General features: G+C 63.8%; 55 protein-coding genes (2 of these 55 cut by a window edge). 36 read left to right on the top strand and 19 right to left on the bottom strand.

The genetic code is table 11. From position 1 onward, the window contains the following. From QWY79_RS02285 to QWY79_RS02325, 9 genes are all read left to right on the top strand, one after another. Positions 1–194, top strand: partial view of a carbon-nitrogen hydrolase family protein gene (locus QWY79_RS02285; protein ID WP_290269492.1) — the 3' portion only. 676 nt of this gene lie to the left of the window's left edge; 194 of the gene's 870 nt are visible here — the last part of the coding sequence; its start codon lies beyond the left edge, outside the window; its stop codon occupies positions 192–194. A gap of 275 nt (positions 195–469) precedes the next feature. Then, the gene (locus tag QWY79_RS02290; RefSeq protein ID WP_290269495.1) at positions 470–1,942 is read left to right on the top strand and encodes a biotin carboxylase; all 1,473 of its coding nucleotides are present in this window, start codon (positions 470–472) and stop codon (positions 1,940–1,942) included. After that, positions 1,939–2,991, top strand: coding sequence for a C45 family autoproteolytic acyltransferase/hydrolase (locus QWY79_RS02295; RefSeq protein ID WP_290269496.1), 1,053 nt, complete (start codon positions 1,939–1,941; stop codon positions 2,989–2,991). Before QWY79_RS02290 ends, QWY79_RS02295 begins: the two co-directional genes overlap by 4 nt. A 4-nt stretch (positions 2,992–2,995) precedes the next feature. Beyond that, on the top strand, positions 2,996–5,806 hold the full coding sequence (locus tag QWY79_RS02300; RefSeq protein ID WP_290269498.1) for an aminotransferase class I/II-fold pyridoxal phosphate-dependent enzyme: 2,811 nt from the start codon (positions 2,996–2,998) through the stop codon (positions 5,804–5,806). Positions 5,807–6,036: 230 nt separating this feature from the next. Further along, on the top strand, positions 6,037–7,518 hold the full coding sequence (locus QWY79_RS02305; protein WP_290269500.1) for an NAD-dependent succinate-semialdehyde dehydrogenase: 1,482 nt from the start codon (positions 6,037–6,039) through the stop codon (positions 7,516–7,518). A 187-nt stretch (positions 7,519–7,705) separates the two neighbouring features. After that, positions 7,706–9,115, top strand: a complete 1,410-nt coding sequence (locus QWY79_RS02310) for an aspartate aminotransferase family protein (RefSeq protein WP_290269502.1) — start codon at positions 7,706–7,708, stop codon at positions 9,113–9,115. A 103-nt stretch (positions 9,116–9,218) separates the two neighbouring features. After that, positions 9,219–10,217 carry a hydroxyectoine utilization dehydratase EutB gene (gene eutB / locus QWY79_RS02315; RefSeq protein WP_290269504.1) on the top strand — a complete coding sequence of 333 codons (999 nt, stop codon included), beginning with the start codon at positions 9,219–9,221 and terminating at the stop codon, positions 10,215–10,217. Between the two features lie 137 nt (positions 10,218–10,354). Then, complete coding sequence (locus tag QWY79_RS02320; protein ID WP_290269506.1) at positions 10,355–11,299, top strand: cyclodeaminase; 945 nt, start codon at positions 10,355–10,357, stop codon at positions 11,297–11,299. A 94-nt stretch (positions 11,300–11,393) separates the two neighbouring features. Then, positions 11,394–12,092: a haloacid dehalogenase type II gene (locus tag QWY79_RS02325; RefSeq protein ID WP_290269508.1), complete on the top strand. Its 699-nt coding sequence runs from the start codon at positions 11,394–11,396 to the stop codon at positions 12,090–12,092. 27 nt (positions 12,093–12,119) lie between these two features. Here the strand turns inward: QWY79_RS02325 and QWY79_RS02330 are convergent, their stop codons facing one another. The 6 genes from QWY79_RS02330 to QWY79_RS02355 all read right to left on the bottom strand — a co-directional run bounded on the left by QWY79_RS02330 (position 12,120) and on the right by QWY79_RS02355 (position 15,483). Continuing rightward, on the bottom strand, positions 12,120–12,317 hold the full coding sequence (locus QWY79_RS02330; RefSeq protein ID WP_290269510.1) for a zf-HC2 domain-containing protein: 198 nt from the start codon (positions 12,315–12,317) through the stop codon (positions 12,120–12,122). Continuing rightward, on the bottom strand, positions 12,314–12,916 hold the full coding sequence (locus QWY79_RS02335; protein WP_290269513.1) for a sigma-70 family RNA polymerase sigma factor: 603 nt from the start codon (positions 12,914–12,916) through the stop codon (positions 12,314–12,316). The genes QWY79_RS02330 and QWY79_RS02335 overlap by 4 nt, the downstream gene beginning before the upstream one ends. A 127-nt stretch (positions 12,917–13,043) precedes the next feature. Then, a complete protein-coding gene (locus QWY79_RS02340; RefSeq protein WP_290269515.1) occupies positions 13,044–13,514 on the bottom strand; it encodes a DoxX family protein in 471 nt (156 codons plus the stop codon). Then, positions 13,511–14,257 (bottom strand): HvfC/BufC N-terminal domain-containing protein, encoded by a 747-nt coding sequence (locus tag QWY79_RS02345; protein WP_290269517.1) that lies wholly within the window; start codon positions 14,255–14,257, stop codon positions 13,511–13,513. The genes QWY79_RS02340 and QWY79_RS02345 overlap by 4 nt, the downstream gene beginning before the upstream one ends. Continuing rightward, entirely contained in the window at positions 14,254–15,129 is an 876-nt protein-coding gene (gene bufB, locus QWY79_RS02350) for an MNIO family bufferin maturase (protein ID WP_290269519.1), read from the bottom strand. The genes QWY79_RS02345 and bufB overlap by 4 nt, the downstream gene beginning before the upstream one ends. Before the next feature lie 72 nt (positions 15,130–15,201). Next, on the bottom strand, positions 15,202–15,483 hold the full coding sequence (locus QWY79_RS02355; RefSeq protein WP_264824158.1) for a BufA1 family periplasmic bufferin-type metallophore: 282 nt from the start codon (positions 15,481–15,483) through the stop codon (positions 15,202–15,204). Between the two features lie 296 nt (positions 15,484–15,779). Between QWY79_RS02355 and QWY79_RS02360 the strand changes: the two genes are divergently transcribed. The 4 genes from QWY79_RS02360 (at position 15,780) to QWY79_RS02375 (ending at position 20,888) form a co-directional block, all read left to right on the top strand. Further along, a complete protein-coding gene (locus QWY79_RS02360; protein WP_290269680.1) occupies positions 15,780–17,312 on the top strand; it encodes an NfeD family protein in 1,533 nt (510 codons plus the stop codon). After that, positions 17,309–18,076, top strand: a complete 768-nt coding sequence (locus tag QWY79_RS02365; protein WP_290269525.1) for a slipin family protein — start codon at positions 17,309–17,311, stop codon at positions 18,074–18,076. Before QWY79_RS02360 ends, QWY79_RS02365 begins: the two co-directional genes overlap by 4 nt. Positions 18,077–18,454: 378 nt before the next feature. After that, positions 18,455–19,945 carry a SulP family inorganic anion transporter gene (locus QWY79_RS02370; RefSeq protein WP_290269527.1) on the top strand — a complete coding sequence of 497 codons (1,491 nt, stop codon included), beginning with the start codon at positions 18,455–18,457 and terminating at the stop codon, positions 19,943–19,945. Between the two features lie 88 nt (positions 19,946–20,033). Next, the gene (locus QWY79_RS02375) at positions 20,034–20,888 is read left to right on the top strand and encodes a universal stress protein (protein ID WP_290269530.1); all 855 of its coding nucleotides are present in this window, start codon (positions 20,034–20,036) and stop codon (positions 20,886–20,888) included. A 20-nt stretch (positions 20,889–20,908) separates the two neighbouring features. Here QWY79_RS02375 and QWY79_RS02380 read toward each other — a convergent pair whose 3' ends face one another. Next, positions 20,909–22,126, bottom strand: coding sequence for an MFS transporter (locus QWY79_RS02380; RefSeq protein ID WP_290269532.1), 1,218 nt, complete (start codon positions 22,124–22,126; stop codon positions 20,909–20,911). 149 nt (positions 22,127–22,275) lie between these two features. Between QWY79_RS02380 and QWY79_RS02385 the strand changes: the two genes are divergently transcribed. After that, positions 22,276–22,617, top strand: coding sequence for a TraR/DksA family transcriptional regulator (locus tag QWY79_RS02385; RefSeq protein WP_141317195.1), 342 nt, complete (start codon positions 22,276–22,278; stop codon positions 22,615–22,617). A 40-nt stretch (positions 22,618–22,657) separates the two neighbouring features. Here QWY79_RS02385 and QWY79_RS02390 read toward each other — a convergent pair whose 3' ends face one another. The 4 genes from QWY79_RS02390 to QWY79_RS02405 form a co-directional block, all read right to left on the bottom strand. Then, positions 22,658–24,169, bottom strand: coding sequence for a PhnE/PtxC family ABC transporter permease (locus QWY79_RS02390; protein ID WP_290269535.1), 1,512 nt, complete (start codon positions 24,167–24,169; stop codon positions 22,658–22,660). Then, positions 24,166–24,915 (bottom strand): ATP-binding cassette domain-containing protein, encoded by a 750-nt coding sequence (locus QWY79_RS02395; RefSeq protein WP_290269537.1) that lies wholly within the window; start codon positions 24,913–24,915, stop codon positions 24,166–24,168. Before QWY79_RS02395 ends, QWY79_RS02390 begins: the two co-directional genes overlap by 4 nt. 1 nt (position 24,916) lies before the next feature. Beyond that, positions 24,917–25,774, bottom strand: a complete 858-nt coding sequence (locus QWY79_RS02400; protein ID WP_290269538.1) for a putative selenate ABC transporter substrate-binding protein — start codon at positions 25,772–25,774, stop codon at positions 24,917–24,919. 143 nt (positions 25,775–25,917) lie between these two features. Further along, a complete protein-coding gene (locus tag QWY79_RS02405) occupies positions 25,918–26,784 on the bottom strand; it encodes a MurR/RpiR family transcriptional regulator (protein ID WP_141317198.1) in 867 nt (288 codons plus the stop codon). A 206-nt stretch (positions 26,785–26,990) separates the two neighbouring features. Between QWY79_RS02405 and zwf the strand changes: the two genes are divergently transcribed. From zwf to QWY79_RS02420, 3 genes are read left to right on the top strand one after another with little or no spacing between them, the layout of a single operon-like run. Then, on the top strand, positions 26,991–28,502 hold the full coding sequence (gene zwf, locus QWY79_RS02410) for a glucose-6-phosphate dehydrogenase (RefSeq protein ID WP_290269542.1): 1,512 nt from the start codon (positions 26,991–26,993) through the stop codon (positions 28,500–28,502). Position 28,503: 1 nt separating this feature from the next. Further along, a complete protein-coding gene (pgl, locus tag QWY79_RS02415; protein ID WP_290269544.1) occupies positions 28,504–29,178 on the top strand; it encodes a 6-phosphogluconolactonase in 675 nt (224 codons plus the stop codon). A 30-nt stretch (positions 29,179–29,208) separates the two neighbouring features. Further along, positions 29,209–29,871, top strand: coding sequence for a bifunctional 4-hydroxy-2-oxoglutarate aldolase/2-dehydro-3-deoxy-phosphogluconate aldolase (locus QWY79_RS02420; protein ID WP_141317201.1), 663 nt, complete (start codon positions 29,209–29,211; stop codon positions 29,869–29,871). Between the two features lie 173 nt (positions 29,872–30,044). On the opposite strand, the gene QWY79_RS02425 is transcribed toward QWY79_RS02420, so the two are convergent. From QWY79_RS02425 to edd, 5 genes are all read right to left on the bottom strand, one after another. Beyond that, the gene (locus tag QWY79_RS02425; RefSeq protein WP_290269546.1) at positions 30,045–30,989 is read right to left on the bottom strand and encodes a carbohydrate kinase family protein; all 945 of its coding nucleotides are present in this window, start codon (positions 30,987–30,989) and stop codon (positions 30,045–30,047) included. A 51-nt stretch (positions 30,990–31,040) separates the two neighbouring features. Next, positions 31,041–31,916, bottom strand: a complete 876-nt coding sequence (locus QWY79_RS02430; protein WP_290269548.1) for an aldo/keto reductase — start codon at positions 31,914–31,916, stop codon at positions 31,041–31,043. A gap of 2 nt (positions 31,917–31,918) precedes the next feature. Further along, the gene (locus tag QWY79_RS02435) at positions 31,919–32,878 is read right to left on the bottom strand and encodes a D-hexose-6-phosphate mutarotase (protein ID WP_290269550.1); all 960 of its coding nucleotides are present in this window, start codon (positions 32,876–32,878) and stop codon (positions 31,919–31,921) included. A gap of 16 nt (positions 32,879–32,894) precedes the next feature. Continuing rightward, the gene (glk, locus tag QWY79_RS02440) at positions 32,895–33,863 is read right to left on the bottom strand and encodes a glucokinase (RefSeq protein WP_290269552.1); all 969 of its coding nucleotides are present in this window, start codon (positions 33,861–33,863) and stop codon (positions 32,895–32,897) included. 89 nt (positions 33,864–33,952) lie between these two features. After that, positions 33,953–35,839 (bottom strand): phosphogluconate dehydratase, encoded by a 1,887-nt coding sequence (gene edd, locus QWY79_RS02445; protein WP_290269554.1) that lies wholly within the window; start codon positions 35,837–35,839, stop codon positions 33,953–33,955. Between the two features lie 300 nt (positions 35,840–36,139). Between edd and QWY79_RS02450 the strand changes: the two genes are divergently transcribed. The 8 genes from QWY79_RS02450 to QWY79_RS02485 all read left to right on the top strand — a co-directional run bounded on the left by QWY79_RS02450 (position 36,140) and on the right by QWY79_RS02485 (position 43,959). After that, on the top strand, positions 36,140–37,282 hold the full coding sequence (locus QWY79_RS02450; protein ID WP_290269556.1) for a GNAT family N-acetyltransferase: 1,143 nt from the start codon (positions 36,140–36,142) through the stop codon (positions 37,280–37,282). Between the two features lie 223 nt (positions 37,283–37,505). After that, the gene (locus QWY79_RS02455; RefSeq protein ID WP_290269558.1) at positions 37,506–38,906 is read left to right on the top strand and encodes a sigma-54 dependent transcriptional regulator; all 1,401 of its coding nucleotides are present in this window, start codon (positions 37,506–37,508) and stop codon (positions 38,904–38,906) included. Between the two features lie 825 nt (positions 38,907–39,731). Continuing rightward, complete coding sequence (locus tag QWY79_RS02460) at positions 39,732–40,439, top strand: LuxR C-terminal-related transcriptional regulator (RefSeq protein WP_141317208.1); 708 nt, start codon at positions 39,732–39,734, stop codon at positions 40,437–40,439. Positions 40,440–40,449: 10 nt separating this feature from the next. Then, positions 40,450–40,959 carry a CsgE family curli-type amyloid fiber assembly protein gene (locus QWY79_RS02465; RefSeq protein WP_290269561.1) on the top strand — a complete coding sequence of 170 codons (510 nt, stop codon included), beginning with the start codon at positions 40,450–40,452 and terminating at the stop codon, positions 40,957–40,959. 1 nt (position 40,960) lies between these two features. Continuing rightward, positions 40,961–41,392: a curli assembly protein CsgF gene (locus QWY79_RS02470; protein ID WP_290269563.1), complete on the top strand. Its 432-nt coding sequence runs from the start codon at positions 40,961–40,963 to the stop codon at positions 41,390–41,392. Between the two features lie 56 nt (positions 41,393–41,448). After that, entirely contained in the window at positions 41,449–42,282 is an 834-nt protein-coding gene (locus QWY79_RS02475; RefSeq protein WP_290269565.1) for a CsgG/HfaB family protein, read from the top strand. 315 nt (positions 42,283–42,597) lie between these two features. Continuing rightward, a complete protein-coding gene (locus tag QWY79_RS02480) occupies positions 42,598–43,134 on the top strand; it encodes a hypothetical protein (protein WP_290269567.1) in 537 nt (178 codons plus the stop codon). 84 nt (positions 43,135–43,218) lie between these two features. Then, positions 43,219–43,959 (top strand): hypothetical protein, encoded by a 741-nt coding sequence (locus tag QWY79_RS02485; protein ID WP_290269569.1) that lies wholly within the window; start codon positions 43,219–43,221, stop codon positions 43,957–43,959. A gap of 147 nt (positions 43,960–44,106) precedes the next feature. On the opposite strand, the gene QWY79_RS02490 is transcribed toward QWY79_RS02485, so the two are convergent. Continuing rightward, complete coding sequence (locus QWY79_RS02490) at positions 44,107–44,448, bottom strand: hypothetical protein (protein ID WP_290269571.1); 342 nt, start codon at positions 44,446–44,448, stop codon at positions 44,107–44,109. 181 nt (positions 44,449–44,629) lie between these two features. Here QWY79_RS02490 and ftsB point away from each other — a divergent pair, with 181 nt between their 5' ends. From ftsB to lpxL, 11 genes are all read left to right on the top strand, one after another. Further along, positions 44,630–44,926, top strand: a complete 297-nt coding sequence (gene ftsB / locus QWY79_RS02495; protein WP_290269573.1) for a cell division protein FtsB — start codon at positions 44,630–44,632, stop codon at positions 44,924–44,926. Between the two features lie 47 nt (positions 44,927–44,973). Continuing rightward, positions 44,974–45,654, top strand: a complete 681-nt coding sequence (gene ispD / locus QWY79_RS02500; RefSeq protein ID WP_435389751.1) for a 2-C-methyl-D-erythritol 4-phosphate cytidylyltransferase — start codon at positions 44,974–44,976, stop codon at positions 45,652–45,654. A 7-nt stretch (positions 45,655–45,661) separates the two neighbouring features. Next, positions 45,662–46,144 (top strand): 2-C-methyl-D-erythritol 2,4-cyclodiphosphate synthase, encoded by a 483-nt coding sequence (ispF, locus tag QWY79_RS02505; protein WP_290269681.1) that lies wholly within the window; start codon positions 45,662–45,664, stop codon positions 46,142–46,144. After that, positions 46,137–47,264, top strand: a complete 1,128-nt coding sequence (gene truD, locus QWY79_RS02510) for a tRNA pseudouridine(13) synthase TruD (RefSeq protein ID WP_290269577.1) — start codon at positions 46,137–46,139, stop codon at positions 47,262–47,264. Before ispF ends, truD begins: the two co-directional genes overlap by 8 nt. Then, on the top strand, positions 47,239–47,985 hold the full coding sequence (surE, locus tag QWY79_RS02515; RefSeq protein WP_290269579.1) for a 5'/3'-nucleotidase SurE: 747 nt from the start codon (positions 47,239–47,241) through the stop codon (positions 47,983–47,985). Before truD ends, surE begins: the two co-directional genes overlap by 26 nt. Then, positions 47,972–48,652 (top strand): protein-L-isoaspartate(D-aspartate) O-methyltransferase, encoded by a 681-nt coding sequence (locus tag QWY79_RS02520; RefSeq protein WP_290269581.1) that lies wholly within the window; start codon positions 47,972–47,974, stop codon positions 48,650–48,652. The genes surE and QWY79_RS02520 overlap by 14 nt, the downstream gene beginning before the upstream one ends. Continuing rightward, positions 48,649–49,635, top strand: a complete 987-nt coding sequence (locus QWY79_RS02525; RefSeq protein ID WP_290269583.1) for a DUF368 domain-containing protein — start codon at positions 48,649–48,651, stop codon at positions 49,633–49,635. The genes QWY79_RS02520 and QWY79_RS02525 overlap by 4 nt, the downstream gene beginning before the upstream one ends. After that, complete coding sequence (locus QWY79_RS02530) at positions 49,628–50,827, top strand: peptidoglycan DD-metalloendopeptidase family protein (protein WP_290269586.1); 1,200 nt, start codon at positions 49,628–49,630, stop codon at positions 50,825–50,827. The genes QWY79_RS02525 and QWY79_RS02530 overlap by 8 nt, the downstream gene beginning before the upstream one ends. Positions 50,828–50,949: 122 nt before the next feature. Beyond that, on the top strand, positions 50,950–51,942 hold the full coding sequence (rpoS, locus tag QWY79_RS02535; protein ID WP_290269588.1) for an RNA polymerase sigma factor RpoS: 993 nt from the start codon (positions 50,950–50,952) through the stop codon (positions 51,940–51,942). Between the two features lie 143 nt (positions 51,943–52,085). Continuing rightward, positions 52,086–53,213: an alanine racemase gene (gene alr / locus QWY79_RS02540; protein ID WP_290269589.1), complete on the top strand. Its 1,128-nt coding sequence runs from the start codon at positions 52,086–52,088 to the stop codon at positions 53,211–53,213. After that, positions 53,206–54,120 carry an LpxL/LpxP family Kdo(2)-lipid IV(A) lauroyl/palmitoleoyl acyltransferase gene (gene lpxL / locus QWY79_RS02545; protein WP_290269591.1) on the top strand — a complete coding sequence of 305 codons (915 nt, stop codon included), beginning with the start codon at positions 53,206–53,208 and terminating at the stop codon, positions 54,118–54,120. The genes alr and lpxL overlap by 8 nt, the downstream gene beginning before the upstream one ends. Positions 54,121–54,268: 148 nt before the next feature. Here lpxL and ettA read toward each other — a convergent pair whose 3' ends face one another. Together ettA and QWY79_RS02555 are read right to left on the bottom strand one after the other, a co-directional pair. Further along, positions 54,269–55,930 carry an energy-dependent translational throttle protein EttA gene (ettA, locus tag QWY79_RS02550; RefSeq protein ID WP_290269593.1) on the bottom strand — a complete coding sequence of 554 codons (1,662 nt, stop codon included), beginning with the start codon at positions 55,928–55,930 and terminating at the stop codon, positions 54,269–54,271. 154 nt (positions 55,931–56,084) lie between these two features. Next, a protein-coding gene (locus QWY79_RS02555) for a PA3496 family putative envelope integrity protein (protein WP_141317226.1) crosses the window boundary here: on the bottom strand, positions 56,085–56,106 show its final stretch. The gene runs 182 nt beyond the window's last position; only the last 22 of its 204 coding nucleotides appear in the window; the start codon falls outside the window, past its right edge; the stop codon is at positions 56,085–56,087.

Here is a 56,106-nt window from a genome sequence, read left to right on the forward strand (position 1 = left end):
CCATCGAGGTCGACCTGAGCCGTGTGCGTCGCGAACGCGAGACAGGCTTGAGGGGGCTCGGCCAACCGCTCAAGAGCTTCCGCGACCGTCGAGTCGATTTCTCGCTATACCGTGACGAGGGCGCTTCCTCCCCCTTCCTGGATACTCTGGGGCCGCTCGCCAAACCGCAACGCACCAATATCGAGGAGGCATGATCCGATCCGAGCAGGTGTATGGGAGCTGCTGAACGAATCGCCGAGCACCGTGCAACCTAACGGTTTGCATGCGTAGGCAGTCAAGCAGTGTCTTCCTTGCGGAATCCACGGAAAAAGGGTGTGCCATGTTTGCTGGAATCCTCGCTGTATTGCGACGCCTGTTCGTCCCATCCACGGCCGCCGGTACCGCCGACGCCGCCGAGTCCGACCGGCTTGCTCCCGCTGCAGAGGCGGTGGAGGGCGAAGCTTCCGTCGATAGCCAAGGGGCAACCACAATGAGCAAAATAACAAGCATCGCCGATGTCCGTCGTCACTTCCTCAGCAACAAGCGGCCGGTGTATTTCATATCGGCTACCAACTTCAATCTACTGGGAATCGGTGACTGGGTCGGTAACTTCCGTCATATCAACTACATCGACTGCTTCGATCGGCGCCAGCGCAACGTCTTCGTGCCCCGCGAGAAATTCCCCCGCGACTTCGAAGGCATCGAGGACATCAACAATTACCTGCTCGAACACAAGGAAGTGATCGACTTCATCAAGTCTCGGGCTCAGGGGGACGATGCGGGTATTGCGACTTTCCTGATGTTCGATGGACATACCGAGGAGGTATGTGAGCAGCTTGGACTCCAAGTTGCTTTCCCGCCGGCCGAGCTGCGCCAGCGCATGGACAACAAGATCGAGACGGTACGCATCGGCAACAAGGCTGGCGTGCCCAGCGTGCCCAACGTGCTGGCCAGGGTGGGGAGTTACCAGGAGCTCTGTGATGTCAGCCAGGAGCTCGGTGATGACCTGGTGGTGCAGACCGCCTTCGGCGACTCGGGACATACCACCTTCTTCATCGCCAGCGAGGACGACTACTACAAGCACGCTGAGGAGATTGAAGCCGAACCCGAAGTCAAGATCATGAAGCGCATCAACTGCCGCGGCTCGGCCATCGAGGCCTGTGCCACGCGCTGCGGCACCGTGGTGGGCCCCTTGATGACCGAGCTGGTCGGTTTCAAGTCACTGACCCCCTACAAGGGAGGGTGGTGCGGCAACGAGATGTTTGCCGGAGCTTTCAGCCAGTCGGTGCGCGACAAGGCCCGGGAATACACCTTCAAGTTCGGTGAAGCGTTGCGTGACGAGGGGTATCGTGGCTACTTCGAGCTCGATTTCCTGATCGACATGGAGACGCAGGATGTCTATCTCGGCGAGCTCAACCCGCGAGTTACCGGAGCGAGTTCGCTGACCAACGTGGCAGCCTTCGCTCACTCCGATATCCCGTTGTTCCTGTTCCATCTGCTGGAGTTCTCGGACCGCGACTTCGACCTCGATATCGACGAGATCAATGAGCGCTGGTCGCATCCCGACAGTGTCGATAGCTGGAGTCAACTGGTCATCAAGCATACCGACGAGAGTGTCGACTTGCTCACCGCCGCACCGGCCTCCGGCGTGTGGCGAATGGAGGAAGATGGCAGTGTCGCCTACGACCATTATGATTCGCACCCGCATGCCGCCGAAAACGAAAGTGAGGCCTTTTTCCTGCGCATCAGCGGTGAGGGAGACTTCCGTTATGAGGGGGCCGATCTGGGGATTCTGATCACTCGTGGGCGGCTGATGGATGATGACTTCGAGCTCACCGATCGCGCCCGCGCCTGGATCGATGGCATCCGTGGTCAGTTCGCCGGCCAACCGCTACAGGATCCGGTCGTTGAGGAAGTCGCTGTCAGCCACGCTATTGGCGGCGGCAACTTCAAGATCCTATGAGCGGACGATACCACGCCGATCTGCCGTCGGGCAGGTCGCACGGGGATGCGGCGCTCAAGGTGCTGGACTTTCGTACCGTACGGGAGGAAGTGCCGGGAGACAGATGGAAGTCGCTGTTCGACTACCATTGGCCGGCCTACGAACAGTGGTACCTGAGCGAGGGCGAGCGCGAGCGTCCGGGTTACCTGGCTTGCTACAACGCCTTGAGCCGCCATATGCCCGAGCTGGTAGATACCTATCGGATCCTGTGCGAACTGGCGGGTGGCGGTGATCTCAGTTCGCGACTATTGAGCCTCTATCGCCCGCCGGCCTACATCACGGGGTGTTCGCAGGCGGTTCTGGCCCGGCCATCCACTACCCTGCTGGCGCGCAACTATGATTATCCGCCGGAGCTGTGCGAGGGCACCATCCTCTACAGCCGCTGGAACGAGCGGCGAGTGATCGCCATGTCGGATTGTTTCTGGGGTGTGCTGGATGGCATGAACGATGCCGGTCTGGCGGTTTCCCTGGCGTTCGGAGGCCGCAAGACGGTGGGTGATGGTTTCGGGGCCCCCATCATCCTGCGTTATATCCTGGAGTTCTGTGACAGCGTGCCTCAGGCCGCCGAGGTGCTGGCCAGAGTGCCGACCCACATGGCCTACAACATCACCGTTGCGGATCGCGCCGGGCGTTATGTGACGGCAATGATCGCTCCGGACCGGCGTGCCAGCATCCGTCGCGTGCCGGTGGCCACCAACCATCAGAAGCGGATCGAGTGGTACGCCCATGCCCTGGCATCCGAGACGCTGATTCGCGAACGTCAGTTGTCGATTCTGGTGGACGATGACAGCACCACTGAGGCTCGCCTCGTGTCCGCCTTCGCCGCGCCGCCGTTGTTCCGTCATGACTATGCGCGCGGCCTGGGTACCATCTATACCGCGTTCTACCGTCCGACCGAGGGCCGGGCTGAGTTTCACTGGCCGGGTCTTGCTCTGGATCTGACTTTCGATGACTTTCCAGAAGAACGCATCACCGTGCGCTATGGCGCCCGGGGGCTCTACACGGGCTGAAAGGATGCAGAACAAGATCCACAAGGGGGTCGCCATGCATGAGAACAGCCATACCGAAACGCCCTATACCGCTCTGGGCTTCTATCACAAGATATCTCAGCTACGAGCCGATACCTGGAATGCGCTGAAGCGTGACCTGGGGCAGTTGGTCAAGCTGGATGCCTCCGATCAGCGTGCCCGCAACCTGATCAAGGCGGTGGACGTCAAACTGACCCGTCTTGAGATCATCGAGGATTATCACGCCTTTCCCTCCAAGGAAGACTTTCGTCACCTCTGGGCGCTGTTCGACCGTGAGGAGTATGTGCTGCTGGAAAGAGTGATCAAACGGCTGGTGCGCGCGCTGATCAGCGAGTCCTATCGGCGACGCCACGTTGACCTTAGCGAGACCGATGCTGATGCGGAAGACCTCGAGACCCTGGATGCCCTGAATCAGCTCAGGCGTGGTCACCCCGCTTCCAACAGCTCGGCGCAGCCTTACTTCGAGTTGCTGATCGTCGATAACCTTTCGGCGCAGGAAGAAGAGGTCGTGCGTGAGGCCTTTCACAATCTGCGTCGTCCGGAGGACAAGTTCGTCTACGATGTGGTCACGGTGCGCAGCTTCGAGGATGCGCTCATCGCGGTGCTGGTCAATCCCAATATCCAGGCCTGCTTGATTCGCTACGAGTTCCCCTATAAATCCAAGTACAACCTTAGTGCTCTGCGAAACTACCTGGAGGGACTCTCCGAGCAGGAGCTGGAGAATCAGTCCGAGGCTGACCGTAGCATCCTGCTCAGCTCGATGATCCATGAGCTGCGCCCGGAAATCGACCAGTTCCTGGTCACCAGCGGCGATGTGGAGGCCACGGCGAGTCGCGATATCCGCTACTTCAACCGTATCTTCTACCGTGAGACCGATTACATCGAGCAGCACCACACCATCCAGCGCGCCATCGACAATCGCTATCGCACCCCCTTCTTCGATGCCCTGCGCGAGTACAGCAAGAAACCCACCGGGGTCTTCCACGCCATGCCTATCTCACGAGGCAAGTCGGTGACGCGTTCCCACTGGGCGGGTCAAATGATCGACTTCTATGGCATCAACATCTTCCTGGCCGAGACCTCGGCGACCTCCGGCGGGCTCGACTCCTTGCTGCAGCCCTACGGGCCGATCAAGAAAGCTCAGGAGTACGCTGCTCGGGCCTTCGGGGCACGCCAGAGCTTCTTCGTCACCAACGGCACCTCCACGGCCAACAAGATCGTCGTGCAGGCCCTGGTCAAGCCGCGCGACATCGTGTTGATCGACCGCGACTGCCACAAGTCGCACCACTACGGCATGGTGCTCGCTGGCGCTCACGTCAGTTACCTCGATTCCTATCCGCTCGACGATTACTCCATGTATGGCGCGGTACCTCTGCACGAGATCAAGCGCACGCTGCTCGAGTACAAGCGCGCCGGTGAGTTGCACAAGGTCAAGATGCTGCTTTTGACCAACTGCACCTTCGATGGCGTGGTCTACAACGTGCGCCGGGTGATGGAAGAGTGTCTGGCGATCAAACCCGATCTGGTGTTCCTGTGGGACGAGGCGTGGTTTGCCTTTGCCGGCTTCAACCCGACCTATCGCCCGCGCACCGCCATGCACACCGCACGTACCCTGCGTGACCGCTATCGCAGCGAGGCCTACCGAGAAGAGTATGCCGTCTGGAAGGCCGAGTTCGACCAGCTCGACCCGGATGACGATGCCACCTGGCTCGAGCAGCGATTGCTGCCGGACCCCGACCTGGTGCGCATCCGCACCTATGCGACCCACTCGACCCACAAGACGCTGACTTCGCTACGCCAGGGCTCGATGATCCATGTCTGGGACCAGGATTTCCGCCAGAAGGTCGAAGCGCCGTTCCACGAGGCGTACATGACCCACACCTCGACCTCACCCAACTATCAGATCGTCGCTTCGCTCGATGTCGGGCGCATGCAGGCCGAGATGGAGGGCTTCGAGCTGGTGCATGCTCAGGTCGAGGCGGCCCTGACCCTGCGCGAACAGCTCTATACCCACCCTTTGTTGCAGAAGTATTTCCGCGTGCTGAAGAACGCTGACATGGTGCCCGAAGCTTATCGAGAATCGGGGGTCGAGTCCTACTATGACCCGGTAACGGGCTGGAACCAGATGGAAGAGGCCTGGGCGCGTGACGAGTTCGTGGTCGACCCCAGCCGTGTGACCATCGCCATCGGCGCGACCGGGGTGGATGGCGATGCCTTCAAGAATGAATACCTGATGAACAAGTATGGTATTCAGATCAACAAGACCTCGCGCAACACCGTGCTGTTCATGACCAATATCGGCACCTCCCGTGGTGCCATTGCCTACTTGCTGGACGTCTTGATCAAACTGGCCAAGGAATTCGAATACCGCTGGGAGGAGAGCAGCCGGCCCGAGCGCAAGATCATCGAACACCATGTGCATTCCTTGACCCAGGACCTGCCGCCACTGCCTGACTTCAGCTGCTTCCATGATGCCTTCCGGCCTAACCCGGATACGCCCCAGGGGGATATTCGCTGCGCCTACTTCCTGGCCTATGACGAGGAAAATACCGAATACCTGCGCTTCGATAATGGCGAACTGCAGGCGCAGATGCGCGCCGGGCGCGATGTCGTCTCGGCGAGCTTCGTGATTCCCTACCCCCCGGGGTTCCCGGTGCTGGTTCCAGGGCAGGTGATCAGCCAGGCGATTCTGGTTTTCCTGCAAGCCCTCGATGTCACCGAGATTCATGGCTATCGCCCGGAGCTTGGGCTACTGGTGTTCACCGAAGCTGCCCTGGCCGAGCCAGCGGCGGGCTGAGGCTTGCTGCCGGTTGGTCAGGGGAGGGCTAGGTGGGTTGACACAGCTAGGCATGCAGAAAAAACACCAAGTCAGTCGCGCGGGAAAAAAAATCCTCGACGTTCTCGCGGCCTGCTTTGAAAAGTCCTGAGCAGCCTTCTCCCATACCATGGGGACATCACGCGGCATCCGCCGCGGTTTTCTTCATGGCCGGTGTCGGAGCGACTCCGGCGTATCAGGGGGAGAAGTATATGATGCTGTCCAACCAGCTGAGCGATCTGCGACTGTTCCGTCAGTATGCCTACGTCGACGGCAAGTGGACTCACGGCACTACCGGCCGCGAGGAAGCCGTTATCGATCCGGCGACCGGCGAGACACTGGGTCATATTCCGGTGCTCGAAGCCGATCAGATTCGCGGGGCCGTGGACGCCGCCGATGAGGCCTTTGCGCAATGGCGTGCCCTGCGTGCCGACGAGCGCTGCGAGCGTCTGCTGGCCTGGTACGACCTGCTGCAGGCCAATCGCGAGGATCTGGCGACCATCATGACCCTGGAGCAGGGCAAACCGCTGCCGGATGCGCGTGGTGAAGTCGAATACGGTGCCAGCTTCGTGCGCTGGTTCGCCGAGGAAGGCAAGCGCACCTTCGGCGACACCATCCCCAGCCACATCCCCAACGCCGCCCTGGGCACCCTCAAGGAGCCGGTGGGCATCGCCGCTTTGATCACGCCCTGGAACTTCCCGCTGGCGATGATCACCCGCAAGGCCGCTGCCGCCATGGCCGCCGGCTGCCCGGTGGTCGTCAAGCCGGCCCACGAGACGCCGTTTTCCGCGCTGGCGCTGGCCGAGCTGGCCGAACGCGCCGGCATCCCGGCCGGCGTGTTCAACGTGGTGCTCGGCGATGCGCCGGAAGTCTCCAAGCTGCTCTGTGATGACGAGCGCATCAAGGCGCTGTCCTTCACCGGCTCCACCCGGGTCGGCCGCCTGCTGCTCGAGCAGAGCGCCAACACCGTCAAGCGTGTCTCGCTGGAGCTGGGCGGCAATGCGCCCTTCATCGTCGGGCCGGACATGGACCCGCAGGAAGCCGCGCTGGCCGCCGTGGCCGCCAAGTTCCAGACCGCCGGTCAGGACTGCCTGGCCGCCAACCGCATCCTGGTCCACGAGTCCATCCATGATGCCTTCGTCGAGCATTTCGCCGAGCGCATGGCCGCCATGACGGTAGGCAACGGCATGCAGGGCGAGGTCGACCAGGGGCCGCTGATTCACGGTCAGGCCGTCGACAAGGCCTCCGCCATCGTCGATGACGCCGTCTCCCGCGGCGCGACCCTGGTGGCCGGCGATCAGAGCCAGGCGCCGGGCCCGAACTTCTTCATGCCGACCCTTCTGACCGGCGTGACCCGCGACATGCAGGTCTGGTGCGAGGAAAACTTCGCTCCGGTGGCGGGCATCACCGCCTACCGCGATGACGATGAAGCCATCGCCATGGCCAACGATACCGAGTATGGTCTCGCCGCCTATGTCTACACCCACGACATCCGCCGCATCTGGAAACTGCTGCGCGCCCTGGAATACGGCATGGTCTCGGTGAACTCCGTGAAGATGACCGGCCCGCCCGTGCCCTTCGGCGGCGTCAAGCAGTCAGGCCTCGGCCGCGAGGGCGGCGTGACGGGTATCGATGAGTACCTGGAGACGAAGTATTACTGCCTGGGGGCGCTGGGCTCCGTCTCTGGTAGCTGAGCTTGCAGCGAGTTACGAGCCACGAGCCACGAGCTTCGAGCAACCCCAACCCTGCTCCGAAGGTGGGGAGGGGTTCGCAGCTCGTTAAGCGTTTCTCGCGAACACGGGCTGGCTGCTATCCGCAGGCCGAGCCAAGATGACGAACTTTCTCTCCGGCGCCGCCGGGGAGCCTTATATGGAGAACTGCATGACCACGCACAAGGATCTGATCGATCGCGACCGCAAGGTGACCTTCCACGCCTCCACGCACCTGCGTGACTTCGCCCAGGGCGATGCACCGGGCCGCGTCATCACGGGCGGCAAGGGCATCAACATCGTCGACAAGGACGGTCGCGAATTCATCGACGGCTTTGCCGGCCTGTACTGCGTCAACATCGGCTATGGCCGCAGTGAAGTCGCCGAGGCGATCTACCAGCAGGCGCTGGAGATGTCCTACTACCACACCTATGTGGGCCACTCCAACGAGCCGCAGATCGCGCTCTCCGAGAAGATCCTCGAGCTGGCCGGCCCCGGCATGTCCAAGGTCTACTACGGCATGTCCGGCAGCGATGCCAACGAGACCCAGCTCAAGATCGTGCGTTACTACAACAACGTGCTCGGCCGCCCGCAGAAGAAGAAGGTCATCTCGCGCATGCGCGGCTACCACGGCTCCGGCATCGCCTCCGGCTCGCTGACCGGCCTCAAGGCGTTCCATGATCATTTCGATCTGCCGATCGAGACGATCCGTCATACCGAGGCGCCGTACTACTATCACCGTGCCGCCGAACAGGAAGGCATGAGCGAGCGCGAATTCTCCAAGCACTGCGCCACCAAGCTGGAAGAAATGATCCTGGCCGAAGGCCCGGACACCGTGGCCGCCTTCATCGGCGAGCCGGTGCTGGGTACCGGGGGTATCGTGCCGCCGCCCGAAGGCTACTGGGACGAGATCCAGGCCGTGCTGGCCAAGTACGACGTGCTGCTGATCGCCGACGAAGTGGTGTGCGGCTTCGGGCGTACCGGTAGCGAGTTCGGCAGCCACCACTACGGCATCAAGCCGGACCTGATCACCATCGCCAAGGGCTTGACCAGCGCCTACCAGCCGCTTTCCGGCGTGATCGTCGGTGACCGCGTGTGGAATGTGCTGGAGCAGGGTACCGGCGAATACGGCCCGATCGGCCACGGCTGGACCTATTCCGGTCACGCCCTGGGCTGCGCCGCCGGCCTGGCCAACCTGCAGATCATCGAGCGCGAAGGCCTCACCGCCAATGCCGCCAACACCGGTGCCTATCTGCAGGAGCGCATGCAGGCCACCTTCGGCGATCATCCGGTGGTCGGCAACGTGCGGGGCGTGGGCATGATGGGCGCGCTGGAATTCGCCGCCGATCCGGCCAGCCGGACGCACTTCGATCCGTCCCTCAAGGTCGGGCCGCGCATGTCCGCTGCCGCTCACGAGCAGAACCTGATCGCGCGTGCCATGCCGCAGGGCGATATTCTCGGTTTCGCTCCGCCGCTGACCACGACCCGTGCGGAAGTCGACGAGATCGTCGCGCGTACCAAGAAGGCCGTCGACAAGGTGACCGACGAGCTGACCCGCGAAGGCGCGCTGCAGACCGCCTGAACGGCATCGCCGTCATGATGTGAAGGAATCGCCGCAGGGACTCGCGCCCTGCGGCGATTGCGTTTGGGCGTTGCATGATCCGCGCAGAGAGAGGAGAGATGAGATGTCGAAGCCGGCGCTGGGTGTGACACTGGCCGAAATCCAGGCGGCGCGTCGGCGTATCGCCGGGCAGGTGACGCGCACCCCCTTGATCCGCTCGGCGGCCCTGTCGGCGCGCTTCGAGGCCGAGGTCCTGCTCAAGCTGGAGACGCTGCAGCCGACCGGTGCCTTCAAGCTGCGCGGCGTCGTCAACATGATCAGCGCCCTGCTCGAGCGACATGGTCAGCAGGCCCTGGCGGCCGGTGTCACCACGGCCTCCACCGGCAATCATGGCCGGGCGGTCGCCTACGCGGCATCACGCCTCGGCGTGCCGGCCATCATCTGTCTGTCGCGCCAGGTGCCGGACAACAAGGTCGCGGCCATCGAGGCGCTGGGCGCCGAGGTACGGCGTATCGGCGACAGCCAGGACGAGGCCTTCGGCGAGGTGGCGCGACTGGTCGACGAGCAGGGCATGACGCTGATTCCGCCCTTCGATGACCCCCTGATCGCCGCCGGACAGGGCACCATTGGGCTTGAGCTACTGGACGACGCGCCGGACCTGGATCAGGTGCTGGTCGGCCTCTCGGGAGGCGGCCTGCTGGGCGGCATCGGGGCTGCCCTCAAGGCCAGCCGACCCGAGCTGGAGGTCACGGGCGTCAGCCTGTCCCGGGGCGCGGCCATGCATGACAGCCTGCTGGCCGGTCACCCGGTCGAGGTGGAAGAAGTCGCCAGCCTCGGCGATTCGCTGGGGGGCGGTATCGGCCTGGACAATGGCTGCACCCTGGCGCTGGTGCGCGAGGTCATGGATTCCCACTGGCGGGTTTCCGAAGCCGCCATTGCGCGTGCCATGGTGGAGCTGCTGGAAGACGACAAGCAGTTCGTCGAAGGCGCCGCCGCCGTGGGGCTCGCCGCCCTGAACGAGCATGAGCTGGATATCCGCGGCCGCCAGGTGGCGTTGATCCTGTCCGGCAATGGCGTCTCGCTGGAGACGCTTGATCAGGCTCGTAGGCTGGCGGGACGATAGGTGTGAAGAGGGAAGAGGGAAGAGGGAAGAGGGAAGAGGGAAGAGGGAAGAGTTAGGTGTCTAGATTTTCAGGATCACTTCAGCCCCCTTACCTCTCACTTCTTACCCCTCACCCACGGCTACTGGAGGATTTTTCCATGCAGTTGTATCAACGCGATGCCATCGAGGCTGCCGTGACCCTGGACCATGCGGCGTTGGCGGCCGTGGAGGCGGGCTTCGCGGCGCTGGGGCGCGGCGAGGTGGTGCAGCCGCCGATTCTGTCCATGGCCATCGAGGAGTCCAATGGTGAGGTCGACGTCAAGACCGCGCATATCCGCGGCGCCGAGCGCTTCGCCATCAAGGTCAGTCCCGGCTTCTTCGACAACCCCAGGCTCGGGCTGCCGAGCCTGAATGGCCTGATGATGGCGTTTTCGGCGCGCACCGGCCAGGTGGAGGCCGTGCTCTTCGACGAAGGCTATCTGACCATGATCCGCACCGCGCTGGCCGGCGCCATCGCCGCCAAGCAGCTGTCGCGGGAGAGCAGCCAGCGGGTCACGGTGCTGGGCGCCGGTGAACAGGCCGAGCGGCAGGTAGAGGCCTTGCGGCTGGTGCGTGATATCCGCGTCGTCGATGTCTGGGCGCGGCGCCGCGAGGCCGCCGAGTCGTATGCTCACCAGTTGCGGCAGCGTGGCCTGGAAGTCAATGTGCATGCGGACCTGCCGAGCGCTTGTGCACAGGCCGATATCATCGTCACCACCACGCCTTCCCGGGAGCCGCTGCTGCAGGCACGCGACCTGCCGGAGGGCGTGCATGTGACCGCCATGGGCTCGGACAGCCCGGACAAGCGCGAGCTGGCGGACGCCCTGCTGACCCGCGCCGATGCCTTCGTCTGTGATACCCGCGCTCAGAGCGAGACCAATGGCGAGCTCAAGGGCTTCGCCGGGCGCGAGGCGCCGTTCAAGGTGCATGAGCTGGGGCAGGTGATCGCCGCCGGCGAGCGCCTTCGACTGACGGATGCCACCATCACCGTCTGCGACCTGACCGGCACCGGCGTGCAGGATACCGCCATTGCCGGTTTTGCCCTGTCACGCCTGGCCGACTGAGGCAGGGACTGCCTGCGGCCGGGCTTGCCGAACCCGCGGACTCGCGTCACGCTGAGGGCAGAAAGATTGGCAACGCATCGTCGAGGAGGGCGTGATGAAGCGACGCGTACTGGCGTTTGATGTCTATGGCACCCTGATCGATACCCATGGTGTGGTCGAGGCCCTGGCGTCGCTGCTGGGCGATGCCGAACGCGCCGCGGCGTTTTCGCGATGCTGGCGCGACAAGCAGCTCGAATACAGTTTTCGGCGCGGGCTGATGGGAGCCTATGTGGATTTCTCGCGCTGTACCCGGGAGGCACTGGAGTTCACCGATCGGTTGCAGGGCACCCGGCTTGCCGATACCGACAAGGAACACCTGATGGGGGCCTATGCCGGTCTGCCGGCCTTTGCCGATGCCGGGACGGCACTGGCTCGTCTCGCCGAGACCGATGTCACCTGCGTGGCCTTTTCCAATGGTGGTCGGGACGCGGTGGCCGGGCTGCTCGAAGGGGCCGGCCTGAGCGAGTATTTCGCCGATATCGTCAGCGTCGAGGAGGTCCACCGCTTCAAGCCCGACCCGGTGGTCTATGCCCACCTGCGCCAGCGATTCGAAGCCGAGTCCGCTGACACCTGGTTGATTTCCAGCAATGCCTTCGATGTTATCGGGGCTCGCCATGCCGGGCTGCATGCCGCCTGGGTCCGGCGTAGCCCGGAGGCGCCCTTCGATCCCTGGGGCATCGAGCCGGATACCACCGTGGCCGACCTCGAGGCGCTGGTCGACTACCTGCGGCCAGCCGGAGGCCGGGGCTCATGACCGGCAGGTGATCACCGGGCCACTGGATCAAGGCTCCGAAGAGTCGTCCGAATCACGAGGCGTGAAGTGCTGGCCGGCCCGGTGCAGCATCTCGAACTGACGGTCGCAACGGCGGCAGGCGCTGCACATCGCGAGATGCAGGCGTAATGCCGCTCGCTCCCCGAGGGTCAGCGGGCGGTCGCGTTTCAGAGACATCAGGCGGGTGGCCGCTTGGCATTTGTTCATGAGGCCGTCTCCGTGTTCAGCCAGCCCTTCTCGATGCAACTGCGCAGCCGAAGCCTGGCGCGGTGCAGCATCACCCAGCAGTTGTTCTCCTTGATGCCGACTTCCCGGCAGATCTCCGCGGTCGACAGCCCCATCAGCTCACGCAGCGAAAAAATGCGCGCCAGGTTATCCGGCAGTCCGATCATGCAGGCATCGAAGGTCTGCCAGAAGGCCTGGTTGTCGAGACTCAGGTCCGGGTCTCCCCAGGCGGCGGGGCGCGCCTGAGGGCTCCAGTGGCCGTTCTGCTGAAACATGCGATCGATGGCGTCGTCGTCCGATTCGTCCTCCAGCGGTTGCCACTGGCCGTTTTTCTTCTGGGCCCGCATGGCATCCAGGATCTTGTACTTGAGAATCCCGAAGACCCAGGTTTCATAGCCGGAGTGACCCTGGAAGCTCGCGGTCTTTTCCATGGCGGTGAGCAGGGCATCCTGAACGGCATCCTCGGCCTGGCAACGGTCGCGCAGATGGAGCAGCGCGAAGGACACCAACCGAGGGCGCACTGCCTCGAGGCGTTGGCGCAGGGTCTCATCGTCCGTGACATGGGGCTGGCTCTGGTTCACGAATCCTTTCCCTTGAGCGTTGGGCTGATGGTGCATGGACCGGGCGGATGGCCGGCATGGCGGTACCCTGCCTGTCGACCCTGTCACCATCCTGATGTCATGACTCATTGAAATGTCCATGCGATTTTCAACGCCTGGCCGGACCGGACAGCCAGGCATGGATCAGGGCGTCCAGCGATACCAGGCCGGCACCGCGCAGCACCAGGGTCAACAGGCTGGCGGCCCAGAGCCCGTGGGTGACCCAGGCGCCGGGGTAGACCAAGGCCTGGATGACCAGGGTCATGCCGAGCAGGCCGACGGCGGCAAGCCGGGTTGCCAGTCCGGCCCAGAGCGCCAGGGACAGCGAAAACTCGGCGATGGTCGCCAGATAGGCGGCCAGGGCGGCGGGAATCAGCGGCAGGGCGTATTCGTGCTCGAACAGGAAGAAGGTGCTCTGGGTGATGCCGCCGCTGTCCACCTTGGTCAGGGCCGAGAGAAAGAAGACGCTGCCCAGCACCAGACGCATCAGCAGCAGGACGGCATCCAGCGGCAGTCGGTCGAGGCAGGGGGCGAGCTTCAGATAGTAGCCGTGGAGTGGCTTGCGCCAGTCAATCTTCATGCGGGTGTCTCCTGGGCCTGGGTCAGGCTGCCCAGCGCCAGCAGGGTGCCCAGCGCCTCGCTGACCTGCGCCTGATCCGCCTGACGAGCGCTGGTCGCCAGCGCCTCGCCGAGCGTCGATGATGACTCCAGGGCGTGATACAGCCGGCGCGTGCCGGGATTGACTGGGTGTATCTCGACACGCCGGCCCTGGCGAATCAGCAGCCAGGGCCAGTCGCCGGCGGCGCCGACGGGGGCGTGGTCTTCGCCGCGCTCCAGGGCGTGCCAGAGGCTCAGCACATCGTGGTGGCCCTCCACCAGCCGGGACGCCGGATGCGTCATGCAGCAGACGGCTTGCGGGTCCTCTGCCTGGCCCAGCAGCTCGGCGCTCAGTGGCGAGGCATCGGCCGCGTGGCTGACGCTGAGTCGGGCATGCTCGAGCCGGCAGATATCCACCACATAACGGTAGTCCTGCATCACGCTCAGGCGCTCCAGCGCCTCGGCAAAGGCCTGGCCGTAGTAGCGCAGGCGTGGCTCTCCGGGGAGCCGTTGACGCACATGGTCGCTGGCCACACTCCGGAAGAAACGCTCGCCGAGCAGTGTGCGGGTGTGCGGAAAGGTCTGGGCCAGGGCCTCGATCAGGCTGTGGCGCACATTGTTGCGATAGACATCGAAGCCCGGCTGATGGCCCAGCCGGCTGTCGCCGGCCTCGCCAAACTGCAGGGCCCGGGCGAAGTCCCGTTGCCATTCGGCGAGCGACGTCATGAGGCCGGCTCCAGGCAGGCCAGCGGTGCGGTGGCCGCGCTGGCGTGATAGCGGCGGGCGAGGGCGGCTTCTTCCAGCCAGCGCGGCAGGCTGGGGATGCGGGTATCCCACTCGATGAGGGTGGGCACCGCCGGCAGGGCGTCCGTCAGCTGGGCATAGCGCTGCCAGACGGCCTCGCAGACCGGGCTGCCGTGATCGTCGATGCGCAGGGGCGGCGTCGCCTCGGTGTCCAGCGAATGCCCGGCCAGATGAAATTCGCCCACCGCCGACAGCGGCAGCGCACTCAGGTAGTCGCTCAGGTCGCGTCCCAGGTTTTCGGCGCTGATGTAGGCGTTATTGATGTCCAGCAGCAGGCCGCAACCGGTGCGCCGGACGAGCTCGGTCAAAAAGTCGGCCTCGCTCAGGGTGTTGTCCAGCGCCATGTACAGGCTGGGGTTCTCGACCAGCAGTTGTCGCCCCAGGGCCTGCTGGGTGGTGTCGACATGGCGGGCCACCACCTCGAGGCTTTCCTCGCTCAGCGGCAGTGGCAGCAGGTCATTGTAGAAATCGCCTTCCAGTCGGCTCCAGGCCAGGTGCTCGGAGACACGCACCGGGTTCAACTCGTCCACCAGATGCACCAGACGGGCCAGGTGCTGGTCGTCCAGGGGCTCGGCGCTGCCCAGTGACAGACCGACGCCATGCACCGACAGCGGGTAGCGCGCGGCGATGGCGGCGAGATCGTCGCGCATGGGTCCGCCCGCGCTCATGTGGTTTTCGGCGTGCAGTTCGAGAAAGTCGATGTCGGCCCGCTCGGCGAGCAGCTCGGCCATGTGCCGGGGCTTCAGGCCGATGCCCTGGGCGGCGCGAGGCAGGCGGTGGGCATCCATGAGCATGTTGCTTCCTCCTCTGTGTGTAACAGGCTCCTGCCGATATCCGGCTCACCCCGCGGGATGAGCCGGTGACATTCAGGGACGCTCGATGGGTTCCAGGCTGCCGTTGCCGTGCGGGGTCTCGATGCTGGTGCAGCTGCCTTCGGGGACCAGGGTCCAGGCATTGCCCTGATAGTCGACGGTGGAAGTGCCGGCGCAGGTGGTGCCCGGTCCCGCCTTGCAGTCGTTCTCGCCGGCCAGGGCGACGCCGTAGCACTTTTCCATGGACTCTTTATCGTCGGCCATGGTGGTGCCCATGGCGCCGGCCTGGGCAATGGCGGTGGTGATGATGGCGGCCATCAGTGTGGACTGTTTCATGATCTGACTCCTCGTTGGCTGGGGGTCTAACGCCACCGCGCCAGCTCGTCAGGCGTCGGTGGTTATGATTGAGTGGCGCGGGATCACGGATCCTTACAGCCTCGAGGAAATTTTTTTGGTTCATCGCACTTTCGCGTGGCGAGCCTCCCTTCAGGCAAGGCGCGTTGGCGGGCACCGCGCCCGTGCCGGCCGAAGTGCGTCCGGGTGGCGCTTTTTTCATGCGGCCGACGGGCAACTACACTGAAGGACAGGGCAAGCCGACGATTCGCCCGGCGGCCCGTTGCGAGGTGAAGCGCATGCACGGCACACCGCGACATCCTCAGCGTCCAATCGCCATCCTGACAGCCCTGGCCTGCCTGTTGCTGGGGTTTGTGCTGGCTTGTCAGACACTGGCACAGCAGGCCCAGACACCCTCGGCACGTGGCTCGGCCCTGGTGATGACGCTGGACGGGGCGATCGGGCCCGCCACCAGTGATTACTTCAACCGTGGCCTGGCCAGGGCCGAAGCGCGCGGGGCCGAGCTGGTGGTGGTGCGTCTGGATACGCCGGGCGGTCTGGATGCCTCGATGCGCGACATGGTGACGCGCATGCTGGGCGCTGAGGTGCCGGTGGTCGTGCATGTCTCGCCGGCCGGGGCACGCGCCGCCAGTGCCGGCACCTACCTGCTCTATGCCAGTCATGTGGCGGCGATGGCGCCAGCGACCCACCTCGGCTCGGCCACGCCCGTGCAGATGGGCGGCGGTGGTCTGCCGGGCATCGGTGGCGAGCCTGAAGCGCCGGATGATGGCCAGGGTGGCGGTGCGCAATCCAGCGATGAGAGCGATGAGAACGCCTCGCAGGACGCCACCGACACCGCGGCTGCCGCGGAGAACGGCACCTCGGACAAGCGCCGGGGCGAGACCGCCATGGAGCGCAAGATGCTGGAGGACGCCGTGGCCTATATTCGCTCCCTGGCCGAGCGTCATGGACGCAACGCCGACTGGGCCGAAGCCGCGGTCCGCGAGGCGCACAACCTCACCGCCCGTGAGGCCCTGGAGCGTAATGTCATCGACCTGGTGGCCAGTGATCTCGACGATCTTCTGGCCCGGATCGATGGCCGCGAGGTGGTCATGGCCGACGGCCCCGATACCCTCGCCACCCAGGGCCTGGCCATCCAGCACTTCGATCCCGACTGGCGGACCCGCCTGCTGGCGGTGATCACCAACCCCAATGTGGCCTACTTCCTGATGATCATCGGCTTTTACGGCCTGATCTTCGAGCTCTCCAACCCCGGCAGCCTGGTGCCCGGCACCGTGGGGGTCATCTCCTTGCTGCTGGCGCTGTTCGCCTTTCAGGTGCTGCCCGTCAACTATGCCGGCCTGGCGTTGATCCTGGTCGGGCTGGGGCTGATCGTCGGCGAGGCCCTGATGCCCAGTTTCGGCATTCTGGGGATGGGCGGCATCGTGGCCTTCGTGATCGGCTCGGTGATGCTGATGGACGCCGACACCCTGAATATCTCGCTGCCGCTGATCGGCGGGGTCGCCCTCGTGGCGGCAGGGCTGATGCTGTGGGTGGTGTCGCGCTTCTTGGGCCTGCGTCGACGCCCGGTGCGCACCGGCCAGGAGGAACTGGTGGGCAGCGAGGCCAGGGTGGTCCGGGGCTTTCCGGGCGAGGGCCATGTGCGCCTGCATGGCGAGCGCTGGAAGGCGCGCAGCAGCGTGCCCCTCGAGCCCGGACAGGGCGTGCGCGTGGTCGATATCGAGGGGCTCGTGGTGAGGGTGGAGCCCCTCGATGCCAGGGCCGGGGGCGCATCTGCCCCGGACATCAACGATGAGGAGAAGACGTCATGATGCTTGCCTATCTCGTGCCGGCCGTGCTGGTGCTGATGCTGCTGGCGGCCTCGATTCGTATCCTGCCGGAGTACAAGCGTGGTGTGGTGTTCTTCCTGGGCCGCTTCCAGTCCGTCAAGGGGCCGGGGCTGTTCATCGTGGTGCCCGCCATCCAGAAGATGCAGGTGGTCGATCTGCGCGTGATCACCATGGATGTGCCCGAGCAGGACGTGATTTCCCAGGACAACGTCACCGTCAAGGTCAATGCCGTGCTGTATTTCCGGGTCGTGGACCCGGAGAAGGCGATCATCCAGGTGGAACAGTACATCAGTGCCACCAGCCAGCTGGCGCAGACCACCCTGCGCTCGGTGCTCGGCAAGCATGACCTCGACGAGATGCTTTCCGAGCGCGACAAGCTCAACGATGACATCCAGGAGATCATCGATGCCTCGGCCGAGGGCTGGGGCATCAAGGTGGCCAATGTGGAGATCAAGCATGTCGATCTGGACGACAGCATGATTCGCGCCATTGCCCGGCAGGCCGAGGCGGAACGCGAGCGGCGCGCCAAGGTGATCCATGCCGAGGGCGAACTGCAGGCCTCGCAGAAGCTGGTGGAGGCCGCCAATATCATGTCCGAGAACTCGGCCGCCCTGCAGCTGCGCTACCTGCAGACGATCAACGACATGAGCAACAACCAGGCCTCGACCATCGTGGTGCCGCTGCCCATCGACATCATGGAAGCCTTCCAGTCGACCCGGGGCACCAGGCCGTCAAGCGACGAATGAGCCCGGCTTCGGACGGAGGGTGGGTGCAGAGCCTCATGGAGTCTGGTAGACTCTTGCGCTCTTGTCGGGGGCGCTTTCTGGACTCGCGTTCACCCCCGCTAATGTCGAACCAGGGAACCGATTGACCGTGATGCCCCCTCGTTCCGGGCTGGCCACGCCGCCCTAGCATTTCCCCTCACATTTCGGACCGCGATGCCGTCGTCACGATGTCATCAAGGTCGAGCATCGTCGTGATGCTCGCGGTGCCTGTGCGCCCGCGCCGCAACTTCCCGGTTTTCGACACAACGCCTCGGCGCCGATCTCCACTGTGATACCGATTCAGGGGTCGATACCCCTGGCGCCCATGGCATGACCATCATCTCCTGACTGGACCGAAGCATGTACGAAAAAATGAAGCTGAGTTGGTTCTCCAACCTCAAGGGGGACACCTTGTCGGGCATTGTGGTGGCCCTGGCCCTGATACCCGAGGCCATTGCCTTCTCGATCATCGCCGGTGTCGATCCCAAGGTCGGCCTGTATGCGTCCTTCGCCATCTGTGTGATCATTGCCTTCGCCGGTGGGCGCTCGGGCATGATCTCCGCCGCAACAGGCGCCATGGCGTTGCTGATGGTGACCCTGGTCAAGGAGCACGGGCTGCAGTATCTGTTGGCCGCCACGCTCTTGACCGGCGTGCTGCAGATCATTGCCGGCTATCTGCGTCTGGCGGATTTGATGCGCTTCGTCTCGCGTTCGGTGGTGACCGGCTTCGTCAATGCGCTGGCGATCCTCATCTTCATGGCGCAGCTCCCCGAGCTGACCAATGTGACCTGGCATGTCTATGCCATGACGGCGGCGGGGCTCGGTATCATTTATCTGTTCCCGTACCTGCCGAAGGTCGGCAAGATGCTGCCGTCGCCGCTGGTCTGCATTCTGGTGCTGACGGCTGTCTACCTGGCCACCGGCATGGAAATTCGCACCGTGGGTGACATGGGCGAGCTCCCGGATAGCCTGCCGCTCTTCCTGTGGCCGGATGTGCCGCTGAACCTGGAAACCCTGTCGATCATCTTTCCCTACTCCCTGATGCTGGCGGTCGTCGGCCTGCTGGAATCGATGATGACGGCAACCATTGTCGATGATCTGACCGATACCAGCAGCAACAAGAATCGCGAGTGCAAGGGCCAGGGCGTGGCCAACATCGGGGCCGGCCTGCTGGGTGGCATGGCGGGCTGCGCGATGATTGGTCAGTCGGTGATCAACATCAAATCCGGTGGTCGCCGCCGCATGTCGACGCTGATCGCCGGTGTGATGCTGCTGATGATGGTGGTCTTCCTGGCCGACTGGGTATCGCTGATCCCCATGGCCGCCCTGGTGGCGGTGATGATCATGGTCTCGATCGGTACCTTCAGTTGGGAGTCGGTCCGCGACCTGAAAAAGCACCCGCTGTCGTCCAATATCGTCATGCTGGCCACCGTGGCGGTCACGGTGGGCACCCACAACCTGGCCATGGGGGTATTCGTCGGTGTGTTGCTGGCGGCGCTGTTCTTTGCCAACAAGGTCGGCAATATCCTCTACGTCGGTGTGGAAGACGGTGACACCGAACACAGCCGGGTCTACAAGGTGGTCGGGCAGGTATTCTTTGCCTCCTCGGAGCGTTTTTCTGCCGCCTTCGACTTCAAGGAAAGTGTCGAGAAGGTCACCATCGATCTGTCGCGGGCGCATTTCTGGGACATCACCGCCGTCCAGGCGCTGGATCGTGCCGTCATCAAATTCCGCCGCGAGGGGACCGACGTCGAGCTGATCGGCTTGAACGAAGCGAGCGCCACCATTGTCGACCGTTATGCCGTTCACGATGATCCGGAAGCCGTCGAAAAATTGATGGGCGGCCACTGAGTTTCATCGCTGGCCACTCTGTGACGGGTGGCCGTGATGGTGTAGAACAATGGTACGGACCCCAACACGCCAGCAGCGGGAAAGACAGATGACAGAACAAGTGATGGCCGCCATCGACGGCTCGAGCGTTTCCGAAAGTGTCTGCGACTATGCGACCTGGGCCAGCCGGGCGCTCGCAGCGCCACTGACCTTCCTTCACGTGGTGGATAACCACCCTCAGACCGCCGAGGCGGACCTGTCCGGCAACATCGGGCTGGGCGCACGGGAGCACCTGCTCGAGGAGCTGTCCCACCTGGACGAGGAGCGCGCCAAGCTGGCTCAGGAACAGGGGCGCGTGATGCTCAAGGCGGCCGTGGAGCGCGCCGGCCAGCAAGCTGACGGTGAGCCGGCCACGCGTCAGCGCAATGGCACCCTGGTCGAGACCCTGGAAGAACTCGAGGACGAAATCCGCCTGCTGGTGATCGGCAAGCGCGGTCAGACAGCACAACAAGCCAGCGAGCACCTGGGGTCCAACCTGGAGCGGGTGGTGCGCGGTGTGCACCGGCCGATCCTGATGGTGCCCGAGGGCTTCAAGACGCCGGAGCGCGTGCTGATTGCCTTCGACGGCAGCAAGACGACCCGCAAGGGGGTCGAGATGCTCGCCAGCAGCCCGCTGTTCCAGGGCATCGCCTGCCATGTGGTGATCGTCGGTGCCGAAACCGGGGACAATCGCTCCCAGCTGGACTGGGCGCTGAAGACGCTACGCGACGCCGGCCACGAGGCCGAGGGTGCCATCCGCGCCGGTGAGGTCGAGGAGACCCTGAGGACCTACACGCAGGAGCAGGACATCGACATGCTGGTGATGGGCGCCTATGGCCACTCGCGCATTCGCCATCTGCTGGTCGGCAGCACCACCACGGCGATGCTGCGCAAGGCGTGTGTGCCGGTACTGCTGCTGCGCTGAGCGGTGAGCTTCGTCGGTCGTCAGGCGGCGGTGGTGTCGCCACCCGGGCCGAGCCGGTTGAGCAGTGGCTGGGCGAGCGCCCAGCCGGTGGCCAGCAGTACCAGCATGCCGATCAGTACCTGGCTGAAGCTGGCGCCCAGGTCCAGGGCAATACCCAGCACGGCGGGGGCGATGCCGGTGGAGAAAACCATGCAGGCGCTGAGGGTGGCGCGCAGGGTGCCGAGATACTCGGCGCCCCACAGGCGCACCAGCAGGCTGGTGGCGATCGACTCCTGAGCGCCGACCGCCAGGCCGCCGCCGACCATCAGGGCCCAGACGCCGGCATGCCCACCGTTCAAAACGGCGATCAGCAGGGCGGCGACAAACGGCAGTAGATATAGCCGGGCCACGCGTGCCGCCCCCAGACGGTCGACCCAGCGTCCGCCGAGCAGGGCTCCGGGCAGCTTGGCGAGCCCCATGCCGGTCAACGCCAGGGCATAGACGGCCAGGTTGCTGTCCAGCGCCTCCGTCATCTGGGCCTGATAGATGAACAACCCGGTCATGGTGACCGGCATGATCATCAGCAACGGCAACAACTGCCAGAAACGCCGCTCGCGGAACGGCCTGAGGCCGCCCTGGCGCCTGCTTTCCGGCTTCCTGCCCGGTGCCTCGGGCCATTGACCGCGCCACAGCAGGGGCAACCAGAGGCCCGCCAGCAGCAGGCCGAAGCACCACCACAGCTCCCGCCAGCCCAGCCACACCAGCAGTGCGGCGACCAGCGGTGGCAGCAGTGTCTCGCCCAGCATGAGCCCGGTGCCTGCCAGCCCCAGTGCTCGCCCGCGCAGCGTGGTGAACTCGCGCCCGGCCAGGGTATTGCCGAGGTGGGACATCATGCCCTGACCGCACAGTCTGACCAGGCCGAGCCCCACCAGGCCGACTCCCCAGACAGGCGCTAATGTGAGCAGCACAACCCCCAGCAACAACGCCCCCAGCACTCCCAGCGCAAAGCGTCGCGGCGGTATCCAGTCGATACTGGGGCCGAAGCGCAGCATGGCGAAGCCGGCGATCAGGGTTACCACGGTGTAGGCGGTGCCGAACTGACCGGCGCTGAGTCCGAGGTGCTCGGCCATGGGGGCCTGGAAGAGGCCGACGAAGAAGCTCTGGCCGAGGCTCGAGGAGAACATCGCCACAAAGGCAATGCTCAACAGGCCGAGGTGTTCCTGCAGCAGGGTGCGGTAGCCCATCTTGTTGCTTGTCATGACGGTCCTTCGTGACGTGCGCGTGGTGTCGCCGTAGCGCTGCCAATGGCAGGATGGCAGGGTTGCGGCCTTGTCATGGCGTCACAGGTTACCATGCTTTGGTTAGCAGGCTGAGTAGTACGTCGTCTTCAACGGATCCGGAGGCCAGCATGAATCACCCCGAACTGGACAGGCAGACCGTGGAGACGCGGCTGCACGAGTTGAGAACCGAGCTCCAGGCACAGAGCGAGGCCAGCCAGGAGGCGCGCGATACCGTGATGCTCGACCAGACCTCGGTCGGCCGCCTGTCACGCATGGACGCCCTCCAGGGCCAGGCCATGGCCAAGGCCGAGGAGGAGCGTCGCCAGCTGTCCCTGAAGCGCATCACCGCAGCCTTTCAGCGTCTCGAGCGTGGCGAGTATGGCGAGTGCATCGAGTGTGGCGAGTGGATCGCGACCAAACGCCTGCAGTGGGACCCGCTGGTACTCAAGTGCATCGAATGCGCGGACTGACACTCCTTCGCTCTGAATCGAGATCCCGCCAGTGGATAAGCTAGCCGCCCGGCACGTCCAGTGGTGCCTCCCTGGGCCGGAAGCGTCGCGACAGCGCATCGACGCCGATGTTGAGCATGGCGGTCACCAGCAGCAGCAGGAAGGCGATGTCGAACATCAGGTACTGGAAGTTCTCGTCGATGTAGTAGCCCAGGGTGGCCACGCCCAGCATGCCGAGTATCGCGGTCTCGCGCAGGATGACCTCGGCGCGGTAGTAGAGCAGTGCCAGCAGGCTCGGGTAGACACGTGGCAGCAGCTCATAGGCCAGGCGCCCCGAGGCCGGCAGCTGCGCCATGCCCGGCGTCAGGCTGTCGGCATGACGCGCCACCAGAAAGGCGATCAGGGCGCCGTTGTGCAGAGCCAGGGCCAGCCAGGCTGGCAGCATCGAGGGACCCAACAGCAGTAGAAAGATGAAGGCCAGCAGCAACTCCGGCGTTGAGCGCAGGAAGACCAGTACGCCGCTGCCCGCCAGACGCGTGGCGCGATTGCCGAAGTGGCGGCTGGCCAGCGGCCACATCACCAGCGCCACCAGCAGACTGCCCACCGTGCCCAGTAGTCCCAGCAACAGGGTGTTGCCGATGGCCGGGGCGAGGTCGGGAACCTCGGCCAGCCAGGCGAGCAGGCCGGCCCAGTCGCCTTCGAGCAAGGGGCGCGGCCAGATATCCTGGCTGATGAAGCGCCACAGCAGCCCTCCATCGATGGCCGGCCATGGGCCCAGCAGGAAGGCGCCGCCGATCAGCAGCACCGGCACCAGCCGACGGTGGCTCCACCAGGGCAGGCTGGCGATCAGCAGATAGAAGAGCCACAGCAGGGCGCCGGCCTCGTGGTAGCGCCCCTCGCGGAAGGCGGTCTCGAGCTGGAAACCGAGTGTCGGCAGACCGACGAAGCCCAGCAGCACGCTGGCGCGCAGGCCGCACTCGAAACGGTAGCGGGTGTAGGCGGCGATCCGCGGCCAGGCCAGGGGCAGCTCGCTGTAGACGAAGCGCACCAGCCGACCGACACCGGGCGGCAGAGCTTCGGCCGGCGCGCGCGGCGTCTCTTCGAGAATTTCCGCATAGACCTTGGCGAAGATTCCGGCATAGGGGATGGCCAGGGCGGCCAGCGCGGTCAGCGCCGAGAGGCCGAACACCTGCAGGAACAGCAGCGCCCAGAAGAGCTCATGAATGGCCCGCACGAAGGCGCAGCCGGCGCGTACCAGTCGCGAGCGGGCAAACAGCAAGGCCAGCGGGAAGCCCAGCACCACGCCCGCCAGGGTGCCCCACAGCGCCACTGCGATGGTCAGTCCGAGGGCATGCAAGGGCGTCTCCACCGCACCCCAGGCGGGCCAGGCCAACCCCTGGGCCAGGCGGGCAATTTCCGCCCAGGGGTCTCGGGTCACCACCGCCAGGTCTGCCAGAGGCAGCAGGAGTAGCGCCAGGGCGACCAGTGTCAGAGTGTGGCGGGCCAGACGCGGCCCCAGGGCATCACCGCTGAACCACCGTGGGCGCTGGGGCAACGCAGCGCTCAGGCTCAAGCCTGCCCCCGGTAACAGGGCATGGAAGGCATCGGCGATGGTCGAGCCGAATCCTCGACGTCAGACGGGGGCCGGGCTTCGGGGTAGAGGGCATCCAGGTCCGCGAGGCCCAGCTCGGCAGCGGGCGCATCCAGCACCAGCTGCCCATCCCGCAGGCCCAGTACGCGGTCGAAGTGCGACAGCGCCAGTTCGCGCTGATGCAGGGCAATCACGCAGGTGTCGTGAGTGTCGTCGATCAGTGCGAGCAGGCGCAGTGCCTGATGCGGGTCGACGCTGGCCACTGGCTCATCGCCGAGGAAGACGGGGCGCTGCTGGTAGAGGGCGCGCCCGATGGCGGTGCGCTGTCGCTGGCCCCCGGAGAGCCGGGCCACGGGGCGTCGCATCAGGTCCTGGATACCCAGTCGGGCACACAGCTCGCCTACCTCTTGCCAGGGGCGGCGCAACGGCCGCACCAGGTTCCACAGGTTGGCCACGGCCGAGTGCTCGGTGAGCCGACCCATGTAGATATTGTGATAGACGGCCAGACCCGGCACCAGGCCATGATGCTGCGGGCACCAGGCAACCTCGTCGTCCAGCCGCGCACGCATGCCGGCCAGCAGCGTCGACTTGCCGGCGCCGCTGGGGCCGAGCAGGGCCACGCGCTCGCCGCGCTGGAGATTCAGGCTCAGGCGCGGCAGCACCACCTGGTCGCCGTGACCCAGGTCGACGGCGTCGAGGGTCAGCCATGGTGCGGCGGCGGAGGACATATCAGCGCAGCAGACCCAGGGACTCCGCCACTTCCTCGATGGGGGCGTACATGCTGTTATCCGCGGGAATGAAGGCCGAGCGCGGGAAGCTTTCCAGCAGAGCCGGATCATCCATCTCCAGCAGGGCCTGCTGGACCCGCTCGCTGAAGCCATCGCCATAGCGCTCATCGGCATCGCCGCGGATCGTCCACTGATAGTCCGGGTAGCTGGGCGTCGACCAGATCACCTCGACCTTGTCGGTATCCACGCGACCATCCTCGACGGCCGCTTCCCATACCGAGTAGTTCACGGCGCCCAGCTCATAGGTCCCGGATTCCACCAGGGCGATGGTGCGCGAGTGATCACCGGAGAAACCGACACGGGAGAAGATGTCCTCGGGGGCCTCGTCGAAACGCTGACGCAGGAAGTGCTCCGGCATCAGTCGCCCGGACGTGGAGGTCTTGGCGCCGAAGGTGAAACTCTTGTCGGCGATCGCTTCCGGAAGCTCATCGGCGGGCTCGAGATCGGTGGAACGGTGCGCGATGAAGTAGCTCTGGAACTCGGCATCCTCCTGCCCCTGGGCCAGCGCCCGGGAGTCCGGCACCAGGCGGCGCGCCTGAACACCGGAGAGGCCGCCGAACCAGGCCAACTGCACCTGATCGTTGCGGAAGGCCGTGACCGCGGCTCCGTAGGACTTGACCGGCACATATTCCACCTCGACATCGAGCCGGCCTTCGAGATAGTCCGCGACCTTCGAGAAACGCTCGATCAGCCGCGACTGATCCTCATCGGGAATGGCGGTGAAGCGGAAGGTCTCTTCGGCCTGAGCCCCCTGGGCCAGCACGGCCAGAGTCACGGCGGTTATGGCAATCCAGCGCATCGACGGTCTCCTTGTACATGGGAAGACCCTATTGTTGTGGCTGGCAGGAGTATTGGCAAGCAGGTGTGGCTTCCCGGCAGGAGTCCTCTGGCACGAAGGCAGGCAGAGACAGCAGTCTGCCTGCTTTCAGACGCCGGTCAGGGTCACTCCGGGTTGCGCGAGACCGGATAACGCGTTTCCTTGAGGCTGTCCTTGATCTTCTTGAGGTGGGGCAGGAAGTCTTCGCCGCGTCTCAGGGTGACGCCGGTGGCCAGGACGTCGATCAGCGCCAGCTGGATCATGCGCGAGGTCATCGGCATGTAGTGGTCGGTGTCTTCCGGCGCGCTGACGGCGAGTATCTCGGTGCATTCGTCGGCCAGGGGCGAGACCGGGTCGGTGATGCCGAGTACCACGGCGCCGTTGTTGCGGGCCTGGCTGGCGATATCGACCAGTTCGCGGGTGCGCCCGGTGTAGGAGAGTACCACCACCACGTCGCCGGTGTGGCAGGCTGCGGCCACCATGCGTTGCATCAGCACATCGATGTAGGCCGAGACCGGAATATTGAAGCGAAAAAACTTGTGCTGGGCATCCTGAGCAACGGCGCCCGAGGCGCCCAGGCCGAAGAAATGCAGCTGCTTGGCCTGGGTGAGATAGTCGACGGCGCGATCCACTCGTGCGGGGTCGGTCTCGCGGCGTGCCAGGTCGAGGGCGGCGATGGTGGCGCCGAAGATCTTGCTGGTGTAACCCTCAGCCGAATCACCGGGTTCGACGGCCTGACTGACATAGGGGGTGCCGCCGGCCAGGCTCTGGGCCAGCTTGATCTTGAAGTCCGGGTAGCCCTTGGCGTCGAAGCTGCGGCAGAAGCGGTTTACCGTGGGCTCGCTGACCGAGGCGGAATGCGCCAGACTGGCGATGCTCATGCTGGTCGCGGCACTGGGGTCGGCGAGGATGACATCCGCTACCTTGCGTTCGGAACGGTTGAGTTCGTCGAGGCGCTGGCGGATGCGGTCCAGCAGATCGTGACTGACCATGGGCGGGGGCTCTCCCTGATGGCGGGCCAAGGTGGTAATTTAACGACGTAAAGCCCGCTATCCTAGCGCGAGATCCCTGAAGGACGCCAGAGCCCGCCATGAGCGACTCGGGTCACTTTACCTTTAGTAGTAATCTTACAAAAATTTTTGGATGCTGGTGCGGCTTTGCGCTAGTATTTTGTAAAGTTAACCAGATAGGGGCGGACATGAGTCAAGATAAGCGGTCCCGGTCATCGAAGCTTGCCGACACCCTCGGCTCCGAGGTCGATTTCGTGCTGTTCGGTGCGCTCGGTGATCTGTCGCAGCGCAAGCTTTACCCGGCACTGTATCAGCTCGACCGGGAAAACCTGCTGGCCGATAACACGCGTCTGCTCGGGGTCGCGCGCCAGGAGGTCGATGCCGAGGGCTTCAGGTCCCGGGTCGAGGCCTCGCTCAAGGAATACATCAAGCGTGACGAGCTGGACGCCGAGGTTGTCGAGCGCTTCCTGAACAGGCTCGACTATCGCTGTATCGATGCGACCCAGGTAGAGGGTTATGCGGGCATTCGCGAGTGGCGCCAGGGAGCCGGCGACCGCCCCATGGTGGTGTACCTCGCGGTCGGGGCGAGCCTTTATGGCGACATCTGCCGCCATCTCGAGGACAGCGGCAGCCTCGACGAGAGCGCGCGAGTGGTGGTGGAGAAGCCGATCGGCCACGATCTGGAATCCTCAGACGAGATCAATGATGCCATCGGCGCCGTCTTTCCGGAGTCGCGCATCTATCGTATCGACCACTACCTGGGCAAGGAGACGGTGCAGAACCTGATTGCGTTGCGGTTCGCGAACCCATTGTTCGGCACCCAGTGGAATCAGAATCATATCTCTCACGTCGAGATCACGGTGGCCGAGAAAGTCGGTATCGAGGGCCGCTGGGGCTATTTCGATCAGGCCGGGCAGCTGCGTGACATGGTGCAGAACCATCTGCTGCAGCTGGTCTGTCTGATTGCCATGGATCCGCCGGCCAACCTCGATGCCGACGCCATTCGCGATGAAAAGGTCAAGGTACTCAAGGCGCTCAAGCCGTTCACCGATGACATGCTGGGCACTGATGTGGTGCGTGGCCAGTACATCGCCGGCACCAGTGATGGTCAGAGTGTGCCCGGCTATCTCGAGGAGCCGGATGCCAATACGGCCAGCCATACCGAGACCTTCGTGGCCATGAAGACGGAGGTGTCGAACTGGCGCTGGGCCGGGGTGCCCTTCTATCTGCGCACGGGCAAGCGCATGCCCGAGAAACTCTCGCAGATCGTCATTCACTTCCGCCAGCAGCCGCACTATATCTTCGATCCCGACCAGCGCTCCCTGGCGGCCAACAAGCTGGTGATCCGCCTTCAGCCTGACGAAGGCATCGCCCTGCAGGTGCTGACCAAGGACAGTGGTCTGGACAAGGGCATGCGCCTGCGTCCTGGCCCGCTGCATCTCGACTTCAATAATGCCTTCGCCAAGACGCGCATTCCGGACGCCTACGAGCGTCTGCTGCTCGAGGTGATGAAGGGCCAGCAGTACCTGTTCGTGCGTCGGGATGAAGTCGAGCATGCCTGGAAGTGGTGTGACAGCCTGATCGAGGCCTGGCAGGAACGTGACGAGCCGCCCAGACGCTATCCGTCCGGTTCCTGGGGGCCGGTGGCGTCGATTGCCATGATCAGCCAGGACGGCCGCAGCTGGTACGAGGATTATTGACATGACCCAAGAGATATCGCCCCGGGACCGCCTGTCCCTTCAGCTCGCCGAAGCCGTCGCGGAGGCATTGAGAGTCGACCTGGCCAGCCGCGAGCGGGTGCTGCTGGTGGTCTCCGGTGGCTCCACGCCGGTGCCGTTTCTGCGCGCGCTCGCCGAGACGCCGCTGCCCTGGTCGCGCGTCGATGTCACCCTGGCCGATGAGCGCTGGGTGGCCGAGTCCGATGACGACAGCAATGCCCGCCTGATTCGCGAACACCTGCTGCGCAGCCAGGCCCGTCAGGCCAATTTCGTGGCCCTGACCAACGCGGCCGATACGCCCGAGCAAGGCGTGGCCGAGGTGGTCGAGCGCGTCGCCGCCCTGGCCTGGCCGGCCAGTGCCGTGGTGCTGGGCATGGGCAGCGATGGCCATACCGCCTCGCTGTTTCCGGACAGCCGCGAGCTGGAACTGGCCCTGTCGACCGCGGAGCCCGTGGTGGCGGTACGCACGCCCAGCCAGCCGCAGACGCGCATCAGCCTGAGTGCCGACCGCCTGCACCAGTCGTCCCGACACTTCCTGCATATCACCGGCGATGCCAAGCGCGATGTGCTGGGCAAGGCAATGACCGGCGATGATACGCGCGCCTTGCCGATTCGTGCCTTCCTGGCGGCCCCCCTGGGTATCTATTGGGCACCCTGAACGCTACCGGCCTGTATTTCGGAGAACCACATGACCATCGATAAGCAATTGCCTTCCACGCGCACCACCGAGCTCGACAGCATCTGCCTCAAGGCGGAGGTCATTCCGGTGCTGGCCATTCAGCGCGTGGAAGACGCTGTGCCCCTGGCTCGGGCGCTGGTGGAAGGCGGCATCAGTGTGCTGGAAGTGACGCTGCGCACCGAGTGTGCCCTGGAAGCCACCCGGCGCATCAAGGAAGCCCTGCCGCAGGCCAGTGTGGGCATCGGCACGGTGCTGACCACTGCCCAGTATCGTCAGGCCGAGCAGGTCGGCGCCGACTTCGTGGTCACGCCGGGCACCACCGAGGCCCTGTATCGCCACGGCGTCAGCAGCCCGGTGCCGATGCTGCCGGGGGTGGCCACCGTCTCCGAGGTGATGGTCGGCTGGCAGTTCGGCTACCGTCGCTTCAAGTTCTTCCCGGCCGAGGCCAGTGGTGGCGCCAAGGCCCTCAAGGCCTTTGCCGGGCCGCTGCCCGAGGCTCGCTTCTGTCCGACCGGCGGCATCGGTCTGGATAACGCCGAGGACTATCTGGCACTCAAGAACGTGATGTGTGTCGGCGGCTCCTGGTTGACTCCGGATTCGCTGGTCGAGGCGGAAGACTGGGACGCCATTCGCCGCCTGGCCCGGGAAGCGGCGGATCGTTTTCATCACTGAATGAGGGTGGCACGGCGCGCGCTGCCTGAATGCTGATGCGTCAGACAGAGGCGCTGCCACCAGGATTCTCTCTCGACAGCCTGGCTGTCGCTTGCTCGCCGGCCCTCTGGGCCGGCTTTTTTAGGCGCATCGTCTGTGTCGCAAGCGTCGGTTGAGCGGACGCCCTCCGGGTATCAGTCGAGATCTGCGCGAGTCGGCAGGGCGGCATAGGCGCCGGGGCGCGTGACCGCATGGGCGCCGCAACGGCAGGCGAAGGCCAGGGCATCCTCGAGCAGGGCGGTGTCGCGGAACCAGTCGTCATGGTAGCGCTCGGCGAGGCGAGTCAGCAGGCCGCCGATGAAGGCGTCGCCGCCGGCGGTGGTGTCGACGGCCTTGACCACGGGCGGCGCCAGGCGTGTTTCATGGTCGCGCTGCTTCAGCCTGACCGCGCCGGGCCCCTGGGTGATGACGATGGCCCTGGCGCCGGCGGCCAGGCGCTCGGCCAGCCAATCGTCCTCCGGGTGGTCGGCGCGCAGGTAGGTCAGCTCGTCGTCGGCCAGCTTGATCAGGTCGGCGTTATCGAGGAGTTGGGTAACCAGGCTAATATCGGCCTGCCCGGTGGCCCAGAGGTTATGGCGCAGATTGGCGTCGACGCTGACCAGGTAACCGGCTCGCCTGGCCATCTCGGCCATGGCCAGCGTCGTCTCGGCGATGGCAGGCTCGGTCAGGCTGTTGCTGCACAGGTGCAGCAGGCCCGGTTCGCTGAAGGTGCCGGCGGGGATATGCTCGATACGGTACAGCAGGTCGGCGGCCGGCGGCCGGTAGAAGTCGAAGGTGCGCTCGCCCTCGGCATCCCGCGAGACGAAGGCCAGCGCGGTGCGAGCTTCGTGGGTGCGGCTGACACCCGAGACGTCGACACCGTGTGCCGCCAGCTCGGCGGCCAGGAAGTCGCCGAAATAATCCTCGCCGAGCATGCCGAGAAATCGGCTGGACAGCCCCAGCCTGGCGCAGGCCACGGCCACGTTGGCCGGCGCACCGCCGGCGTAGGGCGTGAAGGTCTCCGGGCCTTGTCGGTCGTCTCCCAGGCGGCTCGACAGCATGTCGACCAGGGCTTCGCCGAAGGCAATCAGGTGGTTCATGACATATTCCCCAGAGTTGGTGTTGTTGGCCGGGGCGCATGACGCCTCGGGTCAGGCGACCTCGTGGCCGCGCGCTGTCTCGAGCAGGTGATACCAGGTGGCGCGGTCCAGGTCATGACGGGCATCGTCGAGCAGCTGGGTGATGCGTGAGGCCGTCAGGCTGCCGATGACCGGCAAGGGACGCCCGGGCAGGGCGCGCAGCCAGGCCAGGGCGAGCCCGGCAGGCGAGACGCCGCGCTCGGCGGCAAGTGCGTCGAGACGCTCACCCAGAGCGCCCGAGAGGCATGCGCCACTCCCGAGTGGCGACCAGGCCATGGGCTGTTGACCATCGCCGATGACGGCGTCGTAGAGCCCGTCGAACAGCGGAGCAGAGTGCGAGAGCGACAGCTGCAGCTGATGGGCCTGCAGCGGGTGGCGCATGGCCGAGGCCAGGCGGCGCCAGGCCTCCGGCAGGAAGTTGGATACGCCCGCCGCACCGATCTTGCCGGCCTCGATGGCGTCATCCAGGGCCCGGCCGGTGGACTCGGCTGACATCAAGGGGTCCGGGCGGTGCAGCAGGAAATGCTCGATGTGCTCGACCCCGAGCCGCTCGAGGGCGGCATCGATGGCGGCGCTGACATGGGCATGCGAGCTGTTGTAATGCTTGACCCCGAAGGCTGACGTATCGCGCGCCGGCGTGACGATGCCGGTCTTGGTGATCAGGCCGAGGCGTCCGGCGAGGCCGGGGCGCAGGCGCAGCGCCTCGCCGAACAGGGCCTCGCAGTGTCGGTTGCCGTAGATATCGGCATGGTCGAACCATACCAGGCCTTGATCCAGCCTGGCCTCGATCCAGTCGGCCAGGGCGGCGGGGCGTTGCAGGTCCGGGGCCTCGCCCAGGTTCATCATGCCCAGGGCAAAGGGGGCGTCGAACGCCGGTGTCGTGTGCATCGTCAGGTATCCCGTGACAGGGTGGTGCCCAGCAGGTGCTGGGCGCCCGGGACCAGCCAGACCGGGTCGAGGCGGGTATTGGCCGACTCGACACACAGGAAGCGTCGCGCATCGGCCGGGGCAGTGTCCTCGGGCGGCGCCTCGCCGGGGTTCCAGACCACTACCGAGTCGCTGTTTTGACGGGCGATGCGTAGCCGTCGTTGCTCATCGTCGAGCACGACCTCGGCATTGCTGTGGTAGATGCGGTCGATGCTGCCGCGCACGCCGAGCTCGCCCTGCTGCTCGCAGTCGGCGAAGTCCTTGAGCTTGTCGAGGTAGCGGGCCCCCGCCAGGCCCTCGACACGGCAGGCATGGGCATCCTCCACCGCCAGGTAGCTGTGCAGGGCGCCGGTGATCTTCACCGGAGTCTCGCCAAGGTGCTCGGTGATCAGCTCGACATGCAGCCGATGGGCATTGGCCTGGACCACGGCACGCGGTACCAGCTGGCTGTGCAGCCGCTCGAGCGGACTGAGGTGGAGCTCGACGCCGTCTTCATGCTCATCGACGGCTTCCAGGCGCCAGTTCGCCTTGCGCGCGGGGCCATGCATGGGTCCGGAACGGTCCGGGGACTCGTCGGCGGTATGTTCATCGGCGAACCAGGGCCAGCATAGCGGGATGCCGCCGCGGATGGCCCCGGGCAGCGCCTGTGGCGTCGGTGTCACCCACAGCCAGCCACCCGGTACCAGCGTCTCGCCGGGGGCCGCAGCCGTACCGGCGGCCGGCGCGTTGTCGGGCGCCGGAGAAGAGCCTTCGGCTGGCGCGTGGTCGGACGCCGGAGCATAGTGCAGGACCTGGGCGCCCTGCAGTGAAACGGCGAGTTCCCCCCAGGGCTCGTTGGCCAGCCAGACGTCGCGTCCGGCCCACTCGGCGTGGCGTTGTCCCTGGGTATTGTCCAGCAGGGTGCGCAGCGTTTCGGGAATCATTCGGTCTCCTCGCCGGTCATTCGACCTCGGGGTTGTGCAGGGCTTCGGCGGCGCCCAGGAGTCCCGTCCACGGGGCGGTCACTACCTGAACGGGCAGTGAGGCGGTGTAGTCACGCATGCGCCCCTTGTCGTGGAAGGCCTCGAGAAAGCGGCTGTCGGGCAGCCAGTCCAGCAGGCGGGGCAGAATGCCGCCGCACAGATAGACCCCGCCCCGTGCGCCCATGGTCAGGGCCGCGTCACCGCTGACGTCGCCGAGAATCTTCAGAAAACGCTGAAGGGTATCACGCGCGATCGGGTCGTCGCTGCCGGCGGCCTCGGTCACCTCGGCCGGGGTGCGGTGTTGTGGGTTGGCCCCCTTCAATGAGCAGTGCGCCACGTACAGATCCAGGAGCCCCTGACCGCAGAGCAGGCGCTCGACCGAGATACGGCCATAGCGATTGCGGAAATGGCGCAGCAGGTTCTGCTCGCGTTCGTCGGTGGGGGCGAAGGTGACATGCCCGCCCTCGGTGGGCAGCGGGATCCAGTCATGGCGGCCGGGAAATACGCCGGCCACGCCGAGTCCGGTCCCCGGGCCGATCACCAGGCGCGTGGCATGCGGAGCACAGTGGCCTGCCTGGAGCGTGACTCGTTCGTCCTCGGCGACATGCGGCACGCCCAGTGCCTGGGCCATGAAGTCGTTGATGACCTTGAACAGCTCCAGGTTCAGGGCTTCGCGGACCTCGGTGCGGCTGAACGCCCAGTGGTTGTTGGTCATCACCACGCGTTCACCATGCACCGGGCAGGCGAAGGCCAGGCAGGCCTCGCGAGGCGCCTGGTCACCGGTTGCGCCGACTCGTTCCAGGTAGTCGCGGGCGGCTTCGATGATGCCCGGGTACTCGGCACAGGGCAGGCTCTGGATGTCGTGTGGCGCGAAGGCACCTGGCGTCACCAGGGCGAAGCGGGCATTGGTGCCGCCGATATCACCAATAAGTGCGGGTCGTGTCATGAGGCGTTCGTGTCGTCAAGAGTCGAGTCGGGGTGCCATCGCTGCAGCCGGCCCCGCCCGCTGCTGCGGGGCGGGGGCGAGCCACTCGTTCAGGCGTCTTCGTCGTGGATCTGGCCCTGCTGCCGTGCCAGGTCGTCGGCCTCGAAGCCGCCGAATACACCGGCGCCTTCCTCGCCACGCATGGCCAGGTGACGGAAGCCGGAAAACAGTTCGCGGCCGAGGCCCACATGGTAGTGGTCCAGCGAGGCCACGTGTTTCTCGCGGCCGGCCCAGGTCGTCGGGTCGACGTGGGCGTCAAGGGTACCGGCATTGGCATCGAGACGCACGATATCGCCATCTCGCAGCCGCGAGAGGGGGCCACCATCCAGGGCCTCGGGGCTCATGTGAATGGCGGCCGGCACCTTGCCGGAGGCGCCCGACATACGGCCGTCGGTGACCAGTGCCACCTTGTAGCCGCGGTCCTGCAGCACGCCGAGGAAGGGCGTCAGCTTGTGCAGCTCGGGCATGCCGTTGGCCTTGGGGCCCTGGAAGCGCACCACGGCGACCACGTCACGATCCAGATCGCCGGCCTCGAAGGCGGCCTTGAGCTCGTTCTGGTCCTCGAAAATGCGCGCCGGCGCCTCGATGAGGCGGTGCTCCGGTTCCACGGCCGAGACCTTGATGACGCCGCGGCCCAGGTTGCCGTCCAGCACGGTCAGGCCGCCGGTGGCCTGGAAGGGGTCGGCGACCGGGCGCAGTACATCCTTGTCGAGGCTCTGCTGTGGGCCTTCGCGCCAGATCAGCTGGCCATCCTCGAGGAAGGGTTCCTGGGTATAGGCGCTCATGTCGGTGCCGAACACCGTGGGGATGTCGCTGTGAATCAGTCCGGCGCTGATCAACTCGCGGAACAGGTAGCTCATGCCGCCGGCGGCCTGGAAGTGGTTGATGTCCGCCTGACCGTTGGGATAGACCTTCATCAGGCTGGGGGTGACCGCCGAGAGGTCGGTGAAGTCGTCCCAGGTCAGGGTGATGCCGGAAGCGGCGGCCATGGCCACCAGATGCATGGTGTGGTTGGTGGAGCCGCCCGAGGCCAGGAGGCCGACGATGGCGTTGACGAAGGCGCGCTCGTCGATCTGCCGGTAGAAGGGTCGGTAGTCGCCACCGGCTTCGGTGTTGCGCACGGCCTGCTCGGTGGCATAGCGCGTCAGTGCCTCACGCATCTCGGTGCCCGGATTGACGAAGGAAGTGCCGGGCAGGTGCAGGCCCATCATTTCCATCATCAGCTGGTTGGAGTTGGCGGTGCCATAGAAGGTGCAGGTGCCCGGGCTGTGGTAGGACTCGGACTCGGCCTCCAGCAGGTCTTCACGGCTTGCCTTGCCTTCGGCAAAGAGCTGGCGAATGCGCGCCTTTTCCTTGTTGGGCAGGCCGCTGGGCATGGGGCCGGCGGGCACGAACATGGCCGGCAGGTGGCCGAAGCGGGCCGCGGCGATGAACAGCCCGGGCACGATCTTGTCGCAGACCCCGAGGTAGAGGGCGGCATCGAACATGTTGTGCGAAAGCCCGACCGCCGAGGCCATGGCGATGACGTCACGCGAAAACAGCGAGAGCTCCATGCCCGGCTGCCCCTGGGTCACGCCGTCACACATGGCCGGCACGCCGCCGGCGAACTGGGCGGTGGAACCCATGTCGCGGGCGGCCGCCTTGATGGTCTCGGGAAAGGTCTCGAGAGGCTGGTGCGCCGAGAGCATGTCGTTGTAGGCGGAGATGATGCCCAGGTTGGCACTGTTCATCAGTTTCAGCGCGTTCTTGTCGTCGCTGCCGCAGGCGGCGAAGCCATGGGCCAGGTTGCCGCAGGAGAGCTCGGCTCGGTGCACGCCGCGGCGGTGCTGGTCCTCCATGCGCTGCTCGTAGAGGGCACGTCGTTCGCTCGAGCGTTCACGGATGCGTTCGGTCACTTGTTGAACGGTGGCATTGAGGGACGTGGAAGCTTGGGCCATGGGGCACCTCGGAGGCGTTATCGAGAATTTTGGTAAATTTAACAAAAAATTCGCCGGTCACGCCGCCATAATAGGCCTTTTGAGGGTGTTTTGTAATTATTTAACCCAAAAGGATAAGGCGGCCGGTAAGGCCGCGTCTTGCTCTGCCGGCGTGCAGACGAAGGTTCAGCACCCGGGAGCGCCGCCATGCCGAGTCGGCATGGGGCGGGCCCGGGGTGGCGAGAGTGGGCATGCCTGAGCACAATGTAGGGCCTTTTACGGTTGTCTGTCAGCCAGCTCGTGCTGTCCTTCGGAGGTTTCATGACGCGACTCCATCTTGCAGATCCGCTTGCCATGGCGGCGATACCGTCGGAGGCGTGGAATGCCCTCGTGGATGATGACTATCCCTTCCTGCGCCATGAATTCCTGTCCGCTCTGGAGTCGACCGGGGCCGTGACACGCGAGACAGGCTGGGTGCCGCGACACCTGACGCTGTGGCGCGACGGCGAGCTGGTCGGGGCGCTCCCGCACTACCTCAAGTATCATTCCTTCGGTGAATATGTGTTCGACTGGGCCTGGGCGGATGCCTGGGAAAGAGCGGGCGGGCAGTATTATCCCAAGTCGGTCAGTGCCGTTCCATTCACGCCGGTCCCGGGCCCCAGGCTGCTGCTCGCCGAGGATGTCGACCCGAGCGAGGCCATGCATCTTCTGTCCGAGGCCTGCTGCGGCGAGGATACCTCGGGTTGGCACCTGTTGTTTGCCGAACAGCGGGAAGTCGCGGCCTGGCAGCAGGCGTGCCCGGACCTGATAGCGCGGGATGGCGTGCAGTTTCAATGGCGGGACCGGGGGGTCGGTGACTTCGATGGCTTCCTGGCCAGCCTGACCTCGAAACGGCGCAAGGCCATTCGTCGCGAACGCCGTCGCATCGCCGAGCAGGGCCTGACCCTGCATCGGCTCGAGGGGGCCGATATTGGTGAGGCGGATTTGGCGCATTTCTACCGGTGTTACCAGATGACGTACCTGGAGCGCGGGCAGCGCGGCTACCTGAGCCATGACTTCTTCGCGCAGTTGCTGCAGCGGTTGCCCGAGGCGCTCCTGCTGATACAGGCCCGGTTGCACGACCGGCCCGTGGCGGCCGCCCTGTGCCTGCAGGGGAGCAATTCGCTGTATGGCCGTTACTGGGGCAGTGAGGTCATGGCCGATGGGTTGCACTTCGAGGCCTGCTACTACCAGGGCATCGAACACTGTCTCGCCCGGGGGCTCGATCTCTTCGACCCGGGCACCCAGGGGGAACACAAGCTGGCGAGAGGCTTCGCTCCTCTCCGTCTCACCTCGTTGCATCATATCGCTGATCCGCGCTTGCGTAGCGCGGTCGCGCGTTTCTGCCGCGAGGAAGGCGCTCATGTCAGCTCATATCATGAGGCCGCGACACAAGGCTTACCGTTTAAAAGTGAAGAAAGGTGAACTACTCTTCGTTTAATCCCGAAAGAATTTTTCACACTATTCTGTCATCTCGATGCGATTAGTTTTTGTGTTACATGAAGCCCTTTTTGTTTAGGAATTCCTGATTTAAAGCTGGGTTAATGTGCGCCTGCTAGTCGTTTTCGCGGTGGAAACTTCATTGCGAGCAAGAGGAATGCCGCTGAAAACTTCTTCCGTGAGCTCCCGTTGAAGAGGAGAGGATCTGATGGAATCGGCGGCAAGAGTGAAGCTGCTGGGCAAGGGCAGTGACAATGAAACGCAGTTGTTGGAGATATTGCAGCAGCAGGGCTGGCAAGTATCGCGACGCTTTCTCTTCGATGAATCCGGTTCCTGCTGTTGCCATCAGTATTCGGCCACCGACGGCCTGGGGGTGGTCGTCCTGGACACACTCTCCACGGATGAGCTGAGAAGGCTCGAGGCGTCCATGAGTGGCAGCCGTGCGCCCTGGGTCGCGGTGGTGGATGAGTCGGCGCTTGTCGTCAGTGACATCCGGCACCTGATCCTCGATCTGTGCTTCGGGTTCGTCACCTACCCCGTGGATCACGAGAGCCTGCAGTCTCTGCTGCGCAATGCCGCCCGGCTGGCGCATATCCAGCACCTCGAAGACGACGCCAGGGGGGCCGACGCACCACAGGATGACGTCAGTGAATACGAGATGGTGGGCACGACGCCCGTCATGTGGGACCTGTTCAAGACCATTCGCAAGGTGGCGGCCGTGGATGCCTCGGTATGCATTCACGGTGAGTCGGGTACCGGCAAGGAACTGACGGCACAGGCGATCCATGAGCGGTCCCATCGTTCGTCGGGCCCGTTTCAGGCCATCAACTGTGGTGCCTTGCCGGACAACCTCATTCAGTCCGAGCTTTTCGGACACGAGAAGGGGGCTTTCACCGGAGCGACGCAGCGCAAGATCGGGCGTATCGAAGCGGCCGACGGTGGCATCCTCTTTCTCGATGAGATCGGCGACCTGCCTCTCGATCTGCAGGTCAACCTGCTGCGCTTTCTCGAGACCCGGCGCATTCAGCGTATCGGCTCGCTCAATGAGATTGATGTGGACGTTCGGGTGCTGGCGGCAACACACGTCGATCTGGCAAGGGCTGTGGATGAAGGGCGCTTTCGCGAGGATCTCTTTCATCGGCTCAATGTGCTTCAGGTGGTGGTGCCTGCCCTGCGCGAGCATCCCGAGGACATCGAGGTCATGGCGCGTTTCTTCTTCAAGCGATTTGCCGGTGAAAAGCCGGCGACCCTGCGCGGCTTTTCCCGGGAGTCGATGGCGGCCATGCGCCAATACCCCTGGCCGGGAAACGTACGCGAACTGATCAACCGCATTCGCCGCGCCATGGTGATGTGCGAAGGGCGACTGATACAGCCGGATGATCTTGGAATCGAGCGCCGCAGGATTCATCGCCACATCCGCACCCTGGATCAATCCAGGGATCGTGCCGAGTGCGATGCCATACTCTCGGCACTGGTGCGCAACAAGTACTGCATCAATGCGGCGGCGGAAGAGCTCGATATTTCTCGCGTCACCATGTATCGGCTGTTGAACAAGCATGGTATCCCGCGTTCGCCCGCCGAGAGCTCATCCGAGCCGGAACCTGCCTGATACCGTCACGGCACCAGAACTACTCTCGACCCTCTTGACTGCCCGCTCTACGAAGCGGGTTTTTTTATGTGCTTTCCAAGAAGCACCGAGAAGTGTGTCAATGGCTTAACAGTTTTTTACGTTTATGATTTTAAGGGGGTTTTGAGGCTCCTGGTGTGCTCTTTGTCATGCTGAAGGCTGGGCTGTTTCATCGAGTTAACACTTTTTGTCATACGTTTCTCATAACCTGCTGTAAATAATGATGAATTTTTTTGGCATGCGTTTTGCTATAGATATTGGGCAAGGGGTTATTCCGCTGGTGAAAATGGGAGTCGATCATGCCCCACAGACTGTGCAGGACATGCCGGATAGCGTGGCAAGGGGTTTGTCTGGCAGGAATTGCCGTGACTACCAGCGTTGCGGCAGATCTGGCTGAAAAGCGGATGCAGGTCAGGTGGGATATATCGGCAGGTGCCTCGCCATCGGTAGATGACGTATCTCGGCATGCGGACCTGTTGGACTACTTGGCGCCTGGCGAGGAAGTACAACGCTCCGGTCATGTCATCCTTTGGGATGAACGTCCGGACAAAGAAGGTGGCGGGAACCGCGAAAAATCCCGGAGCTCAAGTCAAGGGGGTGACTCGATGGAGGCGGTATGAAGCTTCTGGTTCAGATATTTTGGGTTACAGGGACGTTGGCGTGAAGATAAAAAAGCAAGCTTCACGGTTGTAGATTCCAGGTGCAGAGGGATAGGGCTGAAGGTTCATTATAAAAAAGAGCGGTCTTAGGGGATTTTCAAGCAATGACGTTTTCTTCATTCCCGATGACCTTTCCTGGAGAAGTTTGATGTCTATTGAACAAGATGATCGCATTTTTCTTGTCACCTATGAAGGGCCTCAGGCCACTCTTTTGGCAAACTATATAGAGGAAAGCACTGGGGTGGTAACCCGAATACTTGCGCCGGATTTGACACTTGAAAAAGTGTTCTCGGGTGGATCGGTCGGGCTGATAATGGTGGATAAGTCCGTCGTGAGCCTTTCACAGCTACATCGCTGTCAGGAGCATGCTGCCTCAATAGAAGGTGAGGGGAGAAAACCGCTTATGCTGTCGGTGTTCAATCTCGAGAGCGAAGAGCAGGCCAATGAACTGCTTTCCTCCGTTTATTTGCAGGGCGTCTTCTTTCAGCATGATTCCCTGGAGCTGATGGCGCAGGGTATCAAGTGCATGCTCGGAGGCGAACTCTGGGCGTCACGTCGCTTGACGTCGCAAGTGATCGACAACCTGCGTCGTCAGCATCTGAATATCTATCGTCAAACCGGCAATCTGACCACCAGAGAGCGGCAGATCCTCGGGCTGGTGGGGATGGGTGCCTCGAACCTGGAAATCGCTGAACGCTTGTTCCTGAGCCAACACACCGTCAAGTCGCACATCTACAACATCTTCAAGAAGATCGGTGTCCGCAACCGCACTCAGGCCGTGGGTTGGGCCCGTGATCAACTCGGTTTGCCGGTGACTTCCTTCACACATTCGTCAAACAACTCATGCGTTACTTGAGGTCGTTGCCATGCATATGCAACTCACGACACCAGGCTGTGCATTGCTTCTGCTGCTGAGCTGGCCCCTGCCAGGCATGGCACAGGAGGGGGGTGACGCTGCCTCCCTCGATGGCGGTCAGCAGATGCCGGAAGTGACGATCAATGATGAGAATGCCCAGGAGGCACTGGATGAACAGTTCAATCTCGATACTCCGGAACTTTCGGGAGTCATCGTCGACCGCACCATGACCATGGCTGGCCGGACTTTTTATCGCAGCTTTGCTCAAGCTGGCAGACAGTCCGAACTGCTCAATGGCGTGGTGCTGACCCTTCATGAGCGCCCTGATCCGCGCTCCGGCAGTCAGATCTGGATCACCGAGGGGAATACTGTCCACTTTCGAACACAGCTATCTCCCCGGATCAGTGAAGCTGATCGCAATGCGCAGAAGGCCGTAGCTGCCGTGGAGGAGAGGTTGCTTCGTGCACGCCTCTCCGAGGCGCTGCAGCCGAGTCGTGACCTGGCAGACAAGGAGTTTTGACATGCACAACAAGATTCGATGCCGTACAGCCGCCTGGGCGGTGGCCGCTTTCCTGGGCAGTGGGGGACTGGCGGCCCAGGCTGGAGAGCTGGTCTACGAACCTCTCAATCCCTCCTTCGGTGGGGACCCTTTTGTTGGCAACTATCTGCTCAACAAGGCGCAGGCACAGGATACCAATCCCAATCCCGATGAGCGCAGTTTCGAGCCGACATCGCCGACAGAGCGACTGGTACAGAGCCTTGAAAGTCGGTTGATTTCCCAATTGATCTCGGACGTGAGTGCCGGTGAGCTCAATGAGGGCTCATTCAACAGCAATGATTTCGGCGTGGTGGTACGTGATGACGGGGGGCAACTGACCATCGACGTCACCGATCGCGTGACCGGGGATGTGACCACCATCAATGTCGGAGGGCTGGGGGTAGGGGGCTTCTAGTGTGCCGTTACGCCACGCCATGCAAATTCGCAAGCAGGGGCAAGGGAGATAACAACATGTACAAGGTGATTATCGCGGTGGCCATGGCGGCAGGGCTGAGTGGCTGTGCCGCCATGGTGGCTGATGTCGAGGGGCTGGAAGGGCAGTCCGCCACATTGACGCCCCGGAGCGCTACCTGGCAGGACCTGACGTCCCTGCCGCGTCCATCGGGCAAGGTGCTGGCGGCGGTGTACGACTTCCGTGACCAGACAGGCCAGTACCGACCGGCGCCGGCCAGTACCTTTTCTACCTCGGTGACCCAGGGGGCAGCTGCCATGCTGACCGGGGCCCTGGTGGATTCCGGCTGGTTCACGCCACTCGAGCGCGTCGGATTGCAGAATCTCTTGACCGAACGTCGCATCATTCGTGCCGAACTCGAACGCTTCAATCGCCCCGACAACCTGGGCGCATTGCGATCGGCCTCGGTGCTCCTGGAAGGCGGCATCATTGCCTATGAGTCCAATGTCAAGACCGGTGGAGCAGGTGCCGAGTACTTTGGCATCGGAGCGTCCGGCCAGTATCAGGTGGATCAGGTGACGGTCAACCTGCGTGCGGTGGAAATATCGACGGGGGAGGTCCTGTCCAATGTGACGACCACCAAGACGATATATTCCAAGGAAGTACGAGCGGGTGTCTACCGTTTTATCGACTTCCGTCGGCTGCTTGAAGCCGAGGCAGGAGTCACCACCAATGAACCGGTGCAAATGGCGGTCATGTCGGCCATCGAAGCGGCGGTCATTCATCTGATTGCGCGTGGTGTGCGTGATAACCTATGGAACCTGGAAGAAGGTACCAATATCGATGAAACCCTCTTGTCCGATTATCTACAGGAAGAAGTTCCAATGCTGTGATTCCCGGTAAGTCGTGACGAATTATGGGTAGATACGGCCACAGAAAACTGTGTCCATGAGATTTAGGTTTTGTTTATTAGCTTTCTGGTAGATTTAAAGGGAGCCGCTCTTAGAGCGGCTCCCTTTTTTTGTTTTGTATCTGAGTTTCTTGGGTGTTATTTGGTTTTTGGTCGTCAGGGTATTAAAAAAATGGCACTTGAAAATAAGAGTAAATCATTATGGATGTGCCGATATTTATTGCCATACTCCTATTCACGTTATTTGGCTTTATAAAGGTTTTTCTGAGGTTGGCAAGTTTTTTGGGGAGTGGTCGACATGGCTCTTGATAAAGAATTCAGGTTTCAGGGTAAAAACGGTTTTTCATCAAGGTTGATATTGGCTTCCCTGCTTTTCTCTTCCGCTGTTATTGCGCAGGCGAATCCCGATATGGCCGGGGGGCGGCATGCCGATACAGAGATTGGAAGGATCGTTCAGCAGCACCAGAGGGATGGTTTTTTTACCCTCCCTGATCGCAATATCGCCTTCATCGACCAACTGGGGAATGACAATACGGCGCTAATCGATCAGCAGGGAACGGGCCCCAATCTGGCGTCTGTCTACCAAAGCGGATACGGGAATCAAGCGTCGGTCACCCAGCAAGGCGCATTCAATATCGGCCTGGTCAGCCAAAAGGGAAATCACCTCGATGCCACTCTGGAGCAGGGTGGACGTGAATTCGAGGCAGCCATCAATCAGGCAGGCATCAACGGCCAGGTTCAGGTTTCACAGTCGGGGAGTGGCTACCGAGCCATCACCGTGGACCAGATTTCGCGGTCCGGGGTGGGCGCAACGGCCACAATCGTGACGCGCTGAAACAACCGACAACCCACAACCAATGTCGGAGTCAGCGGTTTCAAGGCAAGGCAACGTACCACAACGCGTAACAGGGGAATGACAATGAAACTCCAGATGACTCTTATCGCAGCATCCGTCGCCATGGCCATGAGTGGTTCAGCCCTGGCTGATGCCACCCAGGACCATTCGGGCGGCAATACCAATCCGCATGATAGCTTCCAGGATTCCCGGAATACCATTGACGGCATGGCGGGTTACAATGGTAACCCCGGTAATGCCAGCGAGTCGTTCATCCTTCAGGATGGGGTCTCCAACGATGCAGATGTGACGCAGTATGGCGAGCAATTTTCTGATATCGACCAGGCTGGTTACAGCAACTACTCCAAGGTCGTTCAGGATGACGAAGTCGGCTCGACCAATGGCCAGGGTCAGAACGAATCGCGTATCAAGCAGGAAGGCTCGGACAATTATGCCGATGTCTACCAGCTTGGGGATCGTAATGACTCACATGTCGAGCAGGACGGTCTCTGGGGTGGCGGCGATGATAACTCGGCGACCGTCGTTCAGGATGGTGATCTGAACGATAGCTATATCAAGCAGTTCGGTGACAATAACTGGGCAGATGTTTACCAGGGTGGTGACGAACTGGATAGCGACATCCTGCAGACAGGTTATGGTAACGATGCACAGGTAGTACAGACCGGCTATGGTCATGACTCCTACATCAAGCAGTTCGGTTCTGGAAACTGGGCTTCACATACTCAAAGTGGCCAGTCTCAGCACTTTGCGGAGACACGCTCCTACGGTCACAACAACACTGCCAACGTCGTACAGGCTCCCTGAACGAAGGCTGCATGACCTGGAAGAAATGGTGTAAACGAGAATTTTGGGCCAGCCGGCTAAGCCGGCTGGCCCCTGTTTTTGTGGCCAGGTGGTTGCGGATGCCAAAAGCTCTGCCCCGGTTTTGCCGTGCTCTCTCCAGCGCTCGCTTCAACGGACTCGAACGTGGAGCCTGCCGTCCGCTCTCCCTATGCTGTGCCGGTTGGTATTGCCGCCTTTTTTGATCATCACGCTCAAGGTTTCCGCCGAGCCGTCCTTTTGCAGGCTGGCTTCGAGCTGGGTTCCCGTGAAATGGAAGGTGCGCGGCGCCTCACCCTGGAAGGTGGAAACCTCCTCATGGCCGTCGCTGTCCGTCAGTCGCCATTCGGCGCTGAAGCCCACCCGGGTATCGCCATCGACCTCGACGGTGATCATCTCGTTTTGTGCATGGGTCCCCGAGATGGTGGATATCCCCATCAGGAAGCCGGCAATCGTCGGAAAAAGCCGTGGCATGTTGTGCCCCTCAAGTCGTGTCATTCCCCCTTGAGTAAAGACCATGGTGGGCCAGGAAGCGAGAGGAGTCGGCTGGCCTCGCTCTTGCGGCGATTGGCTCTCGCCGGCGGGCTCGGGTGGTGAGGTGAGGGCAGGAAACTGGCATAATGCACGCATTGCAATCTGTCGATGGAATTCTCGCATGCTCAAGTGGTTGGCCGTCGTGCTGCTGGCATTGCTGGCGCTGCTGCAGTATCGCCTGTGGCTGGGTGAAGGGAGTCTGAGCGAGCTCGCCGAGGTAGGGCAGCGTGTCGAGCAGCTGGAAGCCGAAAATGCGCCCTTGCGAGCACGTAACGAGCGTCTGGCGGCCGAGGTGGTTGACCTCAAGACCGGCCTCGATGCCATCGAGGAGCGTGCGCGTAGTGAAGTCGGCATGGTGCGTACCGACGAGCAGTTCTTCTGGGTGCCGCAGGCCGGCAACGCAGGGGCGAACCCGTGAGCCAGGCTCCCTGGTTGATCGTGCCCGCCGCCGGAAGCGGTCTCCGCATGGGCGCCAATCGGCCGAAACAGTATCTGAAGCTGGCGGGACGGACGGTGATGTGGCATACCCTGCAGCGTCTGCACTCGGTCTTTCCCGAGGCTCGACTCTGCCTGTGTCTGGATCCACGGGATAGCTGCTTCGAGCCCGACGTCGTGCCCTTTGCACGTTGGCAGCGGATAGCGGGCGGGGGCGAGCGGGCCGACTCCGTGCTCCATGCCCTGGAATGGATCGCTGCCGAGGAAGGCGATGAGCAGGCCCTGGTCCTGGTCCATGACGTGGCCCGGCCGTGCGTGACGGCGGAAGACCTGACGCGGCTCCATGCCGCGGTCGACGCGGATGCCGTTGGCGGGCTGCTGGCGGCGCCGGTGGCCGATACCATGAAACGCGATGACGGGGCCGGACGGGTAGCCTCAACCGAGCAGCGTGCCGGCCTGTGGCATGCCTTGACCCCTCAGGGCTTTCGCCTGGGCCTGCTGCGTGACGCCCTGGTGGACGCTCGCCGGGCGGCCAGAGGGGTGACCGATGAGGCCTCAGCGGTCGAGGCCATGGGGTTGTCCCCGCGCCTAGTACCCGGGCGACGCGATAATATCAAGATTACCCATCCCGATGACCTGGCGCTGGCGGAGCAGATCCTTGCCGCCCAGGCGTACGGTCCGCATTCCGCTGCCCGCGAGGAGTCCTGCTGAGCCTATGATGAGAATCGGCCATGGTTTCGATGTGCACCGTTTTGGAGAGGGCGATCATCTGATGATCGGTGGGGTGGCCATTCCCCATGATCAGGGTTTCGTCGCCCATTCCGACGGTGATGTGCTGCTGCACGCGGTCTGTGACGCGCTGCTGGGTGCCTGTGCCCTGGGCGATATCGGCAGGCACTTTCCGGATAGCGATCCGGCCTGGAAGGGCGCTGACAGCCGTGAACTACTGCGTCATGTGGTGGCGCTGGTGGCCGACCAGGGCTGGCTGCCAGGCAATCTCGATACCACGGTGATCGCCCAGGCGCCGCGCATGGCCGAGCATGTCGACAGGATGGCGGCCTGCATCGCCCGTGATCTGGGCATCGAGCCTGCGCGGGTCAACGTCAAGGCCACTACCACCGAGCGCCTCGGCTTCACGGGCCGCGGAGAAGGGATTGCCGCCGAAGCCGTGGTGCTGCTGGAGGCGCGCCAGGATGGTTGAGTCGCGCCCTGCCTGGCCGCCGGCATGGCCACGAGCCCTGGACCCTTGCTACGGCGCGCCGTGGCCGGGCAGCTATCGCGAGGCGCCGGAGGACTTTCGGGTCGAGGAATGGCTGGACTTTGCGCCGGAAGGCCAGGGGGAACATCTCTGGCTGTGGATTGAAAAACGCGACATGACCACCGCCATGGTGGCACGCGAGCTGGCCCGCATCTGCCAGGTCGGCGCGCGAGCCGTGGGGTATGCCGGCATGAAGGATCGTGTCGCCGTGACCCGGCAATGGTTTTCGGTGCATCTGCCGGGCCGGGCCACGCCGCCGGACCTGGCGGACCGCCTGTCGACAGACAGCGTGACGCTGCTGGCTCAGGCGCGACATCCGCGCAAGCTCAAGCGTGGGGTACATCGCGGCAATCATTTCCGCCTGCGCCTGACCGGTCGGGTGGTCGACGATCCGCGGCTGGTCGAGCGCTGGTCATGGCTATGCCGGCATGGTGTGCCCAACTATGTGGGGCCGCAGCGATTCGGCCAGGATGGGCGCAACCTGTTGCGGGCCGCCGATCTGCTGTCGCGTGGCTGGCGCAAGCGCGATGACCCCCAGGGCATGCTGCTCTCGGCCGCGCGCAGTTATCTGTTCAACATGCAGCTGGCCGCCCGGGTGGCACAGGATTCCTGGCGTGCTCCGCTCGAGGGCGAGGTCGCCATTCTCGATGGCACGAGCAGCCAGTTTGTCGTCGAAGCACTCAGCGACGACTTGATCGACCGCGCCGCCCGGCTGGACATTCACCCCAGTGGCATCCTCTGGGGGCAGGGCGAGTCAGTGGCTCAAGGGGCTGCGCTAGCGGCCGAGCGCGAACCGCTTGCTGCGAACCGCCCCTTGTGCGAGGGCCTGGAGCGTGCCGGTGCCCGCCTGGCCAGGCGGCCGCTGCGCCTGCGACTCCAGTCACCGCAACTCGAACACGAGGCGGACGGTGCCATCCGGCTGTCATTCGGCCTGCCGCCCGGGGCCTTCGCCACCTCGGTGTTGCGTGAAGTGATCGATCACCCGACCCTGAATTTCCAGCCCTCTTCGACACAGGGCGACCAAGGAGGAGCTACGCATGCATCGACTGTTGCTGTCCAATGACGATGGGGTCCATGCCCCGGGCCTGAAGGCGCTGCATGATGCCCTGGTGGATCATGCTCGACTGCGCGTGGTAGCGCCCGATCGGGACAAGAGCGGGGCCAGCAATTCCCTGACGTTGACGCGGCCGCTGGCGCTGACGGCGCTGGAAAACGGTTTCTACAGCGTGGATGGCACACCGGCCGACTGCGTCTATCTGGGGGTCAACGGCGTCTGGGGCGAGCGTCCGGACCTGGTGATCTCGGGCATCAATCACGGCGGCAACCTGGGGGATGATGTGTTGTACTCGGGTACCGTGGCGGCCGCCATGGAGGGGCGCAACCTGGGCATGACGGCCATTGCCATGTCGCTGGTCGGTCGCCAGCACTTCGCCACGGCCGGTCGTGTCGCGGCGAGTCTGGTGGGCGCCGCCGAACAACTGTCACTGCCGCCGCGCAGTCTGCTCAACGTCAATGTGCCGGATCTGCCCTGGTCCGAGATCAAGGGCTTTCGCGTGACGCGCATGGGGCATCGTGGGCCGGCCGCACGACCGCAGGAGGTGTTCGACCCACGCGGGCACAAGCGCTACTGGATTGCTCCGGTGGGCGAAAATGCCGATGATGGCCCGGATACCGATTTTGCCGCCGTGGAAGACGGCTATGTGTCCATCACGCCGCTGCAGACGGATTTGACCCGGCATGCGGCTCGAGACGACGTTCAGGACTGGTTGAATGCACTCACCTGACCTTCGCCCCGGCCTTCTGGAGGGGGTCGGCATGACATCGCAGCGCACGCGGGACCGCATGGTCGAGCGTCTGGCGCAACAGGGCATTGGCGATCGCCGGGTGCTGGATGTGATGACGCGGGCGCCGCGCCACCTCTTCCTCGATGAAGCGCTGTCACACCGGGCCTATGAGGATACGTCCCTGCCCATCGGGCATGGTCAGACGCTGTCGCGTCCCTGGATCGTGGCGCGCATGAGCGAGCTGGTGGTACAGGAGAACCCGACCCGGGTGCTGGAAGTCGGCACCGGCTCCGGTTATCAGACGCTGGTGCTGGCGCGGTTGGTGCCGGAGCTCTGGTCGGTGGAGCGCATCAATGCCCTGCACGAGCGGGCGGGGGAACGGCTGAACTGGCTCGGGGCCGGCAATGTGCAGCTGCGCCTGGCGGATGGTGGGCATGGCTGGCCGGAAGCGGCGCCCTTCGACCTGGTCCTTTTGACCGCCTGTGCCAGTGAAATCCCCATGCCCTTGCTGGCACAGCTGGAGGAAGGCGGCATCATGATCGCTCCCGTCGCCGACAGGAGGGGGGAGCAGTGGCTGGTGCGTGTGCGTCGCCAGGGTAACCAGTTCGAGCGCGAACGACTCGAGCCGGTGCATTTCGTGCCCTTGCTGGAAGGAGTCATTCGGTGAAGCGATATCTGGGGCTGGTCTGCAAGGGCGCCGGCATGGGAGCCGCGGATGCCGTGCCCGGGGTGTCGGGTGGCACGATCGCCTTCATTACCGGCATCTACGAGGAATTGATCCAGACCATTGAACGCTTTGGCCCCGGTGCGGTCGGCATCTGGAAGCGCGAGGGCAGCGCGGGCTTGGTGGATTACCTCAACCTGCGCTTCCTGCTGCCGCTGCTGGCCGGTATCGGCCTGAGCCTGGTGAGCGTCGCGCATCTCGTCGTATGGTTGATGGAAGCGCAGCCCAGGCTGCTGGATGGTTTCTTCTTCGGCCTGGTGGGAGCCTCGGCCCTGGTGGTCTGGCGACGGCCTGCGACCTGGCGCTGGTGGTATCTGTTGCCTCTTGCGGTGGGGCTGGTGCTGGCTCAGGCCCTGCCTGCCCTGATGCCGCTGGTCTCGCAACTGGGTAGCCCGCAGCTGGTATTGGCGGTAGCTGGCTTCATCGCGATCAGTGCGCTCTTGCTGCCGGGCGTGTCGGGGAGCCTGTTGCTGCTGACCATGGGCCTGTATGGCACCGTCATGGAAGGCATCAGACATTTCGACGCCGGGCTGCTGGCCATTTTCGGCCTGGGCTGCCTGGCGGGATTGGTGGTGTTTTCGCGTCTGCTTTCCTGGTTGCTCCGGCATGGCCATGACGCGACCATGCAGTTGCTGGTGGGCTTTATCGTGGGCTCGTTGCCGACACTGTGGCCGTGGCAGCAGATGGCGTCTTATCGCATGGGGGCGGATGGCCGGACGATTCCGCTGGGGTATCATCACCTGACCCCGGGAGAGTATACCGTTGTCACCGGGGAGCCATCCCAGTGGCCGGTGGTGTTGCTGTTGATGCTGGTCGGGGCGGTGCTGGTGCTGAGTGTTGATCGCCTCAACTCCGGCCCCCATACACCCGTAAAGGACGAGCGTGATAGCGTAGTCAAGAACAAGGAGGATGGTTCCAATGCATAAGGGGTTGCTGATCCCGGGGCTCGCACTGCTGTTGGCGGGTTGCGCCGCCTCGCAGAACGAGAAGGCGCCGGTACGCGTCGATGAGCTGTCGACCGAGCGAGCGGCATCGACGCCCGCTGAATACACCGTGAAGTCCGGGGATACCCTCTACGGTATCGCCTGGCGGCACGACATGGACTATCGCGACCTGGCCGAGATCAATGATATTGGCCCGCCCTATGAGATCCAGCCGGGACAGCGTCTGGTGCTGAACGCCCAGGGTGCTGACGCGAGTGATACCACGACGGCGTCGGGTGCCGCCGAGACGGGCAATGCCGAGTCGGGTGACAGCGGCGCCGTGGCCACCGGCGTTGCGGTAGCGGGCGGTGTCTCGGGCAGCGCTGCTGATGGTGGCACCGGTAACAGCGGCACGGCCGGGGATGACGGATCCCTGGACTGGCTGCTGCCCGCCGATGCCGGCAATGATTCCGGCACGTCGGGCGACAGCGAGAATGCGCCCGGTCCGGTCTACGCAGACGACAGCTCGGACTCGGACGACACGCAAGATTCGGCTGCCAGCGATTCGGACGACGAGACGGCCACCAGCGAGGCAGACGACACCGAATCCGAGGGCGCCACCGAATCTGATGCCGAGCAGCGTGATGCCTCGAGCGAATCAACGCAGGACGCCGAGCAGGATGCCGGACAGTCCGGCGACGACGAGGATGCCCGGGTGGCTCAGAATGACGCTGAAGAGAGCGCTTCCGAGTCGTCCAGCCAGGCCGCGACCGATGCGTCGGGCGGTCAGGACAGGTCGGACCGGCAGTATACACCGGTCGATCCGGTGCCCTGGCAATGGCCGACCAGCGGCAGTGTCGTCGGCAATTACGGCGAGGGTGACAGCATCACCGCCGGCATTGATATCAGTGGTCAGAAGGGGCAGCCTGTCAAGGCAGCCGCGCCGGGTATCGTGGTTTACGCGGGCAGTGGCGTGCGTGGTTACGGCAACCTGATTCTCCTCAAGCACAATGACCAGTTCCTGAGTGCCTATGCCCACAACGACTCCCTGAGCGTGAAGGAAAACGATGTGGTGCGGGCAGGCGAGGTGATCGCCAGCATGGGGGACAGCGATGCCCAGGATGTCCGGCTGCATTTCGAGGTGCGCAAGGACGGTCAGCCGCAGGATCCCCTGGAGTATCTTCCCGCGCGTTGAATGATGCGCCCAATGTCGTGATTGCACTTCGCCATCCGGGCGTCATACAACAATAATCTCGGGCATTGAGGGTGGAGTAGTGACATGCACAATGCCGAGTCGCAACCATGGGGTAGCAATCGATGAGCATGCTTGAACGGGACCTTCAGGATGTGAATCTGGAGTCGGCCGCCGAGGCGGATGATGAGTCGGTAGAAACCGTCGAACTCGAAGTCGGTGCGGTGGATGACAGTGACGAGGCCTTCGAAAAGGCCTTGAGTCGCGAGGATCGTCACCAGAATCACAGCCTCGACGCCACCCAGATCTATCTCAACGAGATCGGCTTCTCGCCCTTGTTGACGCCCGAGGAAGAGGTCCACTACGGGCGCCTGGCGCGCCAGGGCGACCCTCAGGGGCGTTCTCGGATGATCGAGTCGAACCTGCGCCTGGTGGTCAAGATCGCCCGCCGCTATCTCAACCGGGGTTTGACGCTGCTCGATCTGATCGAGGAGGGCAACCTCGGCCTGATCCGGGCCGTGGAGAAGTTCGACCCCGAGCGCGGGTTCCGCTTTTCCACCTATGCGACCTGGTGGATCCGTCAGACCATCGAACGCGCCCTGATGAACCAGACGCGTACCATTCGTCTGCCCATTCACGTGGTCAAGGAGCTCAACATCTACCTGCGGGCCGCCCGCGAGTTGACCCAGAAACTCGACCACGAGGCGACCGCCGAGGAAATCGCCGACCACCTCGACAAGCCGGTGGCCAGCGTCAAGAAGATGATGGGGCTCAACGAGCGGGTATCCTCGGTGGATTACCCGGTGGGCAGCGAGAGTGACAAGCCGCTCATCGAGACGATCACCGACGAGAACGACCTGGGACCCGAATCCTCGCTGGTGGACGGGGACGTCAAGCAGCATGTCGACGACTGGCTGGCCGAGCTGACCGACAAGCAGTGCGAGGTCGTGGTGCGGCGTTTCGGCCTGCGCGGTCACGAGGCCTCGACCCTGGAGCAGGTTGGCGACGAGATCGGCCTGACGCGTGAAAGGGTGCGCCAGATCCAGGTCGAGGCGTTGAAGAAACTGCGCCGCCTGCTCGACAAGCAGGGCCTGGACCTGGATGCCATCTTCGAATAGGCGTCGTGCGGTGGCGTGAAAGGCTCGCCACCATGGCCCGGCCCGAGCGATCTCCAGCGGGCCCTGACAACCTTCGTTCAGCCGCAAAGCCAGCGCATCAGCCTGGCTTTCTTCATGTGTTACCCGCCAGCAGGAAGATTGCGATGGCCCGCCCCCTGAGAGCCGACATTGACCTCGAGGCCCTGCGCCACAACTACTGCCTGGCGCGTGATCTCGCGCCGCAGAGCCGCTCGCTGGCGGTGCTCAAGGCGGATGCCTATGGCCACGGCCTGGTGGCCAGCGCCCGCGCCCTCGAGGGGCTGGCACCGGCCCTGGCGGTGGCCTGCATCGAGGAGGCCGAGGCCCTGCGCGAGGCCGGGATCACGGCACCGATCGTTCTGCTCGAAGGTTTCTTCGCGGCGGATGAGCTGGCGCGCATCGATGCGCTGGGGCTGTGGACGGTGGTACACAGTGACTGGCAGGTCGAGGCGCTGCTGGCCTTTCGACCGTCACGCCCCATCCCCGTCTGGCTCAAGGTCGACTCCGGCATGCACCGACTCGGCTTTACGCCGCAGCGGGTGCCGGCGCTCTGGGAGCGTCTGGCCGGCGCTTGCGCACGGGTATGCGACCTGCACCTGGTCAGCCATTTCGCTACTGCCGATCAGGCTGATACGGCGTACTTCCAGCAGCAGATGGGCACCCTGGAGACCCTGGCCGCCGAGCTCGAAGCGCCGACCTGCCTGGCCAATTCACCGGCGACGCTGTCGCATCCCCGGGCGCATGGCGACTGGAATCGCCCGGGGGTGATGCTGTACGGCAGTGATCCACTGGAAGTGGCCAATGCGGTCAGTCAACGCCTGCAGCCGGTGATGACCCTGAGCTCGGAAATCATCGCCGTGCGCCACCTGGCAGCGGGGGAACGGGTCGGCTATGGCGGCCGCTGGCAGGCGCAGCGCGCGTCGCGCATCGCCGTGGTGGCCTGCGGCTACGGCGATGGTTATGACCGCCATGCCCGGGACGGCACGCCGGTGCTGGTCGAGGGGCAGCGAGCCGAGCTGGCTGGCAAGGTGTCCATGGACATGCTGACAGTCGATATCACCGATCTGCCCGAGGCCGATATCGGCAGCCGGGTGACGCTCTGGGGGCGCGCCGCGAACGGCGCAGTACTCCCCGTCGATGAGGTGGCGCGCTATTGCGATACCATCAGCTATACCCTGCTGACCGGGGTGCTGCCCAGAGTGCCCAGACGCTATCATGACGCTCGAACCCGAGTGCGAGAGCCCCATGACTGAAAACGCTTCCGACACCCGCTTTCTGCACCCGCGCTACTGGTCGGTCTGGCTGGCCATCGGTGCCATGTATGTCGGCGCCTGGCTGCCCTGGCGCGTCAAAATGGCGGTCGGCAAGGGCATCGGCCTGCTGGCCTGGCGTTTTGCCAAGCGTCGTCGGCACATTACCGAGACCAATATCCGGCTCTGCTTCCCCGAGCTGGAGGCGGCGCAGCAGCGCAAGCTGGTCAAGGATACCTTCCTGGCCAACGGCATGGGCATTCTGGAGACCGCCACCGGCTGGTGCCGGGATCCCGAGCACCTGCGGCATCGTGTGGTCTTCGACGGACAGGAGCACATGGCGCGGCTCCAGGCGCAAGGCAAGGGCGCCCTGATCATCGGCATCCACTTCTCGACGCTGGACCTCGGCGGCGCCCTGCACTCGCTGTTCTTTCCCGCCGACGCGGTCTATCGGCCGCACGATAATGCGCTGTTCGAGCGTTTCATGACCCGCGCTCGCCATCGCAGCTTCGGCACCACCATTGATCGGCACGATCTGCGTGGCGTCGTGCGGCACCTCAAGGCCGGGCACAACGTCTGGTATTCCCCGGATCAGGACTTCGGTCGCGAGGCCAGCGTCTTCGCCCCCTTCTTCGGGGTGGAGGCGGCCACCGTCAGGTTGACTGCCAAGATCGCCCGGATGACGGGAGCGCCGGTGATTCCCCTGATCTTTCATCGTGACACCGATGACACCACCTATCGGATGGAATACCTGCCGCCGCTGGAGGACTTCCCCAGCGGCGATGAACAAGCCGACGCCGCACGTATCAATGCCGTGATCGAAGCCGCCATCCGCCGCCACCCGGAGCAGTACCTGTGGCTGCACCGACGCTTCAAGACACGACCCGAGGGCGAGCCCCGCCTGTATTGACGCGTCGCGTCAATACAGGCGGGGAGCTCGAAGCTGGAAGAGCGGCGCTTCGCGCCTGGAAGCTGAAAGTAAAAAACCCCACGGACTTGTCGGTCGTGAGGTTTTCTTCAAGCTTCCAGCTTCAGGCTTTCAGCTCCGGCGAAGCCGGTCAGGCATCGATCCGCTTGTACTTCATCCGGTGCGGTGTGTCATCGCCGACACGCTTCCTGTGATCCGCCTCGTATTCCGTGTAGTTGCCTTCGAAGAACTCGACGTGGGAGTCGCCCTCGAAGGCCAGGATGTGGGTGGCGATGCGGTCGAGGAACCAGCGGTCGTGGGAGATCACCATGGCGCAGCCGGGGAAGGCCAGCAGGGCTTCTTCCAGGGCGCGCAGGGTCTCGATGTCCAGGTCGTTGGAGGGTTCGTCGAGCAACAGCACGTTGGCGCCCTGCTTGAGGGTCTGGGCGAGCTGCAGACGGCCGCGTTCACCCCCGGAGAGGTCCGAGAGGCGCTTCTGCTGGTCGTTGCCCTTGAAGTTGAAGCGACCCACATAGGCCCGCGACGACACTTCGTAGCCATTGATGTTGAGCATGTCCTGGCCGTCGGACACCGCTTCCCAGACGGTCTGCTTGTTGTCCAGGTCATCGCGCAGCTGTTCGACGTAGGCTACATCGACGGTATCGCCCTTGACCACTTCGCCGGCATCCGGGGTTTCCTTGCCCTCGATCAGCTTGAACAGGGTCGACTTGCCGGCGCCGTTGCCGCCGACCAGGCCGACGATGGCGCCGGGCGGAATGGCGAATTCGAGATCGTCATACAGCAGCTTGTCATCGAACGACTTGGCCACGCCGTGAAACTCGATGACCTTGTCGCCGAGTCGCGGACCGGGCGGAATGTAGATCTCGTTGGTCTCGTTGCGCTTCTGTACTTCGCCGGACTGCAGTTCCTCGAAGCGGTCGAGGCGAGCCTTGTTCTTGGCCTGACGACCCTTGGCATTGGAGCGAACCCACTCGAGCTCCTGCTTGATGGCCTTCTGGCGGGAGGCTTCCTGCTTGGCTTCCTGCTGGAGACGCTTCTCCTTCGCTTCGAGCCACTGGGAGTAGTTGCCCTCGAAGGGAATGCCTTCGCCGCGGTCCAGTTCGAGAATCCAGCCGGCCACGTTGTCGAGGAAGTAGCGGTCGTGGGTGATGGCCACCACGGTGCCGCTGTAATCATGCAGATAGCGTTCCAGCCAGGCCACCGATTCGGCGTCCAGGTGGTTGGTCGGCTCATCCAGCAGCAGCATGTCCGGGCTGGACAGCAGCAGACGGCAGAGTGCCACGCGGCGACGCTCGCCACCGGAGAGGTTGCCGACACGCGCATCCCAGGCCGGCAGGCGCAGGGCCTCGGCGGCGACTTCCAGCTTGCGCTCCAGGTTGTGGGCGTCGGCGGCTTCGATGATGTCCTCCAGGCGGGCCTGCTCGGTGGCCAGGGCATCGAAGTCGGCATCGGGATCGGCATAAGCCGTGTAGACGGCGTCGAGTTGCTCCTGAGCCTCCTGGATGGCACTCAGGGCTTCCTCGACCGTCTCGCGCACGTTCTTGTCGTCGTCGAGCTCGGGCTCCTGCGGCAGATAGCCGACCTTCATGTTCGGCATCGGCCGCGCTTCACCTTCGAACTCGGTGTCGACACCGGCCATGATGCGCAGCAGGCTCGACTTGCCGGCGCCGTTCAGGCCCAGCACGCCGATCTTGGCGCCGGGGAAGAAGGACAGGGAAATATCCTTGAGGATCTGTTTCTTGGGGGGCACGACCTTGCCCACCCGGTTCATGGTGTAAACGTATTGCGCCATGGAATCTCACTAGGGTTGGAGGTTCGGGGTTGGAGCCTTGATGGCTCTGATGATAGTGGTCGCAGCCCGGAAAGGCTAGAGAGTGACCGACAATGCAGGCTCGGGGCCGCGGCCTGAAGGCGGCCCGGCGTGTCGGCAGGGGCGTTGCCTGGCCTTATTCTTCCTCGTCAAGGTCG

It is taken from the genome of Halomonas sabkhae (genome assembly GCF_030409265.1).
GTDB classification, from domain to species: Bacteria; Pseudomonadota; Gammaproteobacteria; order Pseudomonadales; family Halomonadaceae; genus Halomonas; species Halomonas halmophila.

Coding starts and splice junctions, on each gene's coding strand:
- truD (WP_290269577.1), top strand. CDS start 46,137: ATGGTTGAGTCGCGCCCTGCCTGGCCGCCGGCATGGCCACGAGCCCTG.
- QWY79_RS02430 (WP_290269548.1), bottom strand. CDS start 31,916: ATGCACACGACACCGGCGTTCGACGCCCCCTTTGCCCTGGGCATGATG.
- glk (WP_290269552.1), bottom strand. CDS start 33,863: ATGACACGACCCGCACTTATTGGTGATATCGGCGGCACCAATGCCCGC.
- QWY79_RS02295 (WP_290269496.1), top strand. CDS start 1,939: ATGAGCGGACGATACCACGCCGATCTGCCGTCGGGCAGGTCGCACGGG.
- QWY79_RS02455 (WP_290269558.1), top strand. CDS start 37,506: ATGGAATCGGCGGCAAGAGTGAAGCTGCTGGGCAAGGGCAGTGACAAT.
- rpoS (WP_290269588.1), top strand. CDS start 50,950: ATGAGCATGCTTGAACGGGACCTTCAGGATGTGAATCTGGAGTCGGCC.
- ispF (WP_290269681.1), top strand. CDS start 45,662: ATGAGAATCGGCCATGGTTTCGATGTGCACCGTTTTGGAGAGGGCGAT.
- QWY79_RS02470 (WP_290269563.1), top strand. CDS start 40,961: ATGCACAACAAGATTCGATGCCGTACAGCCGCCTGGGCGGTGGCCGCT.
- QWY79_RS02320 (WP_290269506.1), top strand. CDS start 10,355: ATGCAGTTGTATCAACGCGATGCCATCGAGGCTGCCGTGACCCTGGAC.
- eutB (WP_290269504.1), top strand. CDS start 9,219: ATGTCGAAGCCGGCGCTGGGTGTGACACTGGCCGAAATCCAGGCGGCG.
- QWY79_RS02450 (WP_290269556.1), top strand. CDS start 36,140: ATGACGCGACTCCATCTTGCAGATCCGCTTGCCATGGCGGCGATACCG.
- QWY79_RS02305 (WP_290269500.1), top strand. CDS start 6,037: ATGATGCTGTCCAACCAGCTGAGCGATCTGCGACTGTTCCGTCAGTAT.
- pgl (WP_290269544.1), top strand. CDS start 28,504: ATGACCCAAGAGATATCGCCCCGGGACCGCCTGTCCCTTCAGCTCGCC.
- QWY79_RS02530 (WP_290269586.1), top strand. CDS start 49,628: ATGCATAAGGGGTTGCTGATCCCGGGGCTCGCACTGCTGTTGGCGGGT.
- QWY79_RS02400 (WP_290269538.1), bottom strand. CDS start 25,774: ATGCGCTGGATTGCCATAACCGCCGTGACTCTGGCCGTGCTGGCCCAG.
- QWY79_RS02490 (WP_290269571.1), bottom strand. CDS start 44,448: ATGCCACGGCTTTTTCCGACGATTGCCGGCTTCCTGATGGGGATATCC.
- QWY79_RS02460 (WP_141317208.1), top strand. CDS start 39,732: ATGTCTATTGAACAAGATGATCGCATTTTTCTTGTCACCTATGAAGGG.
- QWY79_RS02300 (WP_290269498.1), top strand. CDS start 2,996: ATGCAGAACAAGATCCACAAGGGGGTCGCCATGCATGAGAACAGCCAT.
- QWY79_RS02360 (WP_290269680.1), top strand. CDS start 15,780: ATGCACGGCACACCGCGACATCCTCAGCGTCCAATCGCCATCCTGACA.
- QWY79_RS02465 (WP_290269561.1), top strand. CDS start 40,450: ATGCATATGCAACTCACGACACCAGGCTGTGCATTGCTTCTGCTGCTG.
- QWY79_RS02395 (WP_290269537.1), bottom strand. CDS start 24,915: ATGTCCTCCGCCGCCGCACCATGGCTGACCCTCGACGCCGTCGACCTG.
- QWY79_RS02485 (WP_290269569.1), top strand. CDS start 43,219: ATGAAACTCCAGATGACTCTTATCGCAGCATCCGTCGCCATGGCCATG.
- QWY79_RS02520 (WP_290269581.1), top strand. CDS start 47,972: ATGCACTCACCTGACCTTCGCCCCGGCCTTCTGGAGGGGGTCGGCATG.
- ispD (WP_435389751.1), top strand. CDS start 44,974: ATGGGCGCCAATCGGCCGAAACAGTATCTGAAGCTGGCGGGACGGACG.
- QWY79_RS02355 (WP_264824158.1), bottom strand. CDS start 15,483: ATGAAACAGTCCACACTGATGGCCGCCATCATCACCACCGCCATTGCC.
- alr (WP_290269589.1), top strand. CDS start 52,086: ATGGCCCGCCCCCTGAGAGCCGACATTGACCTCGAGGCCCTGCGCCAC.
- QWY79_RS02420 (WP_141317201.1), top strand. CDS start 29,209: ATGACCATCGATAAGCAATTGCCTTCCACGCGCACCACCGAGCTCGAC.
- lpxL (WP_290269591.1), top strand. CDS start 53,206: ATGACTGAAAACGCTTCCGACACCCGCTTTCTGCACCCGCGCTACTGG.
- QWY79_RS02480 (WP_290269567.1), top strand. CDS start 42,598: ATGGCTCTTGATAAAGAATTCAGGTTTCAGGGTAAAAACGGTTTTTCA.
- QWY79_RS02330 (WP_290269510.1), bottom strand. CDS start 12,317: ATGAACAAATGCCAAGCGGCCACCCGCCTGATGTCTCTGAAACGCGAC.
- QWY79_RS02365 (WP_290269525.1), top strand. CDS start 17,309: ATGATGCTTGCCTATCTCGTGCCGGCCGTGCTGGTGCTGATGCTGCTG.
- QWY79_RS02405 (WP_141317198.1), bottom strand. CDS start 26,784: ATGGTCAGTCACGATCTGCTGGACCGCATCCGCCAGCGCCTCGACGAA.
- QWY79_RS02370 (WP_290269527.1), top strand. CDS start 18,455: ATGTACGAAAAAATGAAGCTGAGTTGGTTCTCCAACCTCAAGGGGGAC.
- QWY79_RS02385 (WP_141317195.1), top strand. CDS start 22,276: ATGAATCACCCCGAACTGGACAGGCAGACCGTGGAGACGCGGCTGCAC.
- QWY79_RS02290 (WP_290269495.1), top strand. CDS start 470: ATGAGCAAAATAACAAGCATCGCCGATGTCCGTCGTCACTTCCTCAGC.
- ettA (WP_290269593.1), bottom strand. CDS start 55,930: ATGGCGCAATACGTTTACACCATGAACCGGGTGGGCAAGGTCGTGCCC.
- ftsB (WP_290269573.1), top strand. CDS start 44,630: ATGCTCAAGTGGTTGGCCGTCGTGCTGCTGGCATTGCTGGCGCTGCTG.
- bufB (WP_290269519.1), bottom strand. CDS start 15,129: ATGCTCATGGATGCCCACCGCCTGCCTCGCGCCGCCCAGGGCATCGGC.
- QWY79_RS02425 (WP_290269546.1), bottom strand. CDS start 30,989: ATGAACCACCTGATTGCCTTCGGCGAAGCCCTGGTCGACATGCTGTCG.
- edd (WP_290269554.1), bottom strand. CDS start 35,839: ATGGCCCAAGCTTCCACGTCCCTCAATGCCACCGTTCAACAAGTGACC.
- QWY79_RS02475 (WP_290269565.1), top strand. CDS start 41,449: ATGTACAAGGTGATTATCGCGGTGGCCATGGCGGCAGGGCTGAGTGGC.
- QWY79_RS02345 (WP_290269517.1), bottom strand. CDS start 14,257: ATGACGTCGCTCGCCGAATGGCAACGGGACTTCGCCCGGGCCCTGCAG.
- zwf (WP_290269542.1), top strand. CDS start 26,991: ATGAGTCAAGATAAGCGGTCCCGGTCATCGAAGCTTGCCGACACCCTC.
- QWY79_RS02325 (WP_290269508.1), top strand. CDS start 11,394: ATGAAGCGACGCGTACTGGCGTTTGATGTCTATGGCACCCTGATCGAT.
- QWY79_RS02380 (WP_290269532.1), bottom strand. CDS start 22,126: ATGACAAGCAACAAGATGGGCTACCGCACCCTGCTGCAGGAACACCTC.
- surE (WP_290269579.1), top strand. CDS start 47,239: ATGCATCGACTGTTGCTGTCCAATGACGATGGGGTCCATGCCCCGGGC.
- QWY79_RS02435 (WP_290269550.1), bottom strand. CDS start 32,878: ATGATTCCCGAAACGCTGCGCACCCTGCTGGACAATACCCAGGGACAA.
- QWY79_RS02310 (WP_290269502.1), top strand. CDS start 7,706: ATGACCACGCACAAGGATCTGATCGATCGCGACCGCAAGGTGACCTTC.
- QWY79_RS02340 (WP_290269515.1), bottom strand. CDS start 13,514: ATGAAGATTGACTGGCGCAAGCCACTCCACGGCTACTATCTGAAGCTC.
- QWY79_RS02375 (WP_290269530.1), top strand. CDS start 20,034: ATGACAGAACAAGTGATGGCCGCCATCGACGGCTCGAGCGTTTCCGAA.